We start from the raw sequence: 57,671 nt of genomic DNA on the forward strand, positions 1-57,671 counted from the left end.
CCGGAAGGGAATTTCAGGGTTGAATATTTCTGCAAAAGTTTCTGCTAGAAAAGCAACAAAATTCTCTTTTTGTGCTACCAGGAAATCATCTTGAAGGAATTTGTTTCTACTTTTGAATAAGGTTCCTTCCTCTCTCATTTTTCGAGCCACATATAAATGAGGTTCTAGCTCCCTTAAGCCAGTAACCTGTTCATACACATAGGTATAAAATAAAGTTTGTACTAATGCTTTATTTTCCGTGTTTTTAATAAATACTTTATCTGGGTTAAAATTAACACTATCTCCTCCAGTTTTATAATCCACTATTCGATATTTGCGGATTCCATTTTTTGAAATTACCTCATCCACCCGGTCTATAATTCCAAAAAGTGTCACGTGTTTTGTTTCTCCTTTGAGCTGAATAGGGAATTTCAGCGTGTAATCTTGGTCATTTTCTAACTCTATGATCCGAATGGATTCATAGTTATCTATATCGTATTGCAAATACATCTGTACGTATTCGCACGCTATTCGGTGCATAATCCGATGCAAACTATTTAAATCATTGATCGATTTAAACTCTTCCATATAGAGTGTGCTGATTTCTTGCAAGACCACACGATCAATCTGAGCTAGGAAAGACTTGAAGATGCTTGTTGCGATAAAATCTTCATTTCTTTTAATGGGACTTAGTAGGTTCTCCATACTGTTATGGATAATGGTCCCGAGCTTATTCAATTCAAATTCCTGGCTAATGGAGGGAGGTTCTTTGATGTCTGCAACGTATTTCAAAAAGAATTGCATTGGCGATTGCAGATAGCACGTCAAGGCTGAGGCAGAGATCCGTTTACCATTTTCTATGTAATCCTGGTACATTTTATCCCAGATAGCACCTGTTTTTTCAATACTAAGTTCCTTACCCTGTGCTGGAAAAAAAAGTGGCTGTTCTTGGGTATGTTTGACGATCTTGAAGTTTGTTTCAAACGCCAATTGTTTGACGAATCTGCTTTCTTCACCTGTACTACTTTGGTCAACAATTCCATTGTATAGAACATGAATTCCCTGGCTATATTGCATATGTCTGTAGAAAAGGTAGGCCGATAAAGCATCTTGGTTTGCCAGTATGGGTAAATCATACGCTTTTCTCAAGCTGTCCGGGAGAAAGGTTGGGGAACTCGATGTTTTTGGTAAAACACCTTCATTAGCCCCCAAGATGTAGATGTTGTCAAAGTTCAGGCATCGGCTCTCTAGTAAGCCCATAATTTGCAAACCGTGTAGAGGATCTCCCTCAATGGCAGAGATGATCGGAGATATCGCCTTTTTAATGAGCCCAACTTGAAAACCGATACTTAAATGGCCTAATTTTTCAAATCCTAATTGCAGTTGATTTAACACTTTACGGGTTTCAATGAGTAAATTGGAATCAATCTGTTTTATGCGTTCCCTTTGTGCGATCGATTGTAAGAGTCGATCGATTATTTCAATTAGCTTTGGGATAAGGTGGTTGGCTTGTTTTAAGGGAATGAAAAAATCAGGCAATACAGAGCTATCTAATTGTATTTGATTGACTTCTATTTCATAGAGTTGTTTCAGGGCCGACTCGGTTTGTATGAATTGTTTCTGTGATTTGGACACCCTTGTCATCGGATGAGACAAAAATGTTTCCAACAATTGATAGGGAATTTTTTTTCGTTTTTGTTGTGAAATCAGAAGATGTACTTCCATCCACAATAACAATAATCCATAAATTGGAGACTGTACCAGAGGGTATCCGGTGGTAATGTTTACTTTAAGCTCCGGGAGACTCTGCAATAAGGGCACTAATAAACTTTCGTCTGCCATCAAAACAGCTGATGTTTTTTCTTGGTTTTCGTTGTTTTTAAGGATATCATGAAGTAATTTCACTTCACTGACTTTTCCTAAACTCTGGTATACATGAATATCTGACTCTCGGTTGGCAATTTGACTCTCAGAAACAGGTAAGGCATTTGTCAATCCCGTTTGAAAAAGATTCTTTCGTAGGAATAATCCAGCTTCTTGAATGGGGTCATTCAGGTAATGCACGTCGAGATCAAAATAAAACAATGCATTCCCTTGATCTTGCCACTCTTTGAAGATCTTTGCCTCCGCTTTGTTTAAAACATTAAATCCTACAAATATAGTTTTATCGAATTTTTTATGAAAATCCTGGTTGTGGGCCTTTCCTTGTGCGAGTTCCCGATAAATTGTGGGGTAATTGGTTTGTCCCTCTTTCCTCAACTTCTCTTTAAATGCGCTATATAATTCGGGCAATCTATGCCATAATTCAAGAAAGCGTTTTTGAACTGCAGTATGTCCCTTGATACTGAATGATTGCCAAAACTGCTGGATAAATTCTTGTTGCTCCGATGTGAAATGCTGAAAGGTTAAGTCAATTTGTGTACCCTGTGATAAGTTCATGTATATTTCCTGGATAGGTACTAAATCATAATCCAGCTGTGCAAAGTCGCTCAAAATGATCTCAGCAATTGGATAAAACTCTTCTAAGGTTTCTGCTTGAAGTCCCTTATTCGCTAAAATTTCATTATGGAGTTGGTAAAGGTAAAAAAACTGACTCAATTGTGTGGCCTGGGCTAAATTGCTCGATAGGCTAAAAAAATCTTGTGTAGTGAAAAATTGAGGTGACCAGATGGCCTGTTGGTAAACATCTACCAGGTGTTTTTTTAGATAGGTGATTGGTCTTTTATTGTTGAATACAATAGCTATATTGCTAATCTGGTTACCAAACTTTAGTTTAATATCCTCTGCTACTAATCGTAAAAATGCTTTATTCATTTTTGGAACCTTATTTAACTTCTACTAATGTCTTTGATTTGGCGTAATATAGGTAACCTTTTACATTCTGATAACCTACATTTTGCAAGGTTTTTATATACTTGTCAAGCTGAGATTTGTGCCCTACATAATCACCTTGCGTAAATTTAAAGTCCAAAACAATAGTTTCCTTTGGACTGCTAAAGACTTTGTCCGGTCTAAGGGTTTGCCCATCTTCAGTCAAAAGGCTGGCTTCATTCCAGATCTTATAATCCCCCGAGAGCCAAACATTAATTTGAGGATGATGCCAAATGTGATGGATTTGTTCCAACAATTCTTTTCGGTCCTCTTTGGCCAGTAGGCCCTGTTCAATGTATTGATTTATGAGTGGATCAATTTGATCTTCCTTGGAAATTTCAGCTATAATTTCATGCGCCAAGGTGCCGAACTGCGCTGCCTTTTCTAGCATAAGAATAGTATTGATCGTTCGTCCACTAGCGAGCTCCAGCGCATTCTCTAATTCCTCCGAGAGCGGATAACTCGTCAGAGTGACTGATCTTCCCGATTGTACATCTGCGGGTTCTTCTTTTAGAACATTTTTGTCCAGAAGCACTAATTGTTCATCGTGTAACTTAAAAGGAGCAGAATCTTTAGTTAAGACCTGATGAAGCAAATCGGAAATGTACTCATTTTTGATTTCATGGCCTGAAATCTGCTTTGTTTTCGAATCAATAGACACCTTAAATTGCGGTCCTGATATATATAAATGTTGTACCGCTCGTGTGCTTGCCACATAAAATGTGTTCAATGCATCCATATAATTGAAAAGCATCTCTTCATAGTATTGTTGATAGAAAATGGATTTCCCCATCATTGCTGCGTATTTAACAGGGATTTTCCCAAGTTCATGAAATGGGCTTTGTTGTACATCAATCCAAAAATCTCCAGTGTTCAAACCATCCAGATCCCAGCTCAAAAAAGGTAACATGACCACATCGTAAGCGAGACCTTTTGATTTGTGGATTGTGCTCACTTCAATGGCATTTATTTTTCCGTTACTAGGCAATACCGCATTTTGAGAGTTTTCCTCCCAGAATTCCAGAAATTGAAGGATACCTCGTTCTCCCTGACTTGAAAACTTGGAAACAAGATCTTTAAAGGCAAGTATATAGGGCAGATGCAAGTTGTTTATCTCTAGATTCAGACCATATAGTTCAATGAGCTTTTCAACAAGGTGTACCAAAGGCATCTTCTGCAATTCTTCCCATTGAGCAAGGATACCATCTGGTAGTACCTCTGTAAGATCCTCAATAGAGTTGTTTTTGAACTTTAACCAAATTGCCTGATCAAAAGAAGAATGCCCCTGGATGAGTTGATACAGGTAAGCCATATTGGCATGTAAAACTACATGTCGATCACTTTGCTGTAGCAGGCTTTTTAAGGTTTCAATGAGCAACTGGATAGCTTGATTGGAAATTAAAGTCAAGGCATCGCCTGATATCACCTCGTACTGCAAGCCTGTTTGATTTTTGTAATCCATTAGGGTCTGAATTAGCTCGCGTGCCTGAGCGTTGCTTCGAACTAAGATTCCAATTTGCGAGGGTTTGTATTCTCCCTCTCGGATCCAGTGACCAATCCGCTGACATAACTTTTGTGTGGAAATTTCTTTCACTTGGTTTCGTCTACTGGTTCTGCTTTTTTCAACCGGAAAAAAATGGACTTCTATGTTTCCCTGAGGTTTGTCCAAGCCTGCTATCTGATTGGGAACTTGTTGAATGGAATCTTGATAGGCTTTATGTAGCATCTGATCGTTTCCACTTGCATGCCACCAGGATTTCCCCTGTTCACCTAAACCCAACAAAACATGTTGATTTAATACCTCTTGAAGCAGCATAGGTATACTGGAAAATAAATAATTGTTGAATTCTATAATCCTAGGTAGACTTCGGTAATTGGTTTGCAAAGTACTGCTATCTACAAAATCGCCTATATTGGCTGAATTTAAGTGAAAAGTTTCTGCAACTTGTTGTTCGAGCTGCTGCAATAGGATCCGCCAATCCCCATTTCTCCAGCGGTATATACTTTGTTTTACATCACCAACAATCAAATGTTCACTGAATTTTCCACTGGCATTACTTAGAGCGTTCAACAATAAAGGGCTGTAGTTTTTCCACTGAACCTTAGAGGTGTCTTGAAATTCATCAAATAAAAAATAGTTATAACGGTTGCCAATTCTCTCCCAAATGAAAGTGGGATCGCCATGCTCATCTAAACCTAATTTGTTTAAAAGAATTTGCGCATCTGAAATGAGCTGAGAGGAGTTCTCTTTTCGCCAAACACTCAGCAGGTCACTCATCTCTTTCAATAATCGGAGAAAGTAAAGGTTGGAATCAACGGCTTGGTAGGCGATATAGCTAGAGAAATATTCTTGCAGCGCGCCGATCGTCATCAGAGATGGTTTTAAATGTTGAAAGATATCTAATCTGATATCTCCATTTTTATCGCTGAATATTTCCTGGTTTTCTACAATTTCACCAAACCGATCGAAGATATCCTTTTGTATATCGGATAAACTAAGTTTTTTGACATTGAATTTCTTTATACTGCTGGTGAGGAGTTTATTTGTTGATTTTCCTTTTAAGCCTGCCTGGTCGAGATTTAAAGGTTGACAACATTCTTGAAAGGCCTCTATGGCCAAGCTCAAAGCTTGGATGAAACTATTGGATTTTTCAGTGATTTCCTTATTTAATAAAGTAAATAATTGATCAGTATTCTTTGCCATAAGATGGCTGTCGAATTCTTGGAAATTCTCAGAAAAAATCAAGCCAGCTAGATTAATTAATTCTTGGCGGTAGTTCCAGTTTTCGTTATTCTCAATTTTTTGTTCGGCGTATTGTATGATCCAATCCAATAATTCAGGTCGTTCATCCAGGAGCTGATTAAGCATAACCGTCAGCTCACGTTTGACTTTATTGGTATTCATCTCGATGGTGTATCCAGATTCTAGATTCAATTCATAAGTAAAGCTCCGAATTACTTTTTGTGAGAAGCCATCGATGGTGCTGATTGAAAAATGGCTATAATCGTGTAAAATTCGTTGGTAGACTTTGTAGGCTTTTTCTTGAATCTCTTGGGCATTCCAGTTTGGAAATTGTTGCAAAAGTATTTCTCGATAGTCGTTTATTTTTCGGTTCAGATCACCTATTGCCAAGCCATGAAGTACTGAAAGGATGCGCTCTTTCATTTCAGCTGTTGCCTTATTGGTGAAAGTAACGGCCAAGATTTCCTTGTAATTTCCTGGTTTTACCAGTATTAAAGATAGATAATGGACCGTCAAATTGAACGTTTTACCTGAGCCGGCTGATGCCTTTACGATCTTTAAAGGAGCAATTTTCTGCATACTGGTGTGGGGAAATTAAATTAAAATGTAATATCGTTATTAAGATTTCAATTCTAAAATTAATTATGAAACGATTGATTTTTAGGAATTCGTACAGGTTAGGATATGTTTTTATCCTCGCCAGGTTGAGGGTAAGACCGGGCTCAAGGGCTTCAGAACCTCATTTTTTTAATTAACTTTTTAATTATCAGAATACTTTGTATCTTTGCGTCCCCTCTTGCACGAGGCTCGGGGGATATGTTGAATACATAAACAATAAAAAAACATGGCAACTAAAATTAGATTGCAGAGACATGGTAAAAAAGGGAAACCTTTTTACCACGTAGTAGTAGCAGATGCACGTGCTCCACGTGATGGTAAATTTATCGAGCGTATTGGATCTTACAATCCAAATACGAATCCAGCGACTATCGTTTTGGATTTTGATAAAGCATTAGATTGGATGAACAAGGGTGCACAACCTACTGACACAGCTCGCGCTATCCTTTCTTACAAAGGTGTTTTATACAAAAAACATTTACAAGGTGGTGTGAAAAAAGGAGCTTTTGATGACGCTAAATCTGAAGAGCTTTTTGCAACTTGGGTTCAGGGTAAAGAATCTGAAATCGAAGGTAAAAAATCTGGCTTAGCAAAATCTAACGATGAGCTAAAAAAAGCTGCACTAGCAGCTGAGGCTAAGAAAAAAGAAGACAGAGGAGCAGCTATTGCAGCGAAAAATGCTCCAGTTGCAGAAGAAGAGGTAGCTGAGGAAGCACCTGCAGATCAGGCAACTGAAAACACTGAAGAAACTGAAGGATAATCTTCTTTCATAAAGTATTCAAAATGGCCGGTTCAGTTAAATGAATCGGCTTTTTTATTTCTTTGCATGTCGGTAGGAGCTGTGTGGATTGAATTGATTATTTTTGTTAATTAAGTAATAAAGATGACTACAGAACAAAGTTTTTACATAGGATACATCAGTAAAACACGAGGACTTAAGGGAGAACTTCAGCTCTTTTTTGAATTTGAAGATTACGCTGCTTTAGATTTTGATGTTGTATTCCTTGAAGTGAATAAGAAGTTGGTTCCTTATTTTGTTGAACAGCTAAAGCTGCACAATAACAGTACAGCATATGTAAACTTTGAGGATGTTGACCATATCGATAAAGCTCAGAGTTTGGTTCGAAAGAAAGTATATCTGCCCAATGATAAAATGCCTGAGCGGGACCCGGATGATTTTCGCTACACGGATTTGGTTGGGTATACGGCCCTAGATGAAAAAAAAGGAGAACTTGGGGAAATCATAGCTGTTCAAGAAATGCCTCAGCAGTTCATCGCTACAGTTATGATCAATGACCAACAGGTTCTTTTTCCGTTAAATGAGGATTTAATCCTCGGGATTGATCCTGAGGAAAAAATCATTGTATTAACATTGCCTGAGGGATTAATTGATGTGTATTTAACTATCGATTAGTATTTTTTGCAAGCTGTTTTTGGCCTTTAGAACACTGTTTTTGAGGCAATCTTTACCTTTTTTATTAATTCATTTTGAGTTTAAGCTTAGTTTAACGATATTAGCCCTCGCTTATAGAGAAAGGCAGAGGGAATAGACCCGCTGAAGCCTTAGCAACCTGACCCAGTTCAAGGTGCTACATTCTACCCCGTATGGGAAAGATAAGCTTAAAAACCGGTATCCACTGTGTTTTCTCTAAGGCCTAATCTTGTTTTATGAAAATTGTAGATCACATTAAAAACGCAAAGGGAAAAACCTTGTATTCTTTTGAATTATTACCACCGGCTAAAGGGCAAGGAATTCAAAGTATTTTCCAATCCATGGATGAGTTAATGGAATTTAATCCACCATTTATTGATGTGACCTATCATCGGGAGGATTACCTCTATAAACAACATGCCAGCGGTTTATTGGAACGAGTATCCTATCGCAAACGTCCGGGAACGGTAGCTATTTGCGCAGCGATTATGAGTAAATATAAGGTGGATGCGGTTCCTCATTTAATTTGTGGAGGTTTTACGAAGGAAGAGACTGAAAATGCGTTGATTGACTTAAACTTTTTAGGAATTGATAATGTATTGGTTCTTCGAGGAGACGCTCGAAAAGGCGATGCGGATTTTATCCCCACTCAGGGTGGCCATGCTTACGCAACCGAACTTCTGGAGCAGGTTGTTGATATGAATAAAGGACAGTATTTGCACGAAGATATCACCATATCTGAAAAAACGAATTTTTGTATTGGTGTCGCTGGCTATCCCGAGAAACATTTTGAAGCTCCAAACTTCAATACTGACTTTAAGTGGCTTAAGAAAAAAGTAGAAATGGGCGCGGAGTTTATCGTTACTCAGATGTTTTTTAATGTGGAAAAATATAAAGAGTTTGTGAATAAATGCCGTGAGAACGATATTCATGTACCTATTATTCCTGGTTTGAAACCGCTTACCTCTAAAAATCAACTTATTACTCTGCCCCGCATATTTCATCTGGACATTCCGGAAGATTTAAGTGATGCCGTCGCTGGCTGTAAGACGAATGCGGATGTACGTCAGGTAGGGGAAGAATGGCTTGTGAATCAATGCAAGGAATTGATCGAATTTGGCGCTCCTGTTTTACATTTTTACACCATGAGTAATCCTGGACCGACCAAGAAAATTGTACAAAAATTGGTTTAATTAAGCGTTCTGCTAGACCAACTAACGAAAAGGCAAGATACATATCTTGCCTTTTTTTAATTAAATTTATTTCTTAATACGCTTACAATAACTTTTTTTTTCCTATTGGTTTATTTTGTAAAAAAATGACCTGTCAAGCGTTATTAACAGCCAAAATCGGTTAACTAAAATGGAACTTGTTTCCTAATAATTGCCAAGCCCCTTTCCGAGTAATTGTTTATTTTTTTACGCATTATCTTAAATAAAGCCCTTCAATGTATCTATGAAAAATGCGGCAAATCTAGGACTTACATTTTAAATTATTGTTACAATATGATTAATTGCACCCGTTTATTTGTAACATTAGCGGTGATAAAAGTTAAAAAATAATTTTTTATTGCAAGGGTTGTTAAAAAATGTTAATGTTGTATAATCCTATGCTTGCATAGTATATTGTGAACGTATAGTTTGCGGTAAAAATGATAATAACCAGAATAATCCTATAGGATACCTAGATTATTCTGTTATGTGTCAAGGATTTAACTCTAAGGAATTATGTTGTTATGATTATATATAACTCTCCGAAAGTGCCTTGTTTTTTATTTTTCTCCAAGAGAAAAAGCAAGAATGAAAAGATAAAGGTGTCCGCCAATTCGTGAATTCACAGTGCATTTATAAATCATCAGAAAATACAAACTATTACTAAACAATTATACAAATGAAACAAAAATTACTCAGTATTATTTTTGTGCTAACCTGTCTGATTGGACAGTCGTTTGCACAAAGTCGGCAAGTGAGTGGAAAGGTTACTGCGGCCGATAGCGGTACTCCACTGAGTGGCGTATCAGTCACTATTGTAGGTTCCATTGAAGCAACTCAAACTGATGATTCGGGAAATTACTCGATCTCTACAGAAGGAGCCAGTCCGGAATTATCCTTTTCGTACATCGGATACGTTACTCAACGTGTTTCCGTAGGAACCCGTTCAACTGTAAATGTACAACTTGTGGTTGAAGATGAGACACTTGAAGAGGTTGTGGTTACCGCATTGGGCATTTCCAGGGACAAGAAGTCTTTGGGTTACGCGACTCAGGAAGTCAAAGGAGAGCTGTTGACTGCCGCAAGAGGTGGTAATGCTTTGCAGTCTCTTTCGGGAAATGTAGCGGGTGCCGTAATTTCTGCGCCTTCATCCAGTCTTGGTGGATCAACCCGTATCGTTTTGAGGGGTATCGGATCGTTAACTGGTGAGAATAGGCCATTGATTGTCGTGGATGGTATTCCTTTGGATAACTCAAATTATAACTCGAACAATACCCAACGAGGTGGTGGCGGCCGGGATTATGGAGATGCGGCCTTTGATATCAATCCAGACGATGTTGAATCGGTGAATGTTCTAAAAGGTGGGCCAGCGTCTGCTCTTTATGGTGCTAGAGCGGCAAATGGTGTGGTATTAATCAAGACAAAAAGAGCGAAACAGGGGCGTGATGAAATCACCCTGAATACTGGTGTTGCTTTTGAAAATTTAGGAATTACCCCAAATTTACAAAGTTTATATGGCGGAGGATTCTCTTCAGATTTTGCGACTCAGATGATTAACGGTAAAGAATATAAGCTTGTGGATTATGGTGCAGATGAATCTTGGGGACCAAAATTGGACGGTCAGCAGGTATTGCACTGGGATGCCTTTGATCCTAACGATACCGAAAACTATTTAAAAACCCGGCCATGGAGCTACCCAACAAATGATTACCGTACATTCTTTGAAACGGGTACAACCTGGACTAATTCGGTTTCTTTATCCAAGTCTTACGAAAATACCTCCGCGAGATTGTCCTTATCCAATGTGAGCCAGTCAGGTATGGTGCCGAATTCGGAACTAAAAAGAAGCACTGTTAATCTAAGCATTAATAATAAGTTCTCGGAGAAATTGACGGCTAGCGGTAATTTGAACTACGTTCGTACAAATGGTTTTAACCGTCCTGAGCAAGGTTATGGCAACAACTCAATTGGTCAAAAAATGTTTCAGTGGGGGCAAACTCAATTAGATTATGGCCGATTGAAAAATTATAAAACAATCACCGGTGAGCAGAAAACATGGAACCGTTCTTCATGGGATGATGCAGCCGCGAAATATTCGGATAATTATTATTGGATTATCAATGAAAATACAGCCGAAGACCAACGGGATCGTTTCTATGGTAACGTAGAACTTCGTTATGATTTTATGCCAGGTTTATATTTAACGGGTAATGTTTACGGTGATAATTATACCTTGAAAATTAATTCTCAGGTAGCAGTCGGATCGCAAGCGATTTCTGAATTCACAGAAAATATCCGTGAGATAACTGAGATGAATTACGAGAGTAGGTTACACTTCGATAAAACTTGGGATAAATTTTCATTAAATTCCTTTATTGGAGTGAACCGTCGTAATTCAAATAGATTTTCCTCTGATGCCTCAACCTCAGGAGGGTTAATCGTTCCTGGTTTGTATACGATAAATAATAGTGCAGAGCAGGCGTCAATTTCAACAACGTTGAGTCGCAAACGTGTAAATTCCGTGTTTGGGAATTTCTCTGCGGGATATGATGAATTGGTATTTGTTGATTTTGGGTGGAGGAATGACTGGTCTTCAACCTTACCGGCAGACAATAACTCCTATTTCTACCCTTCGGTTACAGGGTCGTTTGTGTTTTCTCGGTTGACAGATGCTGCCTGGTTGAATTTTGGTAAGCTTCGTGCGGGATGGTCACAAGTGGGTAACGATACTGATCCATACAATTTGATCGATGTGTATTCAAATAGGGTCTTTGATAATACCAACTTCATAAAAAGTCCCTATTTCATGAAAGGTTTATCGAAATTGAATGCTGATTTGCGTCCTGAGACTAAAAAATCCTATGAATTCGGGATTGAAGCCCAGATGTTTCAAAGCCGGGTAGGTATTGATTTTACCTATTACAATGAGGAAACCACCGACTTAATTATGAGTGTTTCAACAGGCGCGGAGACTGGATTTTCTTCAAAAGTTATGAATGCTGGTCGTGCGATTAACAAGGGTATTGAAGCGATGGTTACGTTGGTTCCCGTGCGTAATGATGATTTTGAATGGGTTTCAAACATTAATTTTGCAAAAAATAATAATGAAGTTGCGGAATTATTTGGGGATTTGAAAACATTGACTATAGCTACAGCACCATTTAAAGCTTCTTTAATTGCGATGGTGGATCAACCATTCGGACAAATTTACGGTTCGAATTTTATTTTTGATGACCAAGGGAATAAGGTTGTGGGTGCAAACGGCTTGTATTTAGCATCAGACGTACAGAACTTAGGGTCAATTTTACCAGATTTTAATGCAGGGTGGCGCAATACGTTCAATTATAAAGCATTTACGCTTTCTGCATTAATTGATATGCAAAAGGGAGGAAAGTATTTCTCGGTATCTAATATGTTTGGTAATTATACAGGTGTATTGGAAGAAACTGCTGCAAACGGTGTCCGTGAATCTGGGATTGTTACCCCAGGGGTCACTGGTGATGTAACGCGTAACCAGGATGGAACCTACACGGTAACAAATACTGCCCAAAACACTAAAAATGTTGGAGCTTCAGATTATTACGGTCATTTTTATGCTGGTCCTACCGCTCAAAACGTTTTTAATGCAGATTACATTAAACTAAGGGAAATAACCTTAGGATATAAACTTCCTTCGGATTTTCTTAATAAAATGCATATAAAAGGTGCGACCATTTCTGGTTTTGCAAGAAACTTAGCGACATGGGGTTTGGATAATAAAAACTTTGATCCTGAAATGGCCACCACTGGTAGTGGTAATATTCAAGGTTTTGAAGGGGGTAACTTACCAGCTTCTAGAACTTTCGGATTAAACTTAAAACTAGATTTTTAAAAATTTGACTTGGTAATATGAAAAATATAAAAACAATACTATTATCTTCTGTTATAGGACTCTCTGCCTTGTCGATGGCATCCTGTACAAAGGATTTAGCGGAAATAAACGAAAATCCGAATTCGCCGGAAATTGTACCTACAAATACAATATTTACTGGTGCAAACAGATATTTATTAACCTTCACTCGAGACGGATGGTGGCAAATGCGTATGTCCATGCCTTGGATGCAATATGCAGCGCAAAACAATTACATTGAAGAAGATAAATATCAATATCGCGATGTGCAAACCAATAATGGGTGGGTGGATTTATACCGTACAGCAAATAATTACAAGGATATAATCGAAAAATGTGAGAATCCAGAATTAGTTGCTCAAATGTCTAACTATGGTAATTTGGATAACCAAATTGCCGCCTCCCGCATTATGCTGGCTTATGTTTTTGATAATTTGGTAACCCATTTCGGTTCGGTACCATACTGGTCATACGGACAAAAAGATAATCCGAATTTTCAGGCTTTGAATATTGATCAATATTTAACTCCGGTATATGCTTCAGAGGAAGAGATTTATAAAGATTTACTAAAAGAATTGAAGGAAGCCTCGGCGCAAATCGTTGATGGTGAAAATGTTTTCGCTGGTGGTGATTACATCTACGATGGTGATGAGCAAAAGTGGAAAAAATTCGCCAATTCATTGAGATTGCGTATTGCAAACAGAATAAAACACAAACTGCCAAGTGCAGCTGCTGAGATTCAAGATGCGATAAATAGCGGCGTATTTAGTTCGAATGCCGACAATGCGATACATGCATTTGGAGAAAATAATAACGATGCGAACCCCTTCTGGAAATTATTTTATGTGGGAAACAGGACCGATTTCTGGGTGAATCGTTCCTTTATTCAATTGCTTAAAGGTGTGACTGGTGATTTTGGTTTTGACCCTAGATTATATAAAGTAGCGGCGCCAAAAGGTTTAACTTTTACCGCATATACCGAAGATGGCTATGAGGATTCTGATAATATGGCGGATTATCCAGGTATGCCTTATGGTTTACCAGCGGTGGAAACGTATTATCAAGCAACAGCGAATATTAATATTTTCTCCAAAGATTATTTAAGAATCGATCGTGGTGAAGTTTTAATGGAGTATTCTGAGGTGGAATTTATCTTAAGCGAGGTAAATAATTGGTCTCAGGAGAATTATGAAAAGGCTGTTCGTGCAAACATGGAACGTTTAGCGGTACCTGCTTCTGATATTACGGAGTTTATTGGTAATCTTCCTGCGGCAAGTAAAGAAACCGTACTTACTCAGAAATATGTGACATTAATGTATAATCCTGATGAATCTTGGAATGAATACAGAAGGACCGGATACCCAACAACTGAGATTTTGTTGATGCCGGGAGAAGGCGCTAAGCGTCCTCATGACAATTCGGCCTATACCTTTACACCTTTACAATCGGGAAATGTTATAGCTAAAGACATACCCGCACGTGTAAGGTATCCAGTTACCCAGCAAACGCTTAATCCGACCAATTGGAATGCAGCTGTAGGTGTAATGGGCGGTGATGAGATTGATAAAAAGCTCTGGTTTGCTAAATAAAACCTTTGCGTATTCTGTACTAGAATTCGTTTAAAAAAAGAATCCCCATCGTTTTACGATGGGGATTCTTTATGGGGTAATATATCCTGGGGTGATTTGAGCGCTAATTTTGCCTACGATAGCCAAGAGAATCTCCATTGTTAAATTGTGTTAACATCAGTATATGGTGTGGGATTCTTAATTACCTTTAGTTTACTAATTAGAGAATTATGAATTACAACAAAACCAACAACAGTTTGGGCTGGACTTGTGGAGCGATAGCTTTGCTGATTTATGTCTTGAGCGCAGAAAAATCAACGAGTTGGTGGGATACCGGTGAATTTATTGCCTCAGCCTACAAACTTGAAATTGTCCACCAACCTGGAGCTCCTCTTTTTCTTTTGATCCAGAATTTATTTTCCAATCTAGCTTTTTCGGATTCTTCTAAAATTGCCTTTTGGATGAACGTTGGCTCGGGAGTTTGTAGCGCATTAACCATCACATTTCTTTTTTGGACGATTACAGCCTTGGCGCGTAAGATTCTTTGCAAAAAGAAAGAACCTTCAGCAGAAAAATCGATCCAGATTCTCGCTGCCGGATTGCTGGGGGCACTTGCCTATAGTTTTTCGGATACTTTTTGGTATTCAGCTGTGGAATCGGAAGTTTACGCGATGTCCTCTTTATGTACCGCAAGTGTATTTTGGCTCGCCCTAAAGTGGGATTTACGAGCAGATCAACCGGATTCCAACCGATGGCTGCTGTTAATTGCCTATGTAATGGGACTCTCAATCGGAGTGCACCTGCTTAATCTATTGACTATTCCGGCGATTGGTTTGTTGATTTATTTTCGAAAATCCAACCAAATTTCGTGGTTAGGGATTACCAAATCACTACTACTTGGTATAGGTGTATTGGGGTTTATCCTTTGGGGGATTATCCAGTCCTCAGTTAAAATAGCTGCATATTTTGATTTGTTTTTTGTAAACTCTTTGGGTTTGCCATTTGGAACTGGGATTGTTCTTTTTGTGGGAATATTGATTGCAACTCTGGTGTGGGGTATCTATTTTTCCATCAGAAGAAATAAACCCATTCTACAGCTTGCAATTTTGAGCACCTGTTTTATTTTCTTCGGTTTTGGATCCTATGCTATGCTCATGATCAGGGCGCAGACCAACATTTCCTTAAACAATTATAATCCGGATAATGCGTTCTCTTTTCTGGGATATCTAAGTAGAGAGCAGTATCAGACAGAGCCCTTGTTTAAGGGACCGGACTTTGACTCAAAAAAAGTTGGAATCACACAAGGAGTAAGCTATCGAAAAGATAAAGATAAATATACGAAAATCAAGACTAATGGTTCATATGAGTACGACAAAGAGGTGTTATTCCCGCGTGTTTATAGCGAGAAGCACAGCGACTTTTACCGACAATATTTAGGTTTGAAGGAAGGCGAGAGTCCAAGTCTTCTGCATCGGTTTACATTCTTTTTTAGTTATCAATTGAATCACATGTACGGCAGGTATTTTATGTGGAACTTTGCAGGTCGACAGAATGATAGTCCATCGCAAGGGGAATATTCAAATGGTAACTGGATATCCGGATTTTCACTGATTGATGGATGGAGGATCCCCGGAATTGACGCCCTTTCGTCTACTTTCAAAGATGACCCCAGTAGAAAAACTTATTTCTTCGTTCCATTGATTCTAGGACTTATTGGATTCCTTTGGCAATTGAGTAAAAGTAAAAAAGATACCGTTGTGATCGGTTTGTTATTTTTCTTTACAGGCATCGCTATCGTACTTTACCTAAATCAATATCCGCAGCAACCTCGAGAAAGGGATTATGCTTTTGCCGGTAGTTTCTATATTTTTGCCATATGGATTGGTTTAGGGTTGATTGGCCTAGTTGAATATCTTCAAAGGTTCCTCCGGATGAATCCCAAGTCGTTTTCAATCCTTGCCGGTGTTATTTGTGTCCTTGCCGGACCCGTTTGGATGCTTAAGGAAAACTGGGTTGATCATAATCGCTCAGATCGAATGCTCTCCAGAGAGGTTGCTTTAAATACATTGAATTCTTGCGAGCCGAATGCAATTCTATTTACGTATGCCGATAACGATACTTTTCCTCTTTGGTATTTACAAGAAGTCGAAGGGATACGTACTGATGTAAGAGTCTTGAATTATGGATATCTTCAATCGGATTGGTATCTCAAACAGGCCATCTCGGATGTCAACCAATCCGAAAAGCTTCCCTTGGGATTTGATTACGATCTAGTCAAGAAAGGTGTTAGAGATGGGTTGATGGTTGTGGATTTAGGTGTTCAGGGGTACTCTGACCTTGATCAAGTTTTACAAATTCTTCTTTCTGATGACAAAAGAAACCAAATTCAAATGCGAAACGGTGAATTTGAAAATGTACTTGCCAATCGGAAATTAAGATTAAAGATTGATAAAGAGTCAGTGATCAAAAATAAAGTTGTTCCACAAGATTGGCAATCGAGTATTCCTCAATATATGCAATGGGAATATAACCAAGATTTTGTTTCCAGAGCTGAACTGAGTTTAATGGCTATTTTAGTTCATAATAATTGGGAGCGTCCGATTTACTTTACAACTATGAGTCCTGCTTCTAGTTTTATGGGCATGGACAAATATTTAGCCTCAGAGGGCTTAGTCTATAAATTAATGCCAATTGAGGCAGGACAGATAGAAGATCAGCCAAGCTTAGTGAATGCAGACCAGATCTATTCCAATGTTGTTGATAAATTTCAATGGTCAACGATTAGTTCTTTAAATCATTTTGATACCGATTCTAATTTTTATTATCAAGGGTGGATTTTGCCCCATGTTTATGAACAGGGGCTAATGGCTTTGGTAAAACAAAACAGAATGGACAAGGCAAAGGTGTTGGCGTTAAAGGCATACGAATTTCAACCAAAAAAAATAAGCTCTATGCGGCATTCGTATTTAAATGCAACTGTTGTGGATACGCTTTATAAGGTTAAGGAGCTCGATAAAGCAAATATTTTTGCTGCTAAAAACTTAAAGGCTATTGATGCGCATTTGACTCGTCAGTTGGAGATTACCAAAAGGGCAGCCATGGGTTTTGATGTTTACGAAATGCAATTGGGACTCGCGGCTCTGCAGAGATATTCCACGATTTTCGCCGAATCTAATAATCAAAAGTTGTTAGCCCAGGCCAAAAATATGGAAGAGAAGTACAGAAGCGCATGGTTATGATGGTCTGGTACCAGAAGAAACCATGCTAATTTGTTGAGGTATCATACACAATAAAGGACCAAATTTCTCGTGAATTTGGTCCTTTATTGTGTTAGTCGACTGTATATTAAAGTCTATGTTTTAGCATTGCACCAGGGACTTTGATCCAGCATGCTTTTCATGTTATCCTTTTTTAACTTCCTTCGCCCACGAGTCTTTTAGGGTAACGGTCCTGTTGAATATCAATTGTTCTTTGGAGCTATTTTTATCAAGGGTATAATAACCAAGTCGTATAAATTGATATCCTGTTCCTAACTCTGCATTTGCTAAATCAGGTTCAATGAAGGCATTATCAATGATTTGTAAACTCTCTGGGTTGATGGTTTGTTTGAAGTCATCTGCTGAAGCTGGATTTTCAATTTGAAAAAGACGGTCGTATAGTCTAATTTGGGCCTGTTTTGCATGTTTAACGGATACCCAATGAATTGTACCTTTTACTTTTATTCCTGATTCGTCTTCTCCAGATTTAGAATTTGGGGCATAGCGACAATGAACCTCTGTTACTCTTCCATTCTCATCCTTTTTGAAGCTCTCGCAAGTAACAATATATCCATGTTTTAACCGGACCGAAAGACCAGGCCCTAATCGGAAAAATTTCTTAGGTGCATCTTCCATAAAGTCGTCTCTTTCAATCCATAATTCGTTAGAAAAAGGGATTTTCCTGAAACCTCCTCCACCTTCAACCTCTGGATTGTTTTCGCCCTCTAATTCTTCGATCAAACCCTCTGGGTAGTTGGTGATCACTAATTTGATAGGATCTAGAACTGCCATCCTTCGCCAAGCGGTTTTATTCAGATCTTCACGCACACAGAATTCTAGCAAGCTCATGTCGATCATGTTTTCACGCTTCTGAATTCCTATCCGTTCACAAAAATTACGAATACTGGCCGGACTATATCCTCGACGGCGCAAGCCTGCAATTGTTGGCATTCTTGGATCATCCCAGCCTTCTACAAAATTTTCATTTACCAATTGCAATAACTTACGTTTACTCATGACCGTATAGGTCAAGTTTAATCGTGCGAACTCGTATTGTTTGGAAGGGAATATCTCTAACTTATTGATCAACCAGTCGTATAAAGGACGATGCGGTATGAACTCCAGCGTACATACGGAATGTGTGATTTTCTCAATTGAATCGGATTGTCCATGTGCAAAATCATACATCGGATAAATACACCATTTATCACCTGTACGGTGATGATTAACGTGTTTAATCCGGTAAATAAGTGGATCCCGCAGATGCATATTAGGGCTTGCTAGGTCAATCTTAGCGCGCAATACTTTTTCTCCATCTTTATACTTTCCTTCACGCATTTCATTGAAAATTTGAAGATTCTCTGAAATGGATCGATTTCTAAATGGAGTTGGTACTCCGGGTTCGGTAGGTGTTCCTTTTGCCGCTGCAATTTCCTCAGCACTGCTGTCATCAACATACGCTAGACCTTTGTTTATTAACTCAATAGCGAATTGAAACAGGTTGTCAAAATAATCAGAGGTATACAGTTCTTCGGCCCATTGGAATCCCAACCATTGAATATCTTTTTTAATGCTCTCTACATATTCTGTATCTTCAGTTACAGGGTTGGTATCATCAAAACGCAGATTTGTTTTTCCCTTGTAGCGCTGAGCTAAAGAAAAGTTTAAGCAGATTGATTTAGCATGTCCAATATGAAGATAGCCATTTGGCTCTGGTGGGAAACGGGTCAATACACGTCCGTCATTTTTCCCTTCTTGAAGATCCTGTTGAATGATCTCTTCAATAAAATTCAATGATTTTTCTTCTTCTACCATGTAGCAAAGTTAGCTATTTCAACGATATATTGAATGTATGATTAAGGAATACTTACCGCAATTTTTTGTATTTTCGATTTAAATTAAGGTTTCATGAGATTTAAACTATTATTTGTTTTAACAATGCTGATACCCATTTGTGTATTGGCTCAAAAAAAACAGAAACCCAAGATGCTGGTGTATGGATCAGATATTACTGCTTTTTGTGCCGCAATTCAATCTGCAAAGTCCAATGTTCCAACTCTTTGGGTTCTTGATGGAGATGCTCAGGAGCTTCTGCAGGAGGTTACCAAAGAACCCCTGAAAATTAAGAATAATACGCATTTAGACGGTGGGATTTGGATGAGTCTTTTGATGAAGATGGCCATATCCAACACCAGTAACGATTCACTAGCACAAATTGTAAAAAGAGATTTTAGTCCAATACTCGCAAGAAATGCAATCTTGAAGATGATTGAGGAAAATCCTAATCTCACTCTAGTTAGAAATCAAAGAATCATTGAAGCCCAGAAAGGGCGAAAAGACTGGAAAATAACGCTCTCCAATAAACAGACCTTTCGTGTTTTATCTATAGTTGATGCAAGCGTTCAAGGGAATTTATATGCAGAGAGTTCGCCCGTTAAAAAGGATAGTATAAAGAATTTTTTTAGCCCGGCAAAGCAACTCTCTTTACCCTTAAGCAGGACTAGCCTGGGTGCCGCTGAAATAGATGATGAAGTTCATGTTATCTTATTACAGGATTTATTGGCTTTTGAGCATGAGAATGTATTTGATTTAGGTTTTCTGAGGATGATGCAGAAGAACCCAGAATCTTTGGCATTTCGAGCCGCCTATGGACAAGCTGTGGGAGCTTTGGCTGCTTATTGTGCCTTTTTTAAAACAGATACAAAAGCTCTAGATATCCGAAAATTGCAAGCTGAATTGTTAAGTTTTTCGGCCAGGTTGATCCCATATCAGGATATTAAGGGAGATGACCCTCATTTTACGACCATTCAAAAATTATATTTAACAGGCATTTTTTTGGGACAGCAGGTTCAAGATCAGTATCTTTTTAATTGGGAAGAACCTATACGCTTTGAGGAAATTAAACCTGTATTAAACAACCTTTATACCCGAAGCCAGTTATGGTTCTTGGACAATAATCGGGATGATGTTTTGTCATGGGGTGACCTGCTAGGTTTAATTAAATTTATCTCCTTTAAGGGGGATGAAGTAGAAGCTCAAGTGAAAAAAGATTGGCAGGTCCGTCGGAAATTCAAAGGTGATTTTAGTTTGAAAAATCCGGTTAACAGGCGACAATTCGCCGTAATGATGGATTTATACTCAAGCGCTTTCGCTAAGGCCATTGATAGCCATGGCAAGTTTATAAATTAAGGCGGAAAATTGAATCTATTCGTTTATAAATGACAAAAAGCTCCTGCTTGGAGCTTTTTGTCGTATTATCGGTAGTACGTATTGGCTATTTATAGGCGAATACTTTCCCTAAAGATTCGTTGTTGGTAAACGTGCATTCCAGGTTGTTGAGCTTCCCGGTTGCAATATCGATCACCATGCCATGAACAGCGAGGTCGGCTCCATTTTTCCATGCGTTTTGAACAATGGAAGTGGTTGTTAAGTTGAATACCTGTTCCTTTACATTCAATTCCACAAGTTTATTTTTTTTCTCCTCCTCATTAGTTATGGAATCAATTTCTTCTGCATGTAAGCGGTAAACATCTTTAATGTGGCATAACCAGTTGTCTATGATTCCAAATTGTTGACTGCTTAGGGAAGCAGCAACTCCGCCACATCCATAGTGTCCGGCAACCACAATTTGTTTCACCTTAATTACATTGACTGCATAATCCAGTACAGCTAGCATACTCATGTCAGAATGAACACACATATTGGCGATGTTCCGATGTACAAAAACTTCGCCCGGTTTCATACCCGTAATTTCATTTGCAGGGACGCGACTATCTGCACAACCAATCCATAATATTTCTGGATTTTGGCCATGTGACAATTGTTCAAATCTTCCGGTTGTGTCTTTGGAAACAAATTCTACCCATGAATTATTTCCTTTAATAATGTTGTTAAATCCTTCTTCTAGTTCTTTTTTACCCATTATTTTTCTATTTAAATGCAAGTCACATGAAAATTTCAATCAAATTTCTGCATTTTTTAATTAATTTATACTAACTCTTTATTTTTTTGTTTTATTCTTCTTTTTCTTGGTTTGCTATTGACCTCATAAAGTTCAATGGCAATCCCCTTATTGATTGCATTTAGCTCATAATCTTTGAGAACATCAATGACATCTTTGTCTATAAATTTACTCTTATGACCATCAATATAGATTGACTTTACACCCTTTGGTAGATTATATAGTTGTTGTTGAATAGGTGCCTTGTTTAAAAAAGACACTTCTTCTGCTAAGGTAAGAACGGCCTTTAGGGACTCTTCTTGTTGGTTTTGGCTGATGTTTATGTGAAAAGAGTTTCGCATATTGGCTTTTAAAATATAAAAGGTGGCAACCAGAATTCCAATACCCACACCCACTAATAAATCGGTGACCATAATTGCCGCTACGGTGATGGTGAAAGGGATGAACTGGTCAAGTCCTTTCGAATACATCTTCTTAAACATTATTGGTTTTGCTAATTTATAACCCGTGTGGATTAAAATGGCAGCCAAAGCAGCTAATGGAATTAAATTAAGCACTCCAGGAATAACAAGTACAGCGATTAATAACCACAAGCCATGTAACATGGCTGATTGTCGCGTTCTTCCGCCGGCACCTACATTGGCCGAAGACCTTACGATAACCGAGGTCATTGGCAATCCGCCTAATAAACCACTACCCATATTTCCTAAACCTTGCGCGATTAATTCTCTGTTGGTTGGTGTATTGCGTTTGAGGGGATCAATTTTGTCAATTGCCTCAATGCTCAAGAGCGTTTCCAAACTAGCTACTATGGCAATGGTGAATGCAATAATCCAAACCTGTTGGTTTAAAATTTGACTAAAGTCAGGAAATATAAACAGGTTTTTGAATTCGGCAAATGAGGAAACCACTGGCATACTGACATAATGTTCTGGTATTAAGGCAGAGGAGGTTCCTTGAAATAGGTATCCTAATCCTAATCCTACCAATACAACCACTAAGGGTGCTGGTATTTTATTTAATTTTTTAATACTTGGCCAATAAATAAGGATTGCCAATGATAATCCGCAGATTAGGGTTGCACCCCAATTAATTTGGCTTAATAGTGATGCGCCAGTTGTACTAAAATTTGTAAAATCTAGGGCATCATTTTGGGTAATACCGAAGGCTAATGGAATTTGCTTTAGGATGATTGTTAATCCGATTGCAGCCAACATTCCCAGGATCACAGCTGACGGGAAATAATTACCAATGATCCCAGCCTTTAGTATGCCAAATAGAAATTGAATTGCACCAGCTAGTAAAACCGCCAAAAGAAAAGTTTCATAGGCACCAAGTTCTTGAATGGCTCCTAATATTATTACGGTCAAGCCAGCTGCTGGCCCGCTGACACTCAAGGGGGATTTTGAAATGGCCGATACGACAATTCCGCCAATAATTCCAGTTAAGATTCCGGCAAATAAAGGGGCTCCTGAGGCCATAGCAATCCCTAGACATAGGGGTAATGCGACCAAGAAGACGACTATACTTGCTGGAAAATCATGTTTTAAGTCTCTTTTCGAAATTTTCAAAAAGGCAGACATACGAGTTCCAAACATCGTTTTATGTTCTAATTTTATGTAAAATAAGGTTACAAGGGTATCTGTGATAACAGTTAGCCCCGTTCCTGAGTATTCAGGAACTATACGTTGATAATAAAAAGATTAGGAGTTTGGAGGCGGTGTAGGTATGGAAGGATGAAACATGCGAATGCTTTTTTCATTTTTAAGGTAATGCTTAACGCTCGCTGCTTCCAGTATTGTTGGGTTATAACTTAAGAAATCATTGGCATCAGGTTTGAAAATTTTAATTCCATTTTCGTGCAAATCCTCATTATTGCTATTTGCTCCCTTGGCCGTGTTTTCTATTTCCAATTGCATGACGACCTGAAGCATAGTGCCACTGTCAATCACATCCACAAACATAGGGGTCATAGATATCAACATCTTCGTAAAGAAAACGAAGAAACATAGCTTTGCAGCTAATATCTTATATGCCTTTGTAAATAAATGTGTCCTTGCAATCATAAACTAAACAAAAATAGATTTTAATTTTTTAAATTGAAATATTTTTGAATTTTAATTTCGAAAAAAATACTTTAAGATGATTTTTTATACGTTAGGTGCTTTTTTGTATAAAGCTGTGGCCTTATAATTGTATGGTATCATCTTTATGCCTATTTTTAGGATAAAGTTATCTTGATGATTAAATTATGAAGGAACAATTTATAGAGAAAGTTACCTCTTCTTACAAACCAAAGGGCCCTTATATTCAATTTGGTTCTGGAATCTTAAATGGTGAAATTGTTGAACAGGCAAAGGTAAATCTTGCCTTAAAAATGATGAACCGTCATGGTTTAATTGCCGGAGCAACAGGTACAGGTAAAACGCGTACATTGCAATTGATGGCCGAACAGCTCTCAGATGTGGGTGTCCCGGTTTTTATGTTGGATGTCAAAGGAGACCTTTCGGGACTCGCTGAACCAGGAAAGACAAATGATGCGTTGATCGAACGCGGTAATGCAGTTGGAATCCCTTTTGTTCCCGCCGCTTTTCCTATAGAATTGTTCTCTTTGAGTGGTAAATTGGGAGCGCCAATGCGTGTTACGGTGGAGGACTTTGGTCCTGTGCTGCTCTCTCGTATATTGGATCTGAATGATACCCAGGCTGGAGTACTAAGTGCTATCTTTAAATATGCCGAAGACAATCAACTCCCCGTAGTTGATTTTTCGGATCTAAAAAAGATGCTTAGTTATCTTTCAGAAGGACAAGGTGCCGCAGAAATTAAAGCGGACTATGGAAAGATTAGTTCCTCAAGCGCTAGTACAATTTTGAGAAAAATTGTAGGTATTGAACAGCAAAATCTAGATCACATATTCGGCGAAAAGGAATTCGAAATTGAGGATCTCTTTGGAAAAGTAGATGGCAGAGGTGTTATTTCTTTATTAAATATCTCTGATATTCAAGATCAACCTTTGTTGTTTTCAACCTTCTTGTTGAGTTTACTTGCCCAACTGTTTAAACAACTTCCTGAGGTTGGTGATCTGGATAAACCTAAATTGGTCTTTTTCTTTGACGAGGCCCATCTTCTTTTTAATGGGGCTTCTAAAACCTTTATGTCACAAATCGAGCAAATTGTTCGACTTATTCGTTCGAAAGGGGTGGGTGTTTTCTTTTGTACCCAGGCAGCAACGGATATTCCTGAATCGGTTTTGGGTCAATTGGGTAATCGTGTTCAACATGCACTTCGTGCTTTTACGCCTAATGATGCTGAAAATCTTCGAAAAACAGTTAAAACTTATCCCACTTCTGAATTTTATGAAATCGATAAAGTGTTAACCTCCTTGGGAACAGGTCAAGCTTTAGTAACTGTATTAAATGATAAGGGTATCCCTACGGAGGTCGTTGCAACTCACCTAATTCCAGCACGTGCGGTTATGGGACCATCTCAAGGGGAACTGTATACGACATTGGTGAATAATTCAGAATACGCAGCAAAGTATCAAGAAAGGGTTGAAAGACGAACAGCCTCGGAGATTTTAGAAGAACGAACAAATGCTTTTGATCAGCAACAAGCTGAGCAGTTGGCGCAAGAGGAACGTGAAAAGGAGAGTAAAAGGGGTACTTCTTCAAGTTCTAGACAAACACCATTAGAGGCCGCAAAAACCCAGGCCAGCAGGACATTGGCTCGTGAGGGGGCAAAACTTCTTGGTAAAATTGCTAACGGGATTCTGAATTCAATCTTTAAAAAGAGATAATCAGAAAATACTATATTTGCACAGATTTAATAATATAAAACTAAAATTTACATTATGGGAAAACCTACTTTGGTTGTTTTAGCAGCAGGAATGGCTAGTCGTTACGGTTCATTAAAACAAGTGGACGGTTTTGGACCTCACCAAGAGTCCATTGTTGATTATTCAATTTATGATGCAATTCGTGCTGGATTTGGGAAAGTAGTTTTTATCATCCGTGAGGAGTTTGAAGAGGTGATGCGTGAAAAATTTGACGAAAAACTTCAAGGAAAAATTGAAATAAGTTACGCTTTTCAGGATTTTAATTTAAGAAAATTCGGCATTGACAAGGATATCGAAAGGGTAAAACCATGGGGGACTGCACATGCCGTGTTAAGCGCGAAAGATCAGGTAGATGGACCTTTTTGCGTCATCAATGCAGATGACTTTTATGGGTATGATGCTTTCCAAAAAATGGCTGATTTTTTAAACACCCAAGTAGACGATACGCATATGGCCTTGATAGGGTTTGCGGTAGGGAATACCATGTCAGATTATGGTTACGTTTCAAGAGGAGTTTGTCAAGTCGACCAGAACGGTCATATGGCCTCTGTAACTGAGCGAACTAACATCTATTATGATAAGGATGAGCGTGGAGATAAAAAAATTGTGTACGAAGAGGAGGGTGTAAAATATGACCTTGCCGCTGACTCACGTGTTTCAATGAATTTTTGGGGCTTCACGCCCAGGGTTTTTGAGATTGCATTAGATTTATTTCCAAAATTTGTTGAGCAAAATGGAGATAACCCGAAGTCTGAGTTCTTTATTCCTTCTGTTCCTGATTATATGGTTAAAAATCAATTAGCAGATTTTAAAGTTATTCCTACAAACTCTAAATGGTTTGGAGTTACTTACATTGAAGATAAACCAATCGTTCAAAAAAGTATATCTCAACTGGTTGCTGATGGCGTGTATCCGGAAAAACTATTCTAAAAACTATTAACTCAAGTTTTAAGAAAGCTGTCTTTATAAAGATGGCTTTTTTTTGTTGATTCTGTCAATCTTCTGTTGATTCTGTCATGTGAAAGAAAAAGCTCGAATCCAATTTTTGGACTCGAGCTTTCTCATACCTAGTAAAAATGTATTGAACTATTTTACCTCTTCGAAATCTACATCTTGTACGTCATCACCTCCAGAAGATTTGTTAGAATCTTGGTTGGCTTGTTGTCCTGCATCTGCGGATGGCTGTCCTTCACCTTGTTGAGATGAAGCATACATTTCTTCCGAAGCTGCATTCCATGCATTTTGTAATTCAGTAGAAGCTGTATCGATATCTTCGAAATTTTTAGCAGCATGTGCAGCTTTCAATTTTTCTAAACCAGTTTCGATTGGTGCTTTTTTCTCTGCAGAAATCTTATCACCATACTCTTTTAACTGTTTTTCAGTGGAGAATACCAATGCATCAGCTGCATTTAATTTATCTACCTCTTCTTTTATTTTTTTATCTGCTTCAGCATTAGCTTCTGCTTCCTGTTTCATTTTTTTCACTTCTTCTTCTGATAAACCAGAGGAAGCTTCAATTCGAATGTTTTGTTCTTTACCGGTAGCCTTATCGATCGCTGATACTTTGATGATACCATTTGCATCGATATCAAATACCACTTCAATTTGAGGTATACCACGTGGCGCTGCAGGGATGTCAGTTAATTGAAAACGTCCCAATGTACGGTTTTGAGCAGCCATTGGTCTTTCACCTTGTAGTACATGGATCTCAACTGAAGGTTGGTTGTCCGATGCGGTAGAGAAAACCTCTGACTTACGTGTTGGGATTGTCGTGTTGGCTTCAATTAATTTTGTCATTACACTTCCCATAGTTTCAATACCTAAGGAAAGCGGAGTAACGTCTAAGAGTAAGATGTCTTTAACTTCACCAGTTAATACACCACCTTGGATTGCAGCTCCTAAAGCAACAACTTCATCTGGATTAACACCCTTTGAAGGGTCCTTAGAGAAGAATTTCTTCACAGCGTCCTGAATAGCAGGTATACGTGTAGAACCACCAACTAAAATAATTTCATCGATGTCTGCAGTAGTATATCCTGCATTTTTTAATGCCGTACGACAAGGTTCGATTGTACGTTCGATTAAAGAACTAACCAAATCTTCAAATTTAGCACGAGATAAGTTACGAACTAGGTGTTTCGGACCTGTTGCGTCTGCCGTGATATACGGTAGGTTGATCTCCGTTGATGTAGTACTTGATAATTCAATCTTAGCTTTTTCAGCAGCCTCTTTCAGACGCTGTAATGCCATAGGATCTTTTTTCAAATCAAAACCATTGTTTTCTTCTGCAAATTGTTCAGCTAACCAGCCGATGATTGCGTTATCAAAGTCATCTCCCCCTAGGTGTGTATCACCATCGGTTGCTTTTACTTCAAATACACCGTCACCTAATTCCAGTACAGACACATCATGTGTACCACCACCACAGTCAAAAACAACGATTTTCATGTCTTTGTCCGCTTTATCCAAACCGTATGCTAATGCAGCAGCGGTAGGCTCGTTGATAATACGTTCCACTTTTAGACCCGCGATCTCGCCTGCTTCTTTGGTTGCTTGGCGTTGCGCATCATTAAAGTAAGCTGGTACAGTAATCACCGCACGTGTAACTTCCTGACCTAAATAATCTTCAGCTGTTTTCTTCATTTTTTGAAGAACCATTGCTGAAATTTCTTGTGGGGTGTATTTACGGTCGTCAATTTCAACACGCGGTGTATTGTTGTCGCCTTTAACTACCTTATAGGGAACATGTCCAATTTCATTGCTGGCCTCTTGAAAATTTACACCCATAAAACGTTTAATTGAATAAACAGTCTTTTGTGGGTTTGTAATAGCTTGACGTTTTGCCGGATCTCCAACTTTACGCTCTCCACCATCTACAAATGCAACAATTGAAGGTGTTGTCCGTTTTCCTTCGTTGTTAGCAATCACTACTGGCTCATTTCCTTCCATTACGGCTACACATGAGTTTGTAGTTCCTAAGTCGATTCCTATAATTTTTGACATATCTTGTTGTGTTTTCTTTTAAATATTAACTCTTACTTCTATTTAACAACGCTTATGCCAAAGAGTTTTTTTAAGGTTTGTCACGACTTATTCGGTAATATCTTCCTTTATTTGTCATAGCTATGTGACATTGTGTCATTTATTGAGTTTTAATTTAATTATGTTTATTTTTGTAAAAATTGATCCAATATGACTTTTGATGAGTACCTGCGATATTTCCAGGATATAATTGACAACACAAAAAATTACCCAGCTTATGCTAATGATGCAGATTATCTAAACTATACCAAATTAAATTGGTCCCGGATGAACAGGTGGTTGAAAAAATTTGAACCAACAGAGCAAATGAAATCTTGCGTACAGGCCATTAAGGATCCGCAACATTGGATTGTTATCACTGAACCTTGGTGTGGTGATGCCGCTCATTCAGTTCCACAAATTTATTCTATCGTAAAGGATAACCCTTTAATTGACCTCGATATTCAGCTGCGAGATGTAGAACCGTTTTTGATTGATGAATATTTGACAAATGGCGGTAAATCCATACCAAAATTAATTATACGAAACGAGGTTGGACATGATAAGGTCGTTTGGGGACCTAGACCAGACGCCTTACAACAGATATTTGAAACCCTTAAATCCGAGAATCAATCTATGGAAGAAATTAAGGAACAAATCCAACGCTGGTATAATCAAGATAAAGGAGATGAACTTCGGAAAGAATTATATGAATTATTGTCATAGATATTCTTCAGAATACACGAATTAAACGAATAGCTGCCTTTTTGGGCGGCTATTTTTTTGCAGTTTAAAATTAATAGACGATTTTTTATTAAATTCACTTGATGAATATTGAAGAACTTCGTGAATATTGTATTGAAAAATCCCAAACTACTGAAGAAACGCCGTTTGGTCCTGATACTCTGGTTTTTAAAGTTGTAGGAAAAATCTTTTTATTGGTAGGTCTCGATCAGTTTGACAAACTGAGTTTTAATGTCAAATGTGATCCTGAAAGAGCCATAACGCTTCGCGAAAAATTTGAACATTCTGTCAAACCGGGTTACCATATGAATAAACAACATTGGAATACGGTGTTTGCTAATCGTGAACTCTCAGATGAGCAGGTTTATACATTAATTGATCATAGTTATGAACTTGTCGTTCAATCGTTGCCAAAAAAAATAAGGGACAATATTTCCAATTAAATTTTTTCAGAACGAACCTATCTCTTAGGTTCGTTCTGAATTTGAATTACATTTACATTTTTAAACCTATCTCTCTTAGCCGTTCATCGAGATATTCCCCGGCAGTGTAGTCTTGGTAAGCTTTTGGGTGATCCTGATCAATACAAGATGCTAAGCTAGCTAAACTCATGCTTGACTTTGGGTGTAAAAAGAAAGGAACAGAATACCTGGAACTTTTCATGAGTTCAAGTGGCGGGTTGACCACTCGGTGGGTGGTTGATTTTAATTTGTTATTCGTCAATCGTTGCAACATATCGCCTACATTGACGACAATATCTTCACCTTTAGCACGAATAGGGAACCAAACACCGTCTTTAGTTAATACTTCAAGTCCGTCTGCGCTTGCTCCAATAAGCAAAGTGATCAGGTTGATATCTTCATGAGCGCCTGCGCGAACCGCATCCGGAGATAAGTTTTCTGGATTTTGAATTGGAAAGTAATGAATGGCGCGAAGAATTGAATTTCCATTGTGAACAAAGGGTTCAAAATAGTCTTCAGGAAGTGCTAAATAATTGGCGATTGCTCTTAATAGCTGACGTCCCGCGTTTTCTAATTTTTGATAGATCTCTGCGGTGACTTGATTGAATTCCGGAAGTTCCTTTACCTCCGGGTTATCTGGGAAATCGGTTTTAGAAAATGGCTCATCCAAGATGGTTTGACCTCGTTGCCAGAATTCTTTTAAATCGGGTGTTTTTGAATCCTTTGCTTTCTCACGCCCTTTTGAGGTATAACCGCGTTGTCCAGCAAGTTCGGGATATTCATAATTCTGTTTCAAATCCTCTGGTAGATCGAAAAAGGATTTAACCACTTTGTATAATTCTTGAATTAATTCATTGGATAATCCATGTCCTGCAATGGTCACAAAACCCGTTTCATTAAAAGCTTTACCAAGGTCTTGGACAAATTGCTGGCGGTCAGAAGAACTGCCATCCGTGTAATGTGTTAAATCAAGTCTAGGAATGTTTACTGTTGCCATATTACTGAAATTTATACAAAGTTAAATGAATAATGATACAGATGTTTTATGAATGTGATAATAACATCACTCTAATTTATAAATATATATAATTCAGGTAATAAATTGAATGGATAATGTAAGATGACTTTGGTTAAAATGTAGGAAAACTGGATGAATTAATTCGATTAGGTCATGATTTTAATAAATAATACAAAAGTATTTGTTTTATCGAATCATTCTATTAAATTTGTTATGCTTGCATAATAAAAAAAATTAAACCAGAACATGAACCAAATTAATACAATCGATTATTTTTTGAAGACTGCTTGGCAGACAGTTGCTAATAAGTATAATGTCATAGCCTCACAGCATGGTTTTACTCAGGCCGCTGGTTATATTCTGATTAATATTCATGCTGAAGGTACACCCGTTTCTCATATTGCAAATTCTACAGGAGTGAAAACAACTTCTTTGTCTAGAGTTCTGAACAATTTGGAGAGTTTAGGGTTTATTTATAGAGAAACGAGTTCGACCGACAAACGCTCGGTGAGGGTTTATTTAACTGACCTAGGAAAAGAAAAACGAAAGATTGCGAAAAATGTCGTTCGTGAATTCAATGATTACCTAAATTCTTTTTTTACAGAACGTGAAAAAGCTACCATGATTAAAAATTTGGGAAAAATAAATGAATTGGCTAGCTCATATAATCCTGAAATTCAAGTTGAACACTAGTTTGCGTAAAAAAAAATATATACTATGATTAGAAATATTAAGAAAGTAGCTGTATTAGGTTCCGGAGTTATGGGATCTCGGATTGCTTGCCACTTTGCTAATATCGGTGTAGAAGTGTTGCTTTTGGATATACTCCCAAAGGAATTGTTGCCTGAGGAGCAGGCCAAGGGATTGACACTGGAGAGTCCGGTTGTTCGCAATCGTATAGTGAATCAATCTTTACAAGCAGCAGTTAAATCAAATCCAGCACCCTTATATAGCAATTCGTTCCTAAGCAGAATTTCCACAGGAAATTTCCAAGATGACATGGAAAGAATTAAAGAGGTTGACTGGGTTATTGAAGTTGTCGTCGAACGTTTAGAGATTAAAAAATCAGTTTTTGATTTGGTTGAAAAACACCGCAAACAGGGCACATTAATTACCTCAAATACTTCGGGTATTCCGATTCATTTAATGATTGAGGATAGATCAGAAGATTTTAAAGCGCATTTTTGTGGAACACATTTTTTTAATCCACCAAGATATTTGCAATTATTGGAGATTATTCCAACGAGTCAAACCAAGCAAGATGTACTGGATTTCTTGATTCATTTTGGAGATAAGATGCTTGGTAAGACAGTGGTGCTTTGTAAGGACACTCCAGCATTCATCGGTAATCGTATCGGCGTTTATTCAATGCTTGCCTTGACTCATCTGGTCGAACCATTAGGACTCAAAGTAGAAGAGGTTGATAAGTATACCGGACCTGCTATGGGACATCCCAAATCAGCTACTTTTCGTACGGCGGATGTAGTCGGTTTGGATACCTTGGTCAATGTGGCCAATGGCCTGCTGCAAAATGCACCAAATGATGAAGCAAAAGGTGTGTTTGAATTACCTGCATTTATTACCAAGATGGTTGATAATAAATGGTTGGGAGAAAAAACAAAAAAAGGATTCTATCAAAAAGTAAAAGATGATAAAGGGAATTCAGAAATTCTTTCATTGGATCTGAAAACCATGAATTTCAGCCCACAAGAAAAAGTGAAATCCAGTACTTTGGAGGCGACGAAATTGGTAGATGATGTTGCAAAACGAATGAAAGTTTATGAACAAGGTAATGATAAGGCTGCTGAATTGTTTCGCGCGATGCACTATCCTTTGTTTGAATATGTTTCCAAGCGGGTGGGAGAGATCACAGATGAATTCTTTCGAATTGATGATGCAATGCGAGCCGGCTTTGGCTGGGAGCTTGGACCATTTGAGGTCTGGGATGCATTGGGGGTAAAAGAAACCCTGCTTAAAATAAAACAAGAAGAAAAAAGACTGCCAGGACAAAACGGAGAGGTGGCCGACTGGGTTCATCAAATGTTGGAGGCCGGTTGTGAGAGCTTCTATAAACTTGAAAATGGGAAACGTTATTTTTATGATCTTTCTTCTAAAACATATCAACCCATTCCGGGTACCCAGGATCTTATTGTATTAGATCATATTCGCAAAGATAAAACCATTTGGAAAAATGATGGTGTATCCATCATTGACTTAGGAGATGGTATTATCAATTGTGAATTTCATACCAAAATGAATACCATTGGGGCTGAGGTAATCCAAGGACTGAATAAAGCTATTGACCTGGCCGAAGAACAGTATAGAGGATTGGTGATCTCGAATGACGGAAAAAACTTTTCTGCTGGTGCAAATATTGGAATGATCTTTATGATGGCTATTGAACAAGACTATGAAGAATTAGAAGTCGCAGTTCGTATGTTTCAGAATACTTCCATGCGTCTTCGTTACAGCTCAATTCCTGTCGTGGCTGCACCGTTCCAGATGACCTTAGGAGGAGGATGTGAGTTTTCTATGCATGCCGACTTTGTTCAACTTCATGCTGAGACCTATATGGGACTTGTTGAATTTGGTGTTGGGGTGATTCCAGGCGGCGGTGGGTCGAAGGAGTTTGCTTTACGTGCTTCTGATGATTATAAAGCCGATCAAATTGTTCAAAATTATTTTAAGGATAGATTCTTAACGATTGGCCAAGCGAAGGTCTCGACTTCAGCCTACGAGGCATTTGAGTTGGGCTATCTTCAAGCGGGCAAATTTGGTATTACCATGAATCGGAGTCGTTTATTAGCTGATGCCAAAGAAAAAGCGATTGCTTTAGCCGATCAGGGTTATATACAACCAGTAGAAAGAAAAGATATCATGGTTTTAGGCAATCAGGCATTAGGTATCGTTTATATTGGTTCTTCTTCAATGCAGGCAGGAAATTACATCTCTGAGCATGATAAGAAAATATCTGAAAAACTCGGATATGTAATGAGTGGTGGAGATTTATCGGAACCAACTTTAGTTTCTGAGCAGTATTTGCTCGATCTTGAACGTAAGGTTTTCCTTGAGCTCTGTGCTGAACGTAAGACTCTAGAAAGAATTCAGCACATGTTGACCAAGGGTAAACCTTTGCGAAACTAAGGAGGAGATGTTAATCATAATTGCACAATGCCCAAGGAATGAAGGTGTGTTGTCATTGGTTATATTTAATTGATAAAATAAGAATAAGAAAGACAGCGCTGAATTACTTATGAATTCAAGTAATATGAAGTTGTCTTACAAAATAAGAGCACATGGAAGCATACATTGTAGCAGGATATCGTACAGCAGTAGGGAAGGCACCACGTGGTGGTTTTCGTTTTATGCGTGCGGATGATTTGGCCTCTACGGTCATCAAACATTTGGTGGAATCGGTACCAAATTTAAAAAAGGAAGAAATAGATGATCTCATCGTAGGAAATGCGATGCCAGAGGCAGAACAGGGATTAAATGTTGCCCGATTAATTTCTTTGATGGCTTTAGATACGGATAAAGTTCCTGGGGTTACCGTGAATAGGTATTGTGCCTCAGGGTTAGAAACCATTGCAACTGCCGTGGCAAAAATAAAAACAGGAATGGCTGATGTCATTGTCGCAGGGGGAGTGGAGGTAATGTCGGGAATGCCTTTCGGAGGATGGAAAATTGTTCCAAACCCCGTTGTCGCCAAGCAAAATCCTGACTGGTATTGGGGAATGGGGCTCACTGCAGAAGCAGTTGCGAATGATTTTAACGTTTCGCGTGAGGATCAGGATAAATTTGCTTTGGAGTCTAATCGCCGTGCTGTGGATGCGATTAAGAATGGACGATTTAAAGATGGGATTTTGCCAATCACCGTGAAAGAGAATTATTTAAAGGATGGAAAAATTGCTTCGCGCGAATATGTGGTCGATACCGATGAGGGGCCTAGAGAGAACACTTCATTGGAGGCTCTATCCAAGTTAAGACCAGTATTTGACGCTAAGGGATCGGTTACCGCTGGTAATTCATCACAAACCTCAGACGGTGCTGCTTTTGTTTTGGTTGTCTCAGAGCGCAAATTGAAAGAGCTGAATTTAAAGCCAATAGCTAGGTTAGTTAGTTATGCTGTTGCTGGTGTGCCCCCAAGATTGATGGGGATTGGTCCAATGAAAGCTATTCCAAAAGCCCTGGAAATGGCCGGCTTGAAGAAGGAAGATATTGACCTTTTTGAACTTAATGAAGCCTTTGCTTCTCAATCCTTGGCCGTTATTCGCGAACTCGACCTTGATCAGGAAAAAGTAAATGTGAATGGTGGAGCAATTGCGCTGGGTCACCCGCTGGGTTGCACCGGAGCGAAATTAACGATTCAAGTTCTTGGTGAACTTAAAAGAAGAAATAAAAAATACGGCATGGTAACCATGTGCGTGGGTACAGGTCAAGGAGCAGCCGGAATATTTGAACTGTTATAGTCGAAAAACTTTTATACGAATGAAAGAGGGTTACACCTCCCTTAAATGAAAATATATCATGAGTGAAGCAGTAAAAAATAAAGTAATCAAAGGTGGGGAGTTTGTGATTAAGGAAACGCCGTATTCAGAGGTATTTATTCCTGAGGAATTTGATGAAGAAGCAAAAATGATTCGCCAAACGTGTTTGGATTTTTTGGATACCCAGGTACTTAATAAATTAGATCGAATCGATGCCCAAGAAGAAGGTTTGATGCAAACGTTATTGGATAAATCGGGAGAGCTTGGCATGTTAGGGGTATCAATACCGGAGGAATATGGTGGATTTGGAAAGAATTTTAACACATCGATGCTAGTAACCGATGCCGTAGGGGGGGGATTTTCTTTTGCTGTGGCCTTATCAGCGCATACTGGAATTGGGACACTTCCCATTCTATATTATGGGACTCAAGATCAAAAATCAAAATACATTCCTAAATTAACAACTGGGGAATGGAAAGCTGCATATTGTTTGACAGAACCTAACTCAGGATCCGATGCTAATTCTGGACGCACCTCAGCAAAGCTCAATGAGCAGGGTACCCATTATTTGATTAATGGTCAGAAAATGTGGATTACCAACGGTGGGTTTGCAGACGTATTTATTGTATTTGCAAAAATTGATGATGATAAGAATCTATCGGCATTTATTGTAGAGAAGAATTTTGGGGGAATTAGCATGAATCCTGAAGAACATAAGTTAGGTATCAAGGGTTCTTCTACTCGTCAAGTTTTTTTTAATGATTGTCCTGTACCGGTAGAAAACCTTCTTTCTGAGCGTGAAAATGGATTTAAGATTGCCGTTAATATTTTAAATATTGGCCGCATTAAATTGGGGGCTGCGACTATAGGCTCCTCCAGGGCCATTTTGTCTACAGCAGTCAATTATGCAAATGAAAGGATTCAATTTAATTTACCAATCTCTAAATTTGGTGCCATTCGATATAAACTTGCTGAAATGGCAACACGCCTATTTGCTGCTGAATCGGCAGCTTATCGGGCCGGTCAAAATATTGACGACGCGTATGACGCCTTGCTAGAGAGCGGAATTGAACAAGGGAAGGCTAGATTAAAATCTGTTGAGCTCTTTGCCATTGAGTGTGCAATAATTAAAGTCTGGTGTTCTGAAATGTTGGATTATGTTGTGGATGAAGGGGTACAGATTTACGGCGGCATGGGTTATTCGGCTGAGGCTCCAATGGAAAGAGCGTACCGTGACTCTCGTATTAATCGAATTTTTGAAGGAACCAACGAAGTGAACAGACTTCTGATTGTGGACATGTTGCTTAAACGTGCTATGAAAGGAGAAATTGATTTAATGGGACCTGCTCAACAAGTTGCTTCGGAATTAATGGCTATACCTGATTTCTCAAACCAGGATGATACACCTTTTGCTGCTGAGAAAAAAATAGTCTCAAATTTGAAAAAGGCAGGCCTGATGATTGCCGGTGCTGCTGTTCAAAAATTGATGATGTCTTTATCCAAAGAACAAGAGATACTAATGAATATCGCAGACATCATCGGCTATATTTACTTGAGTGAATCGGTTTTACTTCGGGCTGAAAAACTGCAACAGACCCAACCAGGAGAGCATGCTGATTACGCCACGACTATGGCCCAATTATACCTTTATTCTGCGATTGATAAAATTAACGTAGCTGGCAAGGAAGCTTTGTATTCCTTTGCGCAAGGTGATGAATTAAATATGATGCTGATTGGCTTACGTCGATTTACAAAAGCGGCTCCCTTTAATGTTAAGGAAGCCCGACAACGTGTTGCCAAAAAGCTTATTGAAGAAAATAAATACTGTTTCTAGTATTAGGTTGATTATGAGTAAAGCTTCGGGGAGTTCCCCGGAGCTTTTTTTATGGGCAAAATGTATGTCAAGTTCCATTTGATTTTTGAATTGTTATCTTTAGACAACGATCACGAATAATTGAGATTTCCGAACCTTTTTTTTCTTGGATAGAGCCTAGGATTCATGATCCTTTTTTAGGTTTATTTTCTTTTTAAATCCATAATTTTATAAAATGGCCAAAATTGTATTAGCAGGAGGAACAGGAAACTTGGGAAGACTATTGATCACTCATTTTTTACAGAACGGGGATGAGCTTACCGTTTTGAGCAGAGATAAGGATAACCAAATTCATCCTCGGGTTTCGATGGTGTATTGGGACGGTAGGAACTTAGGTTCGTGGAAGAATGCCTTGCAGGGAACTGATGTATTAATCAATTTGTGTGGAAAATCCGTTCAATGCCTTTTTTCAAAAAAGAACAAAAAGAGCTTATACGATTCAAGATTAATTCCCACCAGATTACTCGCTAAAGCAATACAAACCCTAGAGGACCCGCCAAAACTTTGGATTAATTTTTCTGGAGTTTCAATTTTTACAGGACTTCAGGGGTTGCATGATGAAACCAGCACCTCGATCGGCTCAGGCTTTTTAGCCAATCTCTCTCAGGCTTGGGAATCGGCATTTATGGAATGTGAATTACCGAATACACGGAAGATCATTTTACGAATCAGTCCCGTATTAAGCAAATCTTTCGGAGTTATTCGTGAACTTTTCGAATTAACTAAATTTGGATTGGCTGGAAGAGTAGGGGATGGGAATCAATTGGTGAGCTGGATTCATCAATCCGATTTCGTCCATCTGGTCTGCTGGCTTATTAATCAGTCTAGCCCCGAACCTATTTATCATGCATGCAGTCCACATCCCATTAGCAATGCTGAATTCATGCGAGCGCTTAGATCAGCTACACAAAGTCAACTGGGCTTACCATTGCCAAAGTGGATGGCATATGTAGGGGGATATCTTAAAGGAGTAGATCCTAGTTTGATGATTGAATCGGTTCCTGTAACAACAATATTAACCATCCAAAATGGTTATCCTTTTATTTTTCCCTATATTCAGCCCTCAATTAAAGATTTACTAAAAACATCAATTTAAAATTTTATATGTCTATTAAAAAATTTGATCTTTCAGAAGATTGGGTCGTGGTTATTTTGGGCCTTGGTATTATCGCTTTGGCTTTATCTGGTATTGTTATCCCAAAACCGTCTTTTAGTTGGGCGAATAGCCAAGAATTAACCTCTAAGGTGCTTTCTGTGGGTAACCTTTCGATAATTTTGCAACAATTCATTCTCGTATTTGTTGTAGGGATTGCAGGCGCGTTGTTGTTAAAAAAGGACTTAAAAGCTTTGCTAATTGTCTTCCCGTTGGTATTTGTACTGACTTTAATTGCCCTGTTATTAACGGGAAATTCGACCATTAAAAGCTTTAATTTGGAAGCGGTGATCTTCAGTTTGGCCATTGGATTGATTATTAGTAACTTTTTTAAGTTGCCTACCTGGTTTAAAGAAGCCTTGAGCACCGAATTGTATGTCAAAATCGGGTTGGTTTTGCTGGGGAGCTCGGTAATCTTTAGGGATATTTTAAAGGCTGGTTCGCTTGGATTAATTCAGGCTTTAGTGGTTGTGATTTCAGTTTGGTATTTTGCCTTTTGGTTGTGTCGAAAATTGAAAATTGATAAAGAAATGTCTTTAATGCTTTCTAGTGCGGTTTCAATTTGTGGGGTTTCTGCAGCAATAGCAACATCAGGGGCTATTAAGGGGGATAATAAGAAGCTCTCTTATGTTATTTCTTTGGTGTTGATAACCGCGGTTCCTATGATGATTATTATGCCTTACATCGCTGAATTGCTGAATCTTTCTCAACAGGTAACAGGCGCTTGGTTAGGGGGAAGTATTGACACTACTGGCGCAGTAGTTGCCTCAGGGTCAATCGTTGGAGAAGAGGCATTGAAGATTAGTACGATCGTGAAATTCTCTCAAAATGTTTTGCTTGGAATAGCGGCTTTTTTTATCAGTGTGTACTGGACTTATTCCAAATCTGTTGATGATGAAACCAAAAAAGATAAACCGACCCTGAAGTTAATTTGGGATCGTTTTCCAAAATTTGTAGTTGGTTTTGTGTTTGTTTCTCTAATGTTCTCGTTTGTCATCACAGAACAAAACCATCTTTTGGTAAAAGATAGTTTGAAAAGTATTCAAGGACTTTGGTTCGCTCTAGCTTTTACTTCCATTGGTTTAGAAACTAATTTTAAAGATATTTTTACGCAGTCTAATAAGAAACCATTATATGCATTCTTAATTGCACAGACTTTTAATATTCTAGTGACCTTGGCAGTTGCTTATGTACTTTTTGATTAACAGTTTTCGCTAATTACTAATTATCTCGAAATAACCAATTTTCTAGGCAGCTAGAAGGTTGGTTATTTTTTTTATTGTTGTTTTCTGTTCTGGATTATCTTGGGAGTAGACTTTGTGATTGTTTTATTTAAAATAAATTTAAAACCAATAGTTTTATGGAAATCCTTATCTTCAATCATCATTAAGTTGAATGGCTAAGTATGAACGAAAATGAGTTAATACAGCATTATAGGCAGACGGGAAATTTAGACTCCTTAGGCAAGTTGTATGCGCCCTATATGTCATTGTTATATGGTGTGTGTTTTAAGTATCTTCAGGATGCCGATCAGAGTGCTGATGCAGTGATGGAAATTTTTGATGAACTGATTGAAAAATTACGCCATCATCAGATTAGTAATTTTAAAAGCTGGCTACATGTTTATGCTCGTAATTATTGTTTGATGATCTTGCGCAAAGCCAAGCGCGTTCAACAAGTGGATATTGAAGATTATTTGTATGAATCTGAGCAACAATTGGATTCACAGGATATAAGTAAATGGGAAGAACATGATTTCGAAAAGTTGGAATTTTGTCTCTCTGGACTTAATCAAGAACAGCAGCATTGTATTCGATTATTTTATTTAGAACAGATGTGTTATAAGGATATTGCTGAAAAAACTGCTTTGGAGGTTAATAAGGTCAAAAGCAATATTCAAAATGGGAAAAGGAATTTGAAAATTTGCATGGAGAGGACTAATGGAAAATAATTATCAATTAACGAGGATTCATAATTACCTATCTGGTCTTATGGATGCTGAACAAATGCATGAATTGGAACTTGACGCTCTGAATGACCCTTTTTTGCAAGAAGCCTTGGATGGCTATAAACTGCAAAACGGGGTTGACACAAAACAGATGAGTGTCTTGCAAAAGAGACTAGCTCGTCGAATTGATGAAAAGGCGGTTCAAAGGAATGGTAGGTTTTATAGCTGGCAAAGATTAGCAGTGGCATTAACTTCCGGTGTCTTGTTTTTGGTAGTTTGTACTTTACTTTTATTTAAGCATTTTGATCAACCAAAGACTGAAAAGAAAACAGATGTAATGCTCATGGAGGAAGAAATGCGTATTTCCATCCGTAGTTTGAGCGGTTCTGACGCCTCACCAATACAGGGATGGGGAGAATTTAATGAAGAGCTTAATTCCGAAATCCGAGATTTTAAAGGCTCTGATCTACTTCATGTGGAATTTACAATCGACGAAAATAGGGCATCCTCGATCAAATTTAGTCAATCTAATGAGGGGCTACTGCAGACTACTATTTCGAATTTTCTCGTCCAAAAGGTTCAATGGAAAGGTGAAAAGGGCATTCTGGAAATCCGTATTCAACACAAAAATTTGTAAAAAAATGTAAAGGTAAACCTAGTTAACGTATCCAGAAGGTTCATTCCAAAAAACGAACCTTCTGGATTTTTTTATTCCTCCCAACGGATTTTTTCTTCTATGGGGTTTCTTACCGGCTCACGATTTGGAGATTCATGATGGCCTAAATAAAAAATTCCAATGCATTTTTGATTTTCTTGAAGTCCTAAGAATGGTCCCATATGTTCGATTAATCCTGGAGTAGACCAATACCCACCAATTTGCAATGATTGAGCGGCTAGCCACAAGTTTTGAACGGAACATGCTGTTGCGGCTAACTCTTCCCATTCAGGAACTTCTGCCGTATAATTGACGATAATAGCAATGGCTGCGTTTGACATGGTTGCTTTCTTTTCCATGTTCTCTTGGGTCATCAGGTTATATTTTTCCTCTGGGGTAATGTCTTTGTAAATATTGGCAAGTTCTTCTCCAAGGCGAGTGAGCCCTTCTTTGCGGAAAATAACAAATCTCCAAGGTTGTGTGCGTTTGTGCGTAGGAGCAGCATTTGCAGCCTCAAGGATGGTCAATAAATCTTCTTTGCTTACTTCTTTATCAGTAAAATTCGCCTGAAATATTGATCTACGATACTGGATAGCTTGTAACACTTCGTTTTGTTGCATAGGTATAGTTTTATCTTTTTAAAGGTAGCAAGAATTAACTTAACTCTTCCCAAAGTGCTGCAATATGAATAATGCTTAGTACTGCTTTTTGCATATCTTGAATGGAAACCCATTCTTGTTTACCATGGAAGGCATGACCGCCAGCAAAAATATTTGGACACGGAAGTCCCATAAATGATAATTGCGAGCCATCGGTTCCTCCTCGGATACTCCTTTTTTCCACTTTGCAACCAGCCCTTTCAATGCCCATCATTGCGATTTCCAGCCCTCTAGGATGTTGGTCCAATATTTCTTTCATGTTGCGGTATTGTTTATGGATTTCAAAACTGAAATCTGCACCTGGATATTGTGCTATCGTTTTTTGAATGATTCCTTCCAACTCAGCCTCGTGTTCGCTTAATTTTTTCGTGTCATGATCTCTGATAATAAAAGAGACTGTAGCCATTTCAACATTACCTTGAATGTTTGTTGGGTGAATAAAACCTTCTTTGCCTTGTGTAGTCTCTGGGGAAAGTCTGTCCTTAGGTAGATTTTCTAAGAGAGAAGAGGCAATTTTTATAGCATTGACCATTTTATTTTTTGCATATCCTGGGTGGATGGAAATGCCATGGATTATGACTTCAAACCCATCCGCCGAGAAGGTTTCATCTTCAATGGTGCCGAGTTTTTCTCCATCCATTGTATAGGCATAATCTGCACCGAGTTTGTCTAGGTCAACATGAGATACTCCTCTTCCTATTTCTTCATCCGGAGTAAATAATATCTTTATATCCCCGTGTTTAATGGTTGGATTGTCCATCAAGATCTTTGCGGCATCCATGATTTCTGCGACACCTGCTTTATCATCTGCACCCAATAAGGTTTTGCCGCTAGCTGTGATGACATCGTTTCCAATTTGCTCCTTTAGGTCTGGGTGTTCCGAGAATCGAATGATGATATTATGATCGTCAGGGAGGACTAAATCTTCTCCTTGATAATTCGAATGAATTAGCGGTTTTACATCTTTTCCTGAGCAGTCTGGTGAGGTATCGACATGTGAACAAAAACAAATTACTGGAACTTTTTTCTCTGAATTAGAGGGGATGGTTGCATATACATAGCCGTGGAGATCAAGATGTGCATCCTTTATCCCTATTTCATGTAGTTCTTGTACGAGTAATTTGCTTAAATTTTTCTGTTTCTGAGTTGAGGGAACAGAAGTGGAGTGGGCATCAGATTGCGTGTCAATCTGGACGTATCGTATAAAATTTTCAGCTACTTGAAAATCTTTGATTTGATTAATTTCCATAGGCACAAAACTACACATTTTGTGATTCATAGATAAAAAACAACCTGAAATTATTATTTTGGCTCAGGTTGTCTTTAAATTTTTTGGTGAAGTTTATTGTTTATCCGCCCATCCAAAAACTTTTTGCAATATCTTGGAATCTCGTGAACCGCCTAAGTTTTGACGAATTTTTAATTCTTGGTCTGCTACCTTAATGAATAAGCCATCTATTGCCTTTTGGGTTACGTATGCCGTTAAATCGGTTTCGATTTTATTACTCAAAGGGAGTTTGTTGTAGGCGGATGTTAATTGACCCCAATAGGTTGAGACATTATTTTTACTCATAGCAGAATGTACGATTGGGTTGAATTTTGTGCGTAACTCCGAAGAAGTACTGGTTTTGAAGTAATTGGTTGCTGCATTTTGTTGCCCACTTAATAAAATATTAAAGGCATCATTTACGGTCATTTTTGATAAGGAGTTAATGAAAACTACAGATGCTTCCTTGACAGCCGATTCGGCAGCTCTATTCATGCTGTTAATAAATTGGTCACAGAGGTTCCCCATACCTACTGAACGCAAAGCAGATTCTACTTTTTTAGCTTGATCTGGCATCAGTATTTTTACTGCATTATCCCCTAAAAATCCATCTTTTACAGAAAGTGTTTTAATGCTCTGTTGTAAGCCATTATTTAAGGCATTTTTGATACCTGTTGTTGCCTCAGCTTGAGTAATCTCTGTGGGTTGGTTAGTTGTTTTGGTAGAACTTGATGAACCTGTTCCTTGATTGGGAACAGTAATTCCTGCCTGTTGTAGTGTGTCACAACTGCTTACTAATAAAGCAACAGCTCCAAATGCTATAATGTGTGCTATTTTCATGAATCAAAATTAATGTTTTGGAATGAGAAATACTTTAAGGAATTAATCTGCATGAATAAGGAAGAAATCTCAACGAGTCTTTTATTTCCTAACCAAATTAAAATGATTAAAAAAGAGAACCAGTGTTGAAGATCACATGCGATCTGGCAAAGCAGAGCGGCGTGTCCAGGGAGATGATCGGCAAGTACGAGCGTGGTGAGGCCGTACCCCTCCATCGATGCGGCCAAGAAGATCGCCTCGGCCCTGGGCGTGACGCTCGACTACCTTGCTGGTGAGGCCAGCAGCTCAGCCTTCGACCGCCGGACGGTGGAAAGGATAGAGGATATCGAACAGCTTGAGGAGAACAAGAAACAGACGCTATACGACCTGATCGATACATACATCAGGGATGCAAAAGCCCGTAGGGCATATAGTCTATAAACAAACAAAGCCCAATCTTGTGAAAGATTGGGCGGTATTGCTATTACTTATCCTCCGATATCAGAGTACCAGACAGAGATAAAAGGACAGCAGAACAAAAAATATTGACCCCACGGTCAACCAGCCATATTTCCGCTTTTCCCGTTTAGACCACTTTTCATATCTGTCAAAGTATTTTATGTACTTATCCTGCTTGAAAACAAACACATAACAGATCAGACCAGAGCCGACCCCACAGCCTATTATAAGCGGTGTGGATATGCTTACTTTCAACATCATCAGAACAGAAAAAAAGAAGAGAGCCAAATCGCCCCAAAGAAAACCACCAGCAGCTACAGTACTAAGACCAAACCGCTTGTCTCCCCATGCCTTGTTGATTTCCTGATGAATATCAATCCCAAGCTCTTCATAGCGCTTTCTCTGAAAAGGCAATTTATGTATGAGATTTGCAGGATTGATTCTTTCGCTAAACAAATGAACTTTATAAAAAGCCTTATAAAGGCAAAAATGTATAATATTCAAGTATTTCTCCATAACTCCCCTATCTGCCGTGATAATAGTTGATCGACCGCTCCCCTACATTACTTCCCGTGTAGCCTCCCACGAGTCCTCCAACGAAACCACCAATTATAGCGCCTGGAACAGCCCCAACACCACCAAACCAAACACCAACAGCAGCTCCTGCAGATGCCCCGACCTGCCTATCTCTGCATCATAAAACCTTGCCCCGTAATCGTTCGGAGTTATTTAGGCCAGAAAAGCTGTGCAACTACTGGAAAGTGATCTGAAGGATATTTTCCCATATAAGTGTCTGTCAGAATACCATATTTTTTAACACCAAATGGTTTGGTTATAAAAATATGATCAATTCTCCCTTTCTCATTTATTCTACGCCCAAATGAGTTGAAAGTAGAGTTGGGTTCATATACGATTTTAGCTATATCATATACATCTTGAACAACTCCGCTTTTAGCTAGCGTGAAATAGGCTTCATTGTTTTCATCGATGTTAAAATCTCCTGTTAGAATCAGGGGTAAATCCTTTGCGAATTCTTTGGCTTTGGCTAAAATGAGTTTTGCACTTTCTGTGCGAGCTACCTTACCTATGTGGTCAAAATGTGTATTCATGAATATGAATTTTTTACCATTACTTTTGTCTAGGAATATGCCCCATGTACAGATTCTTGGTAAAGCTGCATCCCATCCCTTGTTTGGTTTCTGAGTATCTGTATCAGATAACCAGAATGTTCCGTTCTCTATCGCTTGAAAACGGTTTGTGTTGTAGAAAATTGCTGAATATTCCCCTTTTTGAGCCCCGTCGTCTCTTCCGACACCAATGTATTTAAATTCTGTCAATTCCTTAGACATATCCTCCAATTGAATTTTGAAGGCTTCTTGTACCCCAAATATCTCAAATTCATGAAACTTTATTAGGTTAGTAACGGCTTGTTTTCGAATATCCCAAAGGTTTCCTGTGTCAGCAGTGGTCTTCATTCGGATGTTAAAGGTTGCTATATTAATTTGTTGCGCAAAGCCCATTACACTGCACAGCAATATGGCTAAGGAAATGCTGATTTTTTTCATGCTATTTTTTTAATAATGTTTTTAGAAGCTCTGGTTGATCGGTTGTGATAAAATCTATTTTTTCATTCAAAAAATAGGTCATATCTTCCTGCGTATTGACAGTCCAAGTGTTGGTTTTTAATTTAAGTTTTTTAAATTCTTGAATCCACGTTGGGTTCTTTTTAAATACAGCTAGGTTGTAATCCACGCCTGTAAGTTTAGCTTGCTTAACTTCATTTGGCGTTTTATCACCATTTAAGTAGTGAATTTTCACTTTCTTGTCTAATTCTCTGAATTTCAAACATGCATCCCAATCGAATGCTATGAACTCAACCATTTTATTTGCTTTTAATTTTTTCACCAAGGCTAATGATAATTCGACTGCCTTTAAGGTTCTTTCTTTACTAATTTTGCTGGTCTTAAGCTCATAAATCAGTTTAGTACCTTTTTGCTTTAGTCCGTGAATTAAATATTCTTCAGCAGTAGGGATAACCTCCCCGTTGGGATGTTTTTTACTTAGTAATTCTTGATAGGTAAGTTCTTCTATCTCCAAACCATAAAAATCATGATCGTGATTAACCACTAATATATCGTCTTTTGTAAGATGAACATCAAATTCACTACCCCATACTTGTTGTTCCACTGCAGCATCAAAGGACGCGATTGTGTTTTGAGGAACTTTGCTATTTTTCCAAGCACCACGGTGCGCAATAATGGAAGTTTGGGCAATAAGACCTACATTCAAAGAGGTTGTCATGATGATAAATACTATTAATTTTTTCATTGAGTTTATGATGATTAGTTTACATATATTATGTTGGCAACAGGGCGTTGACCTTGATGGTCAAATTTCTTGTTGTCAGAAGGGTGATTAACAATATTGTCTGTGTTCATTCCTTTTATAAACATCGTACTACTTCCCCCACCATCTAAATTCATGGCATCCCTAGCACCAATCCATTTTAGGACAAGTGCCAGTTCATTTAAATTCATTCCTTGGGCTTGGCTATTTCTGCCATCTACTACCATTAAAATTAATTTATTTTTACGGGTGATGGCAATTGCTGTACGTGGATGTCGATTGGTATTGAAAGGATTTTCTTTGTTTTTTATTATCGAATCTTTTTCAATTAATAGTGGACCAGAAACCATGACATCACTAGCTTCCGAATTTTTTATGAAATCGTCTGTGGCACGACCAATACTAACTTTGTGATTTGCTATACTAAAAACAGCTCCTGCTCTCTGGGATGGTTTTTTGGTAAGATTGAGGATTTGATTATTGATTTTTAGATAGTCAACTGCACCTCCATTTTTCATATCAAAAAAACCTCCATTAATAGCAAGGATAGCGTTATGTTGTTCGGCGAAAGCAGATGTAGTCTTTAATTCACTCGAATCCCCAGCTAGATGGACCTTATTTCGGTTTTTTTTGAGATCTATTTCAATCCAGTTTATCTCTTGAACACTTTGGAAAAGGTTTGAAAAATGCCCTTGATTCCATTTAATGCCTTTTTTTATTATTTTGGTATTCCATTTTGCGCGAGCAATTGTTAAGGAATCTGCATTTTGAGCTATGGCTAATTGAGGTAGGTATATTAGGCATACCAGAGTAAGTAATTGCAGGTTATGGACGAGTTTTCGAAGCATGTTTTTAACAAGTTCAACGAATTTAATCAATTATTATTAACTAACTATTAAATCTAACAATTGCCGTCCCATTCGTTATAAAATTGTTGCAAAAAGTTTTCCATATAGCGGTGTCGATGATCGGCAATTTGTTTTGCAGCTTGGGTATTCATCTTATCTTTTAATAATAAGAGTTTTTCGTAGAAATGATTGATTGTTGGAGCCGTTGAGTTTTTATATTCTTCTTTACTTTGATTTTTTTTATAGGTAATCTCAGGATTGTAAATTTCGTGGTTTTTAAACCCACCATAAGTAAATGCACGAGCAATACCAATCGCTCCAATGGCATCTAATCGATCTGCATCCTGAACAATCGCTAATTCAATGGAGTGGAATTTTACTTCTCCTAATGAAGATTTATATGACATGTTCCGAATGATTTGCTGAACATGGTTAATGGTCTGTGGATCTATTCCAATGGAATCTAAAAATTCCCCAGCAATCTTAGGACCTAGGTTTTCATCACCTTGATGGAATTTACTGTCGGCAATGTCGTGCAATAAGGCCGTGAGTTCGCAAACTAAGGAATCAGCATGTTCAGTTTCTAGAATATGTAGTGTGTTTTTCCAAACCCGCTGAATGTGCCACCAATCATGGCCAGATTCAGCGTCTTTTAATTGTTCTTTTACGAATTCAATAGTTTTTTCAATAAATAACTGTTCCTGATTAGTTTTTTGAACCCTCATATAATTCGTATTGTAATAATCTGCAATCTAGTTTTCCATTAAAAAATTCAAAGCGGCGAGTTGCACGTAGGCCAATCTTCTTCGCTAAATCAGGGTTACCTGTGAATATATACCCTTTATAGCCTTTGCATTCTTTCTTCATGAAATCTCCCATGCGGGCATAGGTTAGTTCCAGTCTGGAATGGATTCCTAGACGTTCCCCATATTCCGGATTGAACATAATGATACCTGAGCCCTCTGGAATCGTTGTTTTTTCAAAATCACAAACTTCAAATTCGATTAAGTGTTCTACACCTGCTGTGCGCGCATTTTGTTGGGAAATATCAATAGCTTCTGCGGAGATATCGGAAGCAATAATTTTCGGAAGGTTAGTTTTATCAGTTATTTCTTTTAAAATTCTCCTTTGCTCAAAGAAAACCTCTTCATCATATCCAATGAAATGCATAAAAGAATAATTCATGCGTTGCAAACCTGGTTTTCTATTTTGGGCCATCAAAGCAGCTTCTATTGCGAGTGTTCCTGAACCACACATAGGGTTTACAAATGGAGATTTGCCGTCCCATTGGGTTGCAAGAATTGTCGAAGTAGCTAAGGCTTCAAGCATGGGAGCTTTACCCGGATGTTTCCTATAGCCATGTTTTGCTAGGGTTTCTCCCGAGGTGTCTAAGAATATTTCAGCTCGATCTTCCATCCAGTGTAAGTGAATAACAGATTTATTTAGATCAGGTCCTGAATTTGGCCGCATTCCTTTTTTGTCTTTGATGCGGTCAACAATAGCATCTTTTACCTTTACATTGGCAAATAATGGGGTAGTGATTGTATCGTTATGTACATTTGATGTTACTGAAAAATAACCGTCAATAGGAATGATATCCTCCCAGGATATCCCCATCAGACCTTTATATAATTCATTTGCATCATTTGCTTTAAATGACTTCAACTGATAAAATACCTGGCTTGCTGTGCGCAGGTTTAAATTTAGTTTGATGCACTCATTTACAGAGGCTTTTAACTCTAATCCGGTGTTAAATGTGCGAGTGATATCATATCCTAACTCACGAACCTCTTGCTCCAAATAAGGAGACAATCGTCTATTGCAAGTAATGATGACCTTGCCTTGGGTGTTGAAAACTTCTGCCATATTTCTACAAAGTTACTTAATCTGTTAGCAAAAAATGTTTAATTTTACGCTTTAATAGTTAAGATATGGAAATTAGAGGAAAAGTACATGAGGTTGGTGCGACTCAACAAGTAACAGAGTCTTTTAAGAAAAGAGATTTAATTGTTGCTTATGCCGAAAACCCACAATTTGTCGAGTATATTCGTTTTGAATCAACACAAGATCGAGTTAACATATTTGATAGTCTTGCAGTAGGCGATGAGGTTGAGGTTTCTTTCAACTTACGTGGTCGTCCCTGGACAAATAAAGAAGGAATCACAACGTATTTTAATTCATTAGTTGCTTGGCGAGTAACTAAAGTAGCTACTACTGCCGCAAGTGCACCAGCTCCTGGATATTCGGATATGCCTCCTGTAGATATTTCTACGAGTGGATCAGATGATGATGATTTGCCATTCTAAATTCAAATCATTAGATGAAATAATAAAAAAGGTTGACTTCATTATGAGTCGACCTTTTTTAGCTAGATATTTTTAATTTTAGTGACAATTTCTTTTTCACTAACCCACCTTTAGGAAAGTCATTCCGCTTTTAATAATAAGTTAAAGTCATTTTATAGCAAAAATACAGGTTATTTTCTGCTTATATTGTAAATTAGAGTCTTAGGGAGTCTTCACCGATAAATATCGTCCAATCACGGGATTTATCGGGCCAATCACCTAAAAGTTACTTAGTGTATTAAGTATTGAAGTAAGATTTGATGTATTTTTATAAAAAAAAATTAAATTTATAAAATGGGTTGGGCAACGAAACAAAGTAGATCATGGGAGGTCAAACAATTGGTATGGACATTTATGTCGATATTAATGTTTCTTCCTTTACCTATCCATGTGCATCCTTTGGTGATGATGAGCCAGGCCAGACGGAGTAAAGTTCGGTCTTGGTATTTACTTGCCTGGCTTCTTTTAGCTGTTGAGGTGAGCCTGTTTGTTTCTTTTGTGTTTTTCTTTGGTGCTTTGAGTCAAGCAATGCTGTTCACATTGGGTGGGTCAGTTTTATCTTATATCGTTGGGAATGCACTATTGCTTAATCAGGCTAAAGCATACCTTAGTAGACTTGAACTAGCTCAAGTACGTGATCTCTATTGGATATCAAGTATTGGATCTCAAAAAAAGTTGGAAATTTCGGCCCCCAGTATAGATACACCTCAGTTTTTTGTCGAGAGATTGATGCATTGGAGGAAAGAAATTGATAATGTGAGTATTCAAAAAGACATAGATCATATTCTGCGTTTATTTCAATTGTTGGAGAAAAAGGACAAGAGAGAAGCAGAGAAATTTCTAGTGAGACATTCCACGATTGTTAATGTGCTCATGCAATACGATGAACTCGAGAATGCACGACTTAATAATAGGGTAACTTCCGATTCCAAAATTAAACTGCAGGAGGTGATTAGAATGGCCTCAATTGCTGTTGAAAAAGAAGTTACAAATCAATTTAAAATGGGAATGCTGGATGTGTCAGCGGAAACTGATGTGTATTTGCAAACCCTTAAAAGTAGAAACCTCTTAAATGAATAAGATATTATGGCAAATTTAGATTTGACGAATTTAGAAGATGGGCAAAACCAAAATAAACCCGAGGAGATGAATGTTGAATTTTCCCCGGAAGAGAAAGCCCTTATTCAACAATATAAAGATAAAATTAATTTGACTTCAACCATGGATATTATCCAATTTGGTGTAGGGTCCCAGAGTAATGTTAGCAACTTTTCCAACGAAATTTTAAAACAGGTTCGCACAAAAGATCTAGGTGGGGCGGAGGATGTTTTAGTAGGATTACGGTCAGAAATAAGAGAATTTGATGAAAAGGTGAACAAAAAACCATTGATTCCTTTCTTTGATACCATTAAGAAAAAAATTGGTCGAATGCGGACTGAATATGCTTCAGTTGAAAAAAATATTCATAGCATCGAATTAAAATTAGAAGGCCATTATAAGAACCTAGCTAAGGATGTAAATATCTTTGACAAATTATTTGTTCAGAATCAGCAATATTTCAAAGATCTTTCGCTGCATATCCAAGCTGGCCAAGAGAAATTAAATGAAGTTATATCGGTCACACTTCCTGCTTTAAAAGAGGAAGCTGAACGTAGCGGTGATCAGCATAAAATCCAGGAATATAAGGATATGGAGCAACATACGGTTCGCTTTGAACGTAAGCTTCATGATTTGAAATTGACACGTATGGTTGTGCTCCAAACGGCACCTCAGATTCGGATGATCCAAAGTAATAGTAGCTCATTAATGGAGAAAATCCAATCTTCAATTGTTAATACTTTACCCCTTTGGAAAAATCAAATGGTGTTGACCTTGGGGATTGCTCATTCTCAAAGCGCATTAGAGGCTCAGAAAGCGGTAACCGATGCGACAAATGAATTGCTTAAGAAGAATTCTGAAATGCTTAAGGAGTCTACCATTAATGTTGCTAGGGAAACCGAACGTGGTATTATTGATATGGATACCATTAAAAAAGCGAATACTGATATTATTTCAACTATAGAAGAAGTTTTACGTATACAGAAGGAGGGAAGAGAGAAACGCAGAATTGCAGAGCAAGATTTAAAACAAGCTGAAACGGATCTGAAAAATCAAATACTTAAAACCTCCGATGAAAGTCGGTTGATTAATTGATTTGTCGTTTAGTTGGTTTAAAAAAAAACCGGTAGATCATTCTTAGAAATGGCCTACCGGTTTTTTTTGCACAAGAGAAGTGCTCTTATAATTCCCAGCGTTTTTTGGGTATACAAATGATATCTTTTATTTTCCGGAGAACAATTGGTCGACCTTCGTATTTGTTTTCCAAAACGATGCTATCTTTTCCTGTGGATTTCAACAAGAAGCGTGGGGTATAAGGCCCATGTCTATAACAACCTGATATTTTTTGTTTTCCATTTGGTTTGGTGTAGACGCCCTCTACAATCATGCTGTCACCTCTGATCGAATATACAGCCTTTGCATATTCAGTCCACTGCCCGTCACCAAAACAGCTATCTGCAATGGTTTTAGTTTTCGAATGAACCTTGAAGGTTGCATAGATAGAATCACAGGTGATTTTGAATTCATGTATGGTATAATTTAACATTTGATCCTTTCCTGCAATACTATCCTGAATCCAGATTCCTTGTAGATAATCAGCCCCTGGTCCCTGCATATCTGAATGCCTTTGACAACTTCCAAAAAGAAATAGCATACCCACCAATACCGTGGAAAGGTATACTATTTTATGTGTTTTGTTTTTATGTTCTATAGTCAATTTGCTTACTTTAAACTGCCAACCATTTCTTCTGGTTTTACCCATTCATCGAATTCTTCTGCAGTGACATATCCTAATGCAATTGCCGTTTCTTTCAATGTAGAATTGTTTTTGTGTGCGGTTTGTGCGATTTCAGCTGATTTGTAATAACCAATCTTTGTGTTTAGCGCGGTTACCAGCATCAATGAGTTATCTACCAATTGTTTGATGCGTTCGTAGTTTGGTTCAATTCCGTTTGCACAGTGGTCCTCAAAAGATACACATGCCTCGCCAATAAGACGTGCCGACTGCAAGAAGTTAGCCGCCATAACAGGTTTAAATACGTTTAATTCGTAATGTCCTTGTGCTCCACCAATAGTAATTGCCACATCATTCCCCATTACCTGTGCAGCGACCATTGTTAACGCTTCACATTGGGTTGGGTTCACTTTTCCGGGCATGATGGAAGATCCAGGTTCGTTTTCTGGGATAATAATTTCTCCGATACCAGAACGAGGACCTGAAGCTAACATACGAATGTCATTCGCAATTTTATTTAAAGATACAGCCAACTGTTTCAATGCTCCGTGTGATTCTACGATCGCATCATGTGCGGCTAAAGCTTCAAATTTATTCTCAGCGGTTACAAAGGGTAAACCTGTAAATTCGGCAATGTATTTTGCAACCACAACATCATACCCTTTTGGAGTATTTAATCCTGTTCCTACTGCTGTACCTCCTAAAGCCACCTCTGAAAGATGGGCTAAAGTATTTTTTACAGCTTTCAGGCCGTAATTCAACTGCGCAACATATCCCGAGATCTCTTGTCCTAATGTTAAGGGGGTAGCATCCATCAAATGGGTACGACCAATTTTAACAACATTCATGAATTCTATGGATTTTTTTTGAAGGGTATCCCGCAGTTTTTCAACTCCTGGAATGGTGATTTCAGCTACGGCCTTATAGGCTGCAATATGCATCCCTGTAGGAAAGGTGTCGTTCGATGATTGTGATTTATTGACATCATCATTTGCCTTTAATATAGCCTCACCTTCTCCAATTTTTCTTCCAGCTAGAACCTGAGCACGGTTTGCAACCACCTCATTTACGTTCATGTTAGATTGTGTGCCTGATCCCGTCTGCCAAATTACCAACGGAAATTGATCATCCAGTTTTCCGGCTAATATTTCATCACAAACCGTAGCGATCGCATCCCTTTTTTCCACCGATAACACACCGAGTTCATGGTTCGCATATGCCGCAGCTTTCTTTAAGTAAGCAAATCCTTCTATAATTTCTTTTGGCATCGAACCTGCCGGACCTATTTTAAAATTGTTTCTTGAACGTTCAGTTTGAGCTCCCCAGTATTTATCTGCTGGGACCTGAACCTCACCCATAGTGTCTTTTTCTATTCTGAATGACATAATTACAAAGTTTTGAATGACAAATCTAAGGAAAATTAGAGAATTAAGCTAAATTATGCCACGCTTAATCCTTGTTATTAACCCAATCGATGCTGTATATGTTCTTGAATATGATGGTAAAGTTGCTTCGGTTTGAGTGTTCGCCATGCAAAATTATTAAGGTATTCCCCAAAGTTGATATAATAATCTATTTGGTGGTCTGTGAACTCTTTAATTACATGATCTCGAAAGTTGATTCCGGCAATCCATCCATCTTCAATATCAGCAAACCATTCTTCATAATAGAGATCATCCGAGGCATGGAAATTTAAAATATTTTCACCGATCAAGATAAATTTATTGATTCCCTGTTCGATCATCAAATCTATTACTTCTCTTTTTAGAATCATCACATCATTATAAATTGCGTCATTCCATTCCCCAATGAATTCTATGATGGAATAACCAACTTCGTAATCTACAAATAAGACTTTAAGGTATAATGTCTGTGAGCCAAAGAAATCCCATTGCGGATGTAATAGAAAATTATATATCTGCTTGTCATAATAAAATTCATTATTAACTGTATCAAAAAATGGGCTGAGTTCATCTTGGGAAGCCACATAGTAGTCTCTCCAATTGTAATAGGGTTCTATATTATGCATGACTGTGTAAAAATATTGAAAAATGAGCAATAATTATTCAGATGCCATTTTTTGGACTGTGAATTGTTTGTACCTTAAAGTTCTAATTTTTTTTCATACTAAATTTTAAGTACGTAATTTTGTTTACCAGACCATAGATGCAAGAAGGTAGAAAGAGGAATATATTTGTTGCTGCCACATACGGGGCAACTTTATTATTGGGGTTAATTCTCGGTCAGAATTATGCTGATCAACAGGGATTTAATACCAATAGCTCTTTAATACCAATTGGTATCTCGGATAATTCCTATAAAATTCAACAAGTTGTTGATCTGATTTCCAATAGATATGTTGATAGTTTAAACATTGATTCAGTTCAAAATGGTGCTATTAATCATATTATCTCACACCTTGACCCATACTCTTCTTTTCTGATGCCTAACGAATCTAAGTCTCAAACTGAGATTTTAGAAGGAACATTTGAAGGCATTGGTATGGAGTATTTCAATTTGAATGATACATTATTGGTGGTAGGAGTCATCACCAATGGTCCTGCTGATAAAGGCGGATTTAAAGTAGGTGACCGAGTTTTGCGTATTGGAAAAAAAATTATTGCAGGTCAATCTGTTTCAAAACAACAGGTTGAAAAGCTGATGCGAGGGAAAAAAGGTACTGAGGTGGAGATGTTAGTTGCTAGAGGAAACAGAGATACGCCACTCTTCTTGAAGGCCGTTAGAGATCAAATTAAGGTTAGCTCCTTAGATGTTGTGTATATGGTTGAACCAACTATTGGTCTTATTCGCATTAAGAGCTTTGGTCTAAAAACAGCAGATGAATTTAGAAATGCCGTTATTGATTTAAAAAAGCAAGGAGCTAAAAACCTAATTCTTGATTTGCGGGATAATGGTGGTGGTTATTTTCATATTGCCATCCGCCTGGCCAGTGAATTTTTTGACGATCAGAGGCTGGTGGTTTATACCGAAGGTGCTCATGAACAAAGAAGGGATTATTTTTCGGATACTACAGGCAATTATACAAATGGAAAGCTGGTTGTCCTGGTCAATGAAAAAACTGCCTCTGCGAGTGAAATTGTAGCCGGAGCTGTCCAGGATTGGGATAGAGGTGTTTTGATTGGTCGTAGGACGTATGGTAAAGCAACCGTACAAGAGCTTTTCGATTTCTCTGATGGTACAACCATTAACTTAAGCATTGCAAGGTATTATACGCCTTTGGGTCGGAGTATTCAACGTAAATATAAACCCAATTGGTCCATTATGACAGATTATGTTAATATGTACGATGGATTATGGTCAATGGATACAAGTATTGTCCATTCGCAATCTTTTCAAACTGGTTTGGGAAAAAAGCTCTATGCTGGAGGAGGATTAGAACCCGATGTACTTATACCTATTGATTCCAATGAGATTAGTTTGTTCTATCAAGATTTGGTTCAATCAAGTTTGATTGAACAATTTGTTTACAATCGATTGATTGAAAAATTACCTGCGTATTCAATTGAGAATTTTCTACAAGGTTACGAGCTCCCGAACTCCGAGTATGACGGATTTATAACTTTCTTAGCCAACAAGGGTTTTAGGCTGTCAAGGAATAAACAGGTCGATCTCCATGATCTCATTCAGAGTGAAATTGAAGCTTTATTGGGAAGGTTTTACTTTGGAAGAGAAGCTTATTTTAAAGTAAAGAATCAGTATGATTCCTTTGTTCAAGTGGCCCTGAATCAATTGAGAACACCCGAAGGTGATTAGGTACTACTGCATAATTTTTAACTCTGCCCAAACAGGATAGTGATCCGATAGCCTATTCTTAATGACTTGATAATTTTCTACCGAGAGTGTTTTATCGCAAAAAATATAATCAATTTGTAGAATTGGAAGCATCTCAAAATGCGTAACTCCCCATCCATTTCCTTTTTCTTGAAATGCATTATTCATGTTTTTCCCAATCAAATTGGTGCTATATGACATAGGAGTATCATTGAAATCGCCCATAATAATTTTAGGGAAATGGGTCTCTTTCATATGTGCAGACAAGGATTCAGCCTGGTCGCTGCGTTGTTCAAAAGCACCTTTTAGCTTCCGTCCCACGCGTTTTGTTTTTGTCTCCTCTTGTCCCGTGTAATTGCTTGGATTTTGTATAAATTCTTTATCCTGACTTTGTAATCCGAATGATCGTAAATGAACGTTGTATATGCGTAGTGTATCTTCATTTTTCACAATATCTACGTAAACTATTCGATTAATTCCATATTCATTCTTTTTAATTAAGCCGGAATTAATAATCGGGAATTTTGAAAAAATAATTTGACCGTAGGCATTATAGTCATTCTGTTGGGAAGGGGCAAAGTAATAGTTCTCAAAATTAGCCTTCTTCTTTATCAACTCTGAAAATTTTTTAGAACCTTTTATTGTACTATTAAATTCTTGAATACACAGAATATCAGGTTTTGCTTGATTGATGATATCGATAAATTCCTCTTTGACGGATTTATCTTGATTGACAACCGGCTTTAGTAAATGTGCATTATAGGTCATAACCCGGATAGTCGAGTCAGGGTTTGTTTGATTAACCGAATTGAATGTAATGTGCTGCGTCATCAGATTCCAGCCCATCAAAATAGCTAATAGGGAAAATATAGCGTATTTAGGTTTGCGAAGTAACCAATAGAAAATGAATCCAAGGTTAATGAGTAGTATAGGTAAATAAGCAAGACCTAAAAATGAAATTGGCCAGAAGGATTTAGGGTTAATTATGGATGCAGAATAGCTCAGAAATAGTATTATTATTGCTAGAAAATTAGCTAACATGATTGTCCGGCTAAAAAAACCTAGATTCTTTTTTTTAATTATCATTATTCTTGCTCTTCTCTACTTACCCTAAATAGGACTTCCTTTTCTCGTGAAGTTAAGCTTTCATAGCCACTTTGGGAAATTTTATCTAATATTTCATCAATAGCTTCTTGACTGGGTAGATCTTCGCCGGAACCAAGATTACGACTTGATTTTGACCTGGAATGCACTATCTTGAGTTTCATTTTTTTCCTTGTTTGAAAAAATCTACTTAAGTCGTTTCCTGTTTTTAATTGATGCATAAATAGTAATCCCCATCCAATACAGATCAGATAAGTTATGGCGGCTGGGGAATTTGCAAGTAAATAAAACATAAACTCCAAAGCTAGTACGATGATCGCTAATGTTCTCAATTTCACGTTCCCAAATAAAAACAATCGAATCTCTGAATTTGGAGTTAAAACCAATAAACTTGATAGCAATGCAGCCAAGCCCATTGAGCTTGTATATAGGGAGGTAATTGGACCTCTATTAAACAATTGGGTTTCTCCAATGG

46 protein-coding genes, 1 pseudogene and 1 riboswitch (2 of these 48 cut by a window edge) are annotated in these 57,671 nt (G+C 38.0%); of the genes and pseudogenes, 24 read left to right on the forward strand and 23 right to left on the reverse strand.

Annotated features, from left to right (window positions below; all coding sequences use genetic code 11):
* Positions 1-2,793, reverse strand: partial view of a PD-(D/E)XK nuclease family protein gene (locus AC6CHH_RS12335; RefSeq protein ID WP_498283272.1) — the 5' portion only. Its footprint begins 93 nt before the window's first position; the window shows 2,793 of its 2,886 coding nt (coding positions 1-2,793); the start codon lies at positions 2,791-2,793; the stop codon falls past the left edge of the window.
* A gap of 10 nt (positions 2,794-2,803) precedes the next feature.
* Positions 2,804-6,172, reverse strand: a complete 3,369-nt coding sequence (locus AC6CHH_RS12340; RefSeq protein ID WP_498283274.1) for a UvrD-helicase domain-containing protein — start codon at positions 6,170-6,172, stop codon at positions 2,804-2,806.
* Positions 6,173-6,437: 265 nt separating this feature from the next.
* Here AC6CHH_RS12340 and AC6CHH_RS12345 point away from each other — a divergent pair, with 265 nt between their 5' ends.
* The 6 genes from AC6CHH_RS12345 to AC6CHH_RS12370 all read left to right on the forward strand — a co-directional run bounded on the left by AC6CHH_RS12345 (position 6,438) and on the right by AC6CHH_RS12370 (position 17,550).
* Positions 6,438-6,971 (forward strand): 30S ribosomal protein S16, encoded by a 534-nt coding sequence (locus AC6CHH_RS12345; protein ID WP_498283276.1) that lies wholly within the window; start codon positions 6,438-6,440, stop codon positions 6,969-6,971.
* A 123-nt stretch (positions 6,972-7,094) separates the two neighbouring features.
* On the forward strand, positions 7,095-7,625 hold the full coding sequence (gene rimM, locus AC6CHH_RS12350; protein ID WP_498283278.1) for a ribosome maturation factor RimM: 531 nt from the start codon (positions 7,095-7,097) through the stop codon (positions 7,623-7,625).
* Between the two features lie 108 nt (positions 7,626-7,733).
* Positions 7,734-7,832: riboswitch (SAM riboswitch) on the forward strand.
* 47 nt (positions 7,833-7,879) lie between these two features.
* Positions 7,880-8,836, forward strand: coding sequence for a methylenetetrahydrofolate reductase (locus AC6CHH_RS12355; protein ID WP_498283280.1), 957 nt, complete (start codon positions 7,880-7,882; stop codon positions 8,834-8,836).
* Positions 8,837-9,533: 697 nt separating this feature from the next.
* Positions 9,534-12,725, forward strand: coding sequence for a SusC/RagA family TonB-linked outer membrane protein (locus AC6CHH_RS12360; protein ID WP_498283282.1), 3,192 nt, complete (start codon positions 9,534-9,536; stop codon positions 12,723-12,725).
* 17 nt (positions 12,726-12,742) lie between these two features.
* The gene (locus tag AC6CHH_RS12365; RefSeq protein ID WP_498283284.1) at positions 12,743-14,332 is read left to right on the forward strand and encodes a SusD/RagB family nutrient-binding outer membrane lipoprotein; all 1,590 of its coding nucleotides are present in this window, start codon (positions 12,743-12,745) and stop codon (positions 14,330-14,332) included.
* 209 nt (positions 14,333-14,541) lie between these two features.
* Complete coding sequence (locus AC6CHH_RS12370; RefSeq protein ID WP_498283286.1) at positions 14,542-17,550, forward strand: protein O-mannosyl-transferase family; 3,009 nt, start codon at positions 14,542-14,544, stop codon at positions 17,548-17,550.
* Positions 17,551-17,712: 162 nt separating this feature from the next.
* Here AC6CHH_RS12370 and AC6CHH_RS12375 read toward each other — a convergent pair whose 3' ends face one another.
* Positions 17,713-19,383 (reverse strand): glutamine--tRNA ligase/YqeY domain fusion protein, encoded by a 1,671-nt coding sequence (locus tag AC6CHH_RS12375; protein WP_498283288.1) that lies wholly within the window; start codon positions 19,381-19,383, stop codon positions 17,713-17,715.
* Between the two features lie 93 nt (positions 19,384-19,476).
* On the opposite strand from AC6CHH_RS12375, the gene AC6CHH_RS12380 reads away from it, so the two are divergent.
* Positions 19,477-20,757, forward strand: a complete 1,281-nt coding sequence (locus AC6CHH_RS12380; RefSeq protein ID WP_498283290.1) for a hypothetical protein — start codon at positions 19,477-19,479, stop codon at positions 20,755-20,757.
* Positions 20,758-20,842: 85 nt separating this feature from the next.
* Here the strand turns inward: AC6CHH_RS12380 and AC6CHH_RS12385 are convergent, their stop codons facing one another.
* The 3 genes from AC6CHH_RS12385 to AC6CHH_RS12395 all read right to left on the reverse strand — a co-directional run bounded on the left by AC6CHH_RS12385 (position 20,843) and on the right by AC6CHH_RS12395 (position 23,595).
* A complete protein-coding gene (locus AC6CHH_RS12385) occupies positions 20,843-21,490 on the reverse strand; it encodes a carbonic anhydrase (protein WP_498283292.1) in 648 nt (215 codons plus the stop codon).
* 65 nt (positions 21,491-21,555) lie between these two features.
* A complete protein-coding gene (locus AC6CHH_RS12390; RefSeq protein ID WP_498283294.1) occupies positions 21,556-23,127 on the reverse strand; it encodes a SulP family inorganic anion transporter in 1,572 nt (523 codons plus the stop codon).
* Between the two features lie 105 nt (positions 23,128-23,232).
* Positions 23,233-23,595 (reverse strand): hypothetical protein, encoded by a 363-nt coding sequence (locus tag AC6CHH_RS12395; protein ID WP_498283296.1) that lies wholly within the window; start codon positions 23,593-23,595, stop codon positions 23,233-23,235.
* 185 nt (positions 23,596-23,780) lie between these two features.
* On the opposite strand from AC6CHH_RS12395, the gene AC6CHH_RS12400 reads away from it, so the two are divergent.
* On the forward strand, positions 23,781-25,325 hold the full coding sequence (locus tag AC6CHH_RS12400) for a helicase HerA-like domain-containing protein (RefSeq protein WP_498283298.1): 1,545 nt from the start codon (positions 23,781-23,783) through the stop codon (positions 25,323-25,325).
* A 54-nt stretch (positions 25,326-25,379) separates the two neighbouring features.
* Complete coding sequence (locus tag AC6CHH_RS12405) at positions 25,380-26,294, forward strand: nucleotidyltransferase family protein (RefSeq protein ID WP_498283300.1); 915 nt, start codon at positions 25,380-25,382, stop codon at positions 26,292-26,294.
* A gap of 156 nt (positions 26,295-26,450) precedes the next feature.
* On the opposite strand, the gene dnaK is transcribed toward AC6CHH_RS12405, so the two are convergent.
* Complete coding sequence (gene dnaK / locus AC6CHH_RS12410) at positions 26,451-28,367, reverse strand: molecular chaperone DnaK (RefSeq protein ID WP_498283302.1); 1,917 nt, start codon at positions 28,365-28,367, stop codon at positions 26,451-26,453.
* Between the two features lie 189 nt (positions 28,368-28,556).
* Here dnaK and AC6CHH_RS12415 point away from each other — a divergent pair, with 189 nt between their 5' ends.
* On the forward strand, positions 28,557-29,111 hold the full coding sequence (locus tag AC6CHH_RS12415; protein WP_498283304.1) for a thioredoxin family protein: 555 nt from the start codon (positions 28,557-28,559) through the stop codon (positions 29,109-29,111).
* A gap of 101 nt (positions 29,112-29,212) precedes the next feature.
* Positions 29,213-29,572: an MmcQ/YjbR family DNA-binding protein gene (locus AC6CHH_RS12420; RefSeq protein ID WP_498283306.1), complete on the forward strand. Its 360-nt coding sequence runs from the start codon at positions 29,213-29,215 to the stop codon at positions 29,570-29,572.
* A 52-nt stretch (positions 29,573-29,624) separates the two neighbouring features.
* On the opposite strand, the gene AC6CHH_RS12425 is transcribed toward AC6CHH_RS12420, so the two are convergent.
* Positions 29,625-30,587, reverse strand: a complete 963-nt coding sequence (locus tag AC6CHH_RS12425) for an isopenicillin N synthase family dioxygenase (RefSeq protein ID WP_498283308.1) — start codon at positions 30,585-30,587, stop codon at positions 29,625-29,627.
* 267 nt (positions 30,588-30,854) lie between these two features.
* Here AC6CHH_RS12425 and AC6CHH_RS12430 point away from each other — a divergent pair, with 267 nt between their 5' ends.
* From AC6CHH_RS12430 to AC6CHH_RS12465, 8 genes are all read left to right on the forward strand, one after another.
* Positions 30,855-31,301, forward strand: coding sequence for a MarR family winged helix-turn-helix transcriptional regulator (locus AC6CHH_RS12430; protein ID WP_498283310.1), 447 nt, complete (start codon positions 30,855-30,857; stop codon positions 31,299-31,301).
* Between the two features lie 24 nt (positions 31,302-31,325).
* Entirely contained in the window at positions 31,326-33,752 is a 2,427-nt protein-coding gene (locus AC6CHH_RS12435; RefSeq protein ID WP_498283312.1) for a 3-hydroxyacyl-CoA dehydrogenase/enoyl-CoA hydratase family protein, read from the forward strand.
* A gap of 152 nt (positions 33,753-33,904) precedes the next feature.
* A complete protein-coding gene (locus AC6CHH_RS12440; protein WP_498283314.1) occupies positions 33,905-35,077 on the forward strand; it encodes an acetyl-CoA C-acyltransferase in 1,173 nt (390 codons plus the stop codon).
* 58 nt (positions 35,078-35,135) lie between these two features.
* Positions 35,136-36,929 (forward strand): acyl-CoA dehydrogenase FadE, encoded by a 1,794-nt coding sequence (locus AC6CHH_RS12445; protein ID WP_498283316.1) that lies wholly within the window; start codon positions 35,136-35,138, stop codon positions 36,927-36,929.
* A gap of 214 nt (positions 36,930-37,143) precedes the next feature.
* A complete protein-coding gene (locus AC6CHH_RS12450; RefSeq protein ID WP_498283318.1) occupies positions 37,144-38,064 on the forward strand; it encodes an epimerase in 921 nt (306 codons plus the stop codon).
* Between the two features lie 8 nt (positions 38,065-38,072).
* Positions 38,073-39,326: a YeiH family protein gene (locus AC6CHH_RS12455; protein WP_498283320.1), complete on the forward strand. Its 1,254-nt coding sequence runs from the start codon at positions 38,073-38,075 to the stop codon at positions 39,324-39,326.
* 200 nt (positions 39,327-39,526) lie between these two features.
* Positions 39,527-40,072: an RNA polymerase sigma factor gene (locus AC6CHH_RS12460; protein WP_498283322.1), complete on the forward strand. Its 546-nt coding sequence runs from the start codon at positions 39,527-39,529 to the stop codon at positions 40,070-40,072.
* Positions 40,062-40,706 carry a hypothetical protein gene (locus AC6CHH_RS12465; RefSeq protein ID WP_498283324.1) on the forward strand — a complete coding sequence of 215 codons (645 nt, stop codon included), beginning with the start codon at positions 40,062-40,064 and terminating at the stop codon, positions 40,704-40,706. Before AC6CHH_RS12460 ends, AC6CHH_RS12465 begins: the two co-directional genes overlap by 11 nt.
* Before the next feature lie 71 nt (positions 40,707-40,777).
* Here the strand turns inward: AC6CHH_RS12465 and AC6CHH_RS12470 are convergent, their stop codons facing one another.
* The 3 genes from AC6CHH_RS12470 to AC6CHH_RS12480 all read right to left on the reverse strand — a co-directional run bounded on the left by AC6CHH_RS12470 (position 40,778) and on the right by AC6CHH_RS12480 (position 43,490).
* Positions 40,778-41,344 carry a nitroreductase family protein gene (locus AC6CHH_RS12470; RefSeq protein ID WP_498283326.1) on the reverse strand — a complete coding sequence of 189 codons (567 nt, stop codon included), beginning with the start codon at positions 41,342-41,344 and terminating at the stop codon, positions 40,778-40,780.
* A 34-nt stretch (positions 41,345-41,378) separates the two neighbouring features.
* Complete coding sequence (gene pepT / locus AC6CHH_RS12475) at positions 41,379-42,662, reverse strand: peptidase T (RefSeq protein ID WP_498283328.1); 1,284 nt, start codon at positions 42,660-42,662, stop codon at positions 41,379-41,381.
* A 63-nt stretch (positions 42,663-42,725) separates the two neighbouring features.
* Entirely contained in the window at positions 42,726-43,490 is a 765-nt protein-coding gene (locus AC6CHH_RS12480) for a DUF4197 domain-containing protein (RefSeq protein ID WP_498283330.1), read from the reverse strand.
* 195 nt (positions 43,491-43,685) lie between these two features.
* Here AC6CHH_RS12480 and AC6CHH_RS12485 point away from each other — a divergent pair, with 195 nt between their 5' ends.
* Positions 43,686-43,910: a hypothetical protein gene (locus tag AC6CHH_RS12485; protein ID WP_498283332.1), complete on the forward strand. Its 225-nt coding sequence runs from the start codon at positions 43,686-43,688 to the stop codon at positions 43,908-43,910.
* A gap of 60 nt (positions 43,911-43,970) precedes the next feature.
* Here AC6CHH_RS12485 and AC6CHH_RS12490 read toward each other — a convergent pair whose 3' ends face one another.
* From AC6CHH_RS12490 to AC6CHH_RS12520, 7 genes and pseudogenes are all read right to left on the reverse strand, one after another.
* Complete coding sequence (locus AC6CHH_RS12490) at positions 43,971-44,444, reverse strand: hypothetical protein (protein ID WP_498283334.1); 474 nt, start codon at positions 44,442-44,444, stop codon at positions 43,971-43,973.
* Between the two features lie 7 nt (positions 44,445-44,451).
* Positions 44,452-44,592, reverse strand: a pseudogene (locus tag AC6CHH_RS12495) (hypothetical protein); the annotation flags it as partial.
* A 61-nt stretch (positions 44,593-44,653) separates the two neighbouring features.
* Positions 44,654-45,493: an endonuclease/exonuclease/phosphatase family protein gene (locus AC6CHH_RS12500; RefSeq protein WP_498283336.1), complete on the reverse strand. Its 840-nt coding sequence runs from the start codon at positions 45,491-45,493 to the stop codon at positions 44,654-44,656.
* Position 45,494: 1 nt separating this feature from the next.
* On the reverse strand, positions 45,495-46,256 hold the full coding sequence (locus tag AC6CHH_RS12505; RefSeq protein WP_498283338.1) for a glycerophosphodiester phosphodiesterase: 762 nt from the start codon (positions 46,254-46,256) through the stop codon (positions 45,495-45,497).
* Positions 46,257-46,270: 14 nt separating this feature from the next.
* Positions 46,271-47,122: a phosphodiester glycosidase family protein gene (locus AC6CHH_RS12510; RefSeq protein ID WP_498283340.1), complete on the reverse strand. Its 852-nt coding sequence runs from the start codon at positions 47,120-47,122 to the stop codon at positions 46,271-46,273.
* A gap of 53 nt (positions 47,123-47,175) precedes the next feature.
* Positions 47,176-47,847 carry an HD domain-containing protein gene (locus AC6CHH_RS12515; protein WP_498283342.1) on the reverse strand — a complete coding sequence of 224 codons (672 nt, stop codon included), beginning with the start codon at positions 47,845-47,847 and terminating at the stop codon, positions 47,176-47,178.
* Positions 47,828-48,988, reverse strand: coding sequence for a THUMP domain-containing class I SAM-dependent RNA methyltransferase (locus AC6CHH_RS12520; RefSeq protein WP_498283344.1), 1,161 nt, complete (start codon positions 48,986-48,988; stop codon positions 47,828-47,830). Before AC6CHH_RS12520 ends, AC6CHH_RS12515 begins: the two co-directional genes overlap by 20 nt.
* Before the next feature lie 65 nt (positions 48,989-49,053).
* Here AC6CHH_RS12520 and AC6CHH_RS12525 point away from each other — a divergent pair, with 65 nt between their 5' ends.
* From AC6CHH_RS12525 to AC6CHH_RS12535, 3 genes are all read left to right on the forward strand, one after another.
* Positions 49,054-49,428 (forward strand): DUF3127 domain-containing protein, encoded by a 375-nt coding sequence (locus tag AC6CHH_RS12525; protein ID WP_498283346.1) that lies wholly within the window; start codon positions 49,054-49,056, stop codon positions 49,426-49,428.
* A gap of 333 nt (positions 49,429-49,761) precedes the next feature.
* Positions 49,762-50,547 carry a hypothetical protein gene (locus tag AC6CHH_RS12530; RefSeq protein ID WP_498283348.1) on the forward strand — a complete coding sequence of 262 codons (786 nt, stop codon included), beginning with the start codon at positions 49,762-49,764 and terminating at the stop codon, positions 50,545-50,547.
* Between the two features lie 6 nt (positions 50,548-50,553).
* Positions 50,554-51,660 carry a toxic anion resistance protein gene (locus AC6CHH_RS12535; protein WP_498283350.1) on the forward strand — a complete coding sequence of 369 codons (1,107 nt, stop codon included), beginning with the start codon at positions 50,554-50,556 and terminating at the stop codon, positions 51,658-51,660.
* Positions 51,661-51,745: 85 nt separating this feature from the next.
* Here AC6CHH_RS12535 and AC6CHH_RS12540 read toward each other — a convergent pair whose 3' ends face one another.
* From AC6CHH_RS12540 to AC6CHH_RS12550, 3 genes are all read right to left on the reverse strand, one after another.
* Positions 51,746-52,327, reverse strand: coding sequence for a fumarate hydratase (locus tag AC6CHH_RS12540; protein WP_498283352.1), 582 nt, complete (start codon positions 52,325-52,327; stop codon positions 51,746-51,748).
* Entirely contained in the window at positions 52,288-53,685 is a 1,398-nt protein-coding gene (fumC, locus tag AC6CHH_RS12545; RefSeq protein ID WP_498283354.1) for a class II fumarate hydratase, read from the reverse strand. Before fumC ends, AC6CHH_RS12540 begins: the two co-directional genes overlap by 40 nt.
* Before the next feature lie 77 nt (positions 53,686-53,762).
* Positions 53,763-54,329, reverse strand: coding sequence for a hypothetical protein (locus tag AC6CHH_RS12550; protein WP_498283356.1), 567 nt, complete (start codon positions 54,327-54,329; stop codon positions 53,763-53,765).
* Positions 54,330-54,466: 137 nt separating this feature from the next.
* On the opposite strand from AC6CHH_RS12550, the gene AC6CHH_RS12555 reads away from it, so the two are divergent.
* On the forward strand, positions 54,467-56,074 hold the full coding sequence (locus tag AC6CHH_RS12555) for a S41 family peptidase (protein WP_498283358.1): 1,608 nt from the start codon (positions 54,467-54,469) through the stop codon (positions 56,072-56,074).
* A gap of 3 nt (positions 56,075-56,077) precedes the next feature.
* On the opposite strand, the gene AC6CHH_RS12560 is transcribed toward AC6CHH_RS12555, so the two are convergent.
* Positions 56,078-57,133, reverse strand: a complete 1,056-nt coding sequence (locus AC6CHH_RS12560; protein ID WP_498283360.1) for an endonuclease/exonuclease/phosphatase family protein — start codon at positions 57,131-57,133, stop codon at positions 56,078-56,080.
* A gap of 44 nt (positions 57,134-57,177) precedes the next feature.
* Positions 57,178-57,671, reverse strand: the 3' portion of a protein-coding gene (locus tag AC6CHH_RS12565) for a rhomboid family intramembrane serine protease (RefSeq protein WP_498283362.1). The gene runs 385 nt beyond the window's last position; only the last 494 of its 879 coding nucleotides appear in the window; its start codon lies beyond the right edge, outside the window; the stop codon is at positions 57,178-57,180.

Source organism: Sphingobacterium sp. GQ94 (assembly GCF_059758715.1).

Bases quoted from the DNA above. Each gene is read 5' to 3' on its own strand.
- AC6CHH_RS12340 (WP_498283274.1), bottom strand. From the start codon at position 6,172: ATGCAGAAAATTGCTCCTTTAAAGATCGTAAAGGCATCAGCCGGCTCA.
- AC6CHH_RS12345 (WP_498283276.1), top strand. From the start codon at position 6,438: ATGGCAACTAAAATTAGATTGCAGAGACATGGTAAAAAAGGGAAACCT.
- rimM (WP_498283278.1), top strand. From the start codon at position 7,095: ATGACTACAGAACAAAGTTTTTACATAGGATACATCAGTAAAACACGA.
- AC6CHH_RS12355 (WP_498283280.1), top strand. From the start codon at position 7,880: ATGAAAATTGTAGATCACATTAAAAACGCAAAGGGAAAAACCTTGTAT.
- AC6CHH_RS12360 (WP_498283282.1), top strand. From the start codon at position 9,534: ATGAAACAAAAATTACTCAGTATTATTTTTGTGCTAACCTGTCTGATT.
- AC6CHH_RS12365 (WP_498283284.1), top strand. From the start codon at position 12,743: ATGAAAAATATAAAAACAATACTATTATCTTCTGTTATAGGACTCTCT.
- AC6CHH_RS12370 (WP_498283286.1), top strand. From the start codon at position 14,542: ATGAATTACAACAAAACCAACAACAGTTTGGGCTGGACTTGTGGAGCG.
- AC6CHH_RS12375 (WP_498283288.1), bottom strand. From the start codon at position 19,383: ATGGTAGAAGAAGAAAAATCATTGAATTTTATTGAAGAGATCATTCAA.
- AC6CHH_RS12380 (WP_498283290.1), top strand. From the start codon at position 19,477: ATGAGATTTAAACTATTATTTGTTTTAACAATGCTGATACCCATTTGT.
- AC6CHH_RS12385 (WP_498283292.1), bottom strand. From the start codon at position 21,490: ATGGGTAAAAAAGAACTAGAAGAAGGATTTAACAACATTATTAAAGGA.
- AC6CHH_RS12390 (WP_498283294.1), bottom strand. From the start codon at position 23,127: ATGTTTGGAACTCGTATGTCTGCCTTTTTGAAAATTTCGAAAAGAGAC.
- AC6CHH_RS12395 (WP_498283296.1), bottom strand. From the start codon at position 23,595: ATGATTGCAAGGACACATTTATTTACAAAGGCATATAAGATATTAGCT.
- AC6CHH_RS12400 (WP_498283298.1), top strand. From the start codon at position 23,781: ATGAAGGAACAATTTATAGAGAAAGTTACCTCTTCTTACAAACCAAAG.
- AC6CHH_RS12405 (WP_498283300.1), top strand. From the start codon at position 25,380: ATGGGAAAACCTACTTTGGTTGTTTTAGCAGCAGGAATGGCTAGTCGT.
- dnaK (WP_498283302.1), bottom strand. From the start codon at position 28,367: ATGTCAAAAATTATAGGAATCGACTTAGGAACTACAAACTCATGTGTA.
- AC6CHH_RS12415 (WP_498283304.1), top strand. From the start codon at position 28,557: ATGACTTTTGATGAGTACCTGCGATATTTCCAGGATATAATTGACAAC.
- AC6CHH_RS12420 (WP_498283306.1), top strand. From the start codon at position 29,213: ATGAATATTGAAGAACTTCGTGAATATTGTATTGAAAAATCCCAAACT.
- AC6CHH_RS12425 (WP_498283308.1), bottom strand. From the start codon at position 30,587: ATGGCAACAGTAAACATTCCTAGACTTGATTTAACACATTACACGGAT.
- AC6CHH_RS12430 (WP_498283310.1), top strand. From the start codon at position 30,855: ATGAACCAAATTAATACAATCGATTATTTTTTGAAGACTGCTTGGCAG.
- AC6CHH_RS12435 (WP_498283312.1), top strand. From the start codon at position 31,326: ATGATTAGAAATATTAAGAAAGTAGCTGTATTAGGTTCCGGAGTTATG.
- AC6CHH_RS12440 (WP_498283314.1), top strand. From the start codon at position 33,905: ATGGAAGCATACATTGTAGCAGGATATCGTACAGCAGTAGGGAAGGCA.
- AC6CHH_RS12445 (WP_498283316.1), top strand. From the start codon at position 35,136: ATGAGTGAAGCAGTAAAAAATAAAGTAATCAAAGGTGGGGAGTTTGTG.
- AC6CHH_RS12450 (WP_498283318.1), top strand. From the start codon at position 37,144: ATGGCCAAAATTGTATTAGCAGGAGGAACAGGAAACTTGGGAAGACTA.
- AC6CHH_RS12455 (WP_498283320.1), top strand. From the start codon at position 38,073: ATGTCTATTAAAAAATTTGATCTTTCAGAAGATTGGGTCGTGGTTATT.
- AC6CHH_RS12460 (WP_498283322.1), top strand. From the start codon at position 39,527: ATGAACGAAAATGAGTTAATACAGCATTATAGGCAGACGGGAAATTTA.
- AC6CHH_RS12465 (WP_498283324.1), top strand. From the start codon at position 40,062: ATGGAAAATAATTATCAATTAACGAGGATTCATAATTACCTATCTGGT.
- AC6CHH_RS12470 (WP_498283326.1), bottom strand. From the start codon at position 41,344: ATGCAACAAAACGAAGTGTTACAAGCTATCCAGTATCGTAGATCAATA.
- pepT (WP_498283328.1), bottom strand. From the start codon at position 42,662: ATGAATCACAAAATGTGTAGTTTTGTGCCTATGGAAATTAATCAAATC.
- AC6CHH_RS12480 (WP_498283330.1), bottom strand. From the start codon at position 43,490: ATGAAAATAGCACACATTATAGCATTTGGAGCTGTTGCTTTATTAGTA.
- AC6CHH_RS12490 (WP_498283334.1), bottom strand. From the start codon at position 44,444: ATGGAGAAATACTTGAATATTATACATTTTTGCCTTTATAAGGCTTTT.
- AC6CHH_RS12500 (WP_498283336.1), bottom strand. From the start codon at position 45,493: ATGAAAAAAATCAGCATTTCCTTAGCCATATTGCTGTGCAGTGTAATG.
- AC6CHH_RS12505 (WP_498283338.1), bottom strand. From the start codon at position 46,256: ATGAAAAAATTAATAGTATTTATCATCATGACAACCTCTTTGAATGTA.
- AC6CHH_RS12510 (WP_498283340.1), bottom strand. From the start codon at position 47,122: ATGCTTCGAAAACTCGTCCATAACCTGCAATTACTTACTCTGGTATGC.
- AC6CHH_RS12515 (WP_498283342.1), bottom strand. From the start codon at position 47,847: ATGAGGGTTCAAAAAACTAATCAGGAACAGTTATTTATTGAAAAAACT.
- AC6CHH_RS12520 (WP_498283344.1), bottom strand. From the start codon at position 48,988: ATGGCAGAAGTTTTCAACACCCAAGGCAAGGTCATCATTACTTGCAAT.
- AC6CHH_RS12525 (WP_498283346.1), top strand. From the start codon at position 49,054: ATGGAAATTAGAGGAAAAGTACATGAGGTTGGTGCGACTCAACAAGTA.
- AC6CHH_RS12530 (WP_498283348.1), top strand. From the start codon at position 49,762: ATGGGTTGGGCAACGAAACAAAGTAGATCATGGGAGGTCAAACAATTG.
- AC6CHH_RS12535 (WP_498283350.1), top strand. From the start codon at position 50,554: ATGGCAAATTTAGATTTGACGAATTTAGAAGATGGGCAAAACCAAAAT.
- AC6CHH_RS12540 (WP_498283352.1), bottom strand. From the start codon at position 52,327: ATGGGTAAAACCAGAAGAAATGGTTGGCAGTTTAAAGTAAGCAAATTG.
- fumC (WP_498283354.1), bottom strand. From the start codon at position 53,685: ATGTCATTCAGAATAGAAAAAGACACTATGGGTGAGGTTCAGGTCCCA.
- AC6CHH_RS12550 (WP_498283356.1), bottom strand. From the start codon at position 54,329: ATGCATAATATAGAACCCTATTACAATTGGAGAGACTACTATGTGGCT.
- AC6CHH_RS12555 (WP_498283358.1), top strand. From the start codon at position 54,467: ATGCAAGAAGGTAGAAAGAGGAATATATTTGTTGCTGCCACATACGGG.
- AC6CHH_RS12560 (WP_498283360.1), bottom strand. From the start codon at position 57,133: ATGTTAGCTAATTTTCTAGCAATAATAATACTATTTCTGAGCTATTCT.